Annotated in this window: 59 protein-coding genes and 1 pseudogene (1 of these 60 running past the window's edge); 41 read left to right on the top strand and 19 right to left on the bottom strand. The window is 46.1% G+C overall.

Going from position 1 to position 57,671, the window contains the following annotated elements; genetic code table 11:
• On the top strand, positions 1–1,132 hold the final stretch of the coding sequence (locus tag QP775_RS20245; RefSeq protein ID WP_285108727.1) for a glycoside hydrolase family 2 TIM barrel-domain containing protein. It extends 2,210 nt beyond the left edge of the window; 1,132 of the gene's 3,342 nt are visible here — the last part of the coding sequence; its start codon lies off the left edge, out of view; its stop codon occupies positions 1,130–1,132.
• 18 nt (positions 1,133–1,150) lie between these two features.
• Complete coding sequence (locus tag QP775_RS20240; protein ID WP_285108726.1) at positions 1,151–2,062, top strand: DMT family transporter; 912 nt, start codon at positions 1,151–1,153, stop codon at positions 2,060–2,062.
• 125 nt (positions 2,063–2,187) lie between these two features.
• Here the strand turns inward: QP775_RS20240 and QP775_RS20235 are convergent, their stop codons facing one another.
• Positions 2,188–2,349, bottom strand: a complete 162-nt coding sequence (locus QP775_RS20235; protein ID WP_239331762.1) for a DUF1328 domain-containing protein — start codon at positions 2,347–2,349, stop codon at positions 2,188–2,190.
• 344 nt (positions 2,350–2,693) lie between these two features.
• Between QP775_RS20235 and QP775_RS20230 the strand changes: the two genes are divergently transcribed.
• From QP775_RS20230 to QP775_RS20190, 9 genes and pseudogenes are all read left to right on the top strand, one after another.
• Positions 2,694–3,368, top strand: a complete 675-nt coding sequence (locus QP775_RS20230; RefSeq protein WP_285108725.1) for a DUF948 domain-containing protein — start codon at positions 2,694–2,696, stop codon at positions 3,366–3,368.
• 185 nt (positions 3,369–3,553) lie between these two features.
• A complete protein-coding gene (locus tag QP775_RS20225) occupies positions 3,554–4,720 on the top strand; it encodes a fused response regulator/phosphatase (protein ID WP_285108724.1) in 1,167 nt (388 codons plus the stop codon).
• On the top strand, positions 4,717–8,094 hold the full coding sequence (locus QP775_RS20220) for a response regulator (protein WP_285108723.1): 3,378 nt from the start codon (positions 4,717–4,719) through the stop codon (positions 8,092–8,094). Before QP775_RS20225 ends, QP775_RS20220 begins: the two co-directional genes overlap by 4 nt.
• A 45-nt stretch (positions 8,095–8,139) precedes the next feature.
• Positions 8,140–9,015, top strand: coding sequence for a CheR family methyltransferase (locus QP775_RS20215; RefSeq protein WP_285108722.1), 876 nt, complete (start codon positions 8,140–8,142; stop codon positions 9,013–9,015).
• A 17-nt stretch (positions 9,016–9,032) separates the two neighbouring features.
• A pseudogene (locus QP775_RS20210) lies at positions 9,033–10,220 on the top strand (response regulator); the annotation flags it as partial.
• Between the two features lie 178 nt (positions 10,221–10,398).
• Entirely contained in the window at positions 10,399–10,719 is a 321-nt protein-coding gene (locus tag QP775_RS20205) for an STAS domain-containing protein (protein ID WP_285108721.1), read from the top strand.
• Positions 10,720–10,753: 34 nt separating this feature from the next.
• A complete protein-coding gene (gene rsbW / locus QP775_RS20200) occupies positions 10,754–11,215 on the top strand; it encodes an anti-sigma B factor RsbW (protein WP_285108720.1) in 462 nt (153 codons plus the stop codon).
• Complete coding sequence (locus QP775_RS20195; protein WP_239331777.1) at positions 11,212–11,973, top strand: sigma-70 family RNA polymerase sigma factor; 762 nt, start codon at positions 11,212–11,214, stop codon at positions 11,971–11,973. The genes rsbW and QP775_RS20195 overlap by 4 nt, the downstream gene beginning before the upstream one ends.
• Positions 11,974–12,230: 257 nt before the next feature.
• Positions 12,231–13,652 carry an amino acid permease gene (locus QP775_RS20190; RefSeq protein WP_239331778.1) on the top strand — a complete coding sequence of 474 codons (1,422 nt, stop codon included), beginning with the start codon at positions 12,231–12,233 and terminating at the stop codon, positions 13,650–13,652.
• A 544-nt stretch (positions 13,653–14,196) separates the two neighbouring features.
• Here the strand turns inward: QP775_RS20190 and QP775_RS20185 are convergent.
• From QP775_RS20185 to QP775_RS20165, 5 genes are all read right to left on the bottom strand, one after another.
• Entirely contained in the window at positions 14,197–14,388 is a 192-nt protein-coding gene (locus tag QP775_RS20185) for a hypothetical protein (RefSeq protein WP_285108719.1), read from the bottom strand.
• A 149-nt stretch (positions 14,389–14,537) separates the two neighbouring features.
• On the bottom strand, positions 14,538–15,668 hold the full coding sequence (gene ald / locus QP775_RS20180) for an alanine dehydrogenase (protein ID WP_239331781.1): 1,131 nt from the start codon (positions 15,666–15,668) through the stop codon (positions 14,538–14,540).
• A gap of 276 nt (positions 15,669–15,944) precedes the next feature.
• Complete coding sequence (locus QP775_RS20175) at positions 15,945–16,418, bottom strand: hypothetical protein (RefSeq protein WP_285108718.1); 474 nt, start codon at positions 16,416–16,418, stop codon at positions 15,945–15,947.
• An 18-nt stretch (positions 16,419–16,436) separates the two neighbouring features.
• On the bottom strand, positions 16,437–16,829 hold the full coding sequence (locus QP775_RS20170) for a YtxH domain-containing protein (RefSeq protein WP_239331785.1): 393 nt from the start codon (positions 16,827–16,829) through the stop codon (positions 16,437–16,439).
• 113 nt (positions 16,830–16,942) lie between these two features.
• The gene (locus QP775_RS20165; RefSeq protein WP_285108717.1) at positions 16,943–17,614 is read right to left on the bottom strand and encodes a phosphatase PAP2 family protein; all 672 of its coding nucleotides are present in this window, start codon (positions 17,612–17,614) and stop codon (positions 16,943–16,945) included.
• A 173-nt stretch (positions 17,615–17,787) separates the two neighbouring features.
• On the opposite strand from QP775_RS20165, the gene QP775_RS20160 reads away from it, so the two are divergent.
• Together QP775_RS20160 and QP775_RS20155 are read left to right on the top strand one after the other, a co-directional pair.
• Entirely contained in the window at positions 17,788–18,789 is a 1,002-nt protein-coding gene (locus tag QP775_RS20160; RefSeq protein WP_285108716.1) for an asparaginase, read from the top strand.
• Between the two features lie 31 nt (positions 18,790–18,820).
• Positions 18,821–19,537 carry a copper homeostasis protein CutC gene (locus tag QP775_RS20155; RefSeq protein ID WP_285108715.1) on the top strand — a complete coding sequence of 239 codons (717 nt, stop codon included), beginning with the start codon at positions 18,821–18,823 and terminating at the stop codon, positions 19,535–19,537.
• Positions 19,538–19,682: 145 nt separating this feature from the next.
• On the opposite strand, the gene QP775_RS20150 is transcribed toward QP775_RS20155, so the two are convergent.
• On the bottom strand, positions 19,683–19,907 hold the full coding sequence (locus QP775_RS20150; RefSeq protein WP_285108714.1) for a DUF1128 family protein: 225 nt from the start codon (positions 19,905–19,907) through the stop codon (positions 19,683–19,685).
• Between the two features lie 331 nt (positions 19,908–20,238).
• Between QP775_RS20150 and yyaC the strand changes: the two genes are divergently transcribed.
• From yyaC to QP775_RS20125, 5 genes are all read left to right on the top strand, one after another.
• A complete protein-coding gene (gene yyaC / locus QP775_RS20145; protein WP_285108713.1) occupies positions 20,239–20,784 on the top strand; it encodes a spore protease YyaC in 546 nt (181 codons plus the stop codon).
• A 457-nt stretch (positions 20,785–21,241) separates the two neighbouring features.
• Positions 21,242–22,045: an alpha/beta fold hydrolase gene (locus tag QP775_RS20140; RefSeq protein WP_285108712.1), complete on the top strand. Its 804-nt coding sequence runs from the start codon at positions 21,242–21,244 to the stop codon at positions 22,043–22,045.
• 105 nt (positions 22,046–22,150) lie between these two features.
• Complete coding sequence (locus QP775_RS20135; RefSeq protein ID WP_239331926.1) at positions 22,151–22,426, top strand: autorepressor SdpR family transcription factor; 276 nt, start codon at positions 22,151–22,153, stop codon at positions 22,424–22,426.
• Between the two features lie 289 nt (positions 22,427–22,715).
• A complete protein-coding gene (locus tag QP775_RS20130) occupies positions 22,716–23,438 on the top strand; it encodes a DUF6483 family protein (protein ID WP_285108711.1) in 723 nt (240 codons plus the stop codon).
• A 57-nt stretch (positions 23,439–23,495) separates the two neighbouring features.
• Positions 23,496–24,689 carry a class I SAM-dependent methyltransferase gene (locus QP775_RS20125; RefSeq protein WP_285108710.1) on the top strand — a complete coding sequence of 398 codons (1,194 nt, stop codon included), beginning with the start codon at positions 23,496–23,498 and terminating at the stop codon, positions 24,687–24,689.
• 234 nt (positions 24,690–24,923) lie between these two features.
• On the opposite strand, the gene QP775_RS20120 is transcribed toward QP775_RS20125, so the two are convergent.
• On the bottom strand, positions 24,924–25,376 hold the full coding sequence (locus tag QP775_RS20120; protein ID WP_285108880.1) for a GNAT family N-acetyltransferase: 453 nt from the start codon (positions 25,374–25,376) through the stop codon (positions 24,924–24,926).
• A 408-nt stretch (positions 25,377–25,784) separates the two neighbouring features.
• Here QP775_RS20120 and QP775_RS20115 point away from each other — a divergent pair, with 408 nt between their 5' ends.
• The 3 genes from QP775_RS20115 (at position 25,785) to QP775_RS20105 (ending at position 30,182) form a co-directional block, all read left to right on the top strand.
• Positions 25,785–27,161 (top strand): Ig-like domain-containing protein, encoded by a 1,377-nt coding sequence (locus QP775_RS20115; protein ID WP_285108709.1) that lies wholly within the window; start codon positions 25,785–25,787, stop codon positions 27,159–27,161.
• A 451-nt stretch (positions 27,162–27,612) separates the two neighbouring features.
• Positions 27,613–29,733, top strand: coding sequence for an O-antigen ligase family protein (locus tag QP775_RS20110; protein ID WP_285108708.1), 2,121 nt, complete (start codon positions 27,613–27,615; stop codon positions 29,731–29,733).
• 80 nt (positions 29,734–29,813) lie between these two features.
• Positions 29,814–30,182 (top strand): hypothetical protein, encoded by a 369-nt coding sequence (locus tag QP775_RS20105; RefSeq protein ID WP_239331815.1) that lies wholly within the window; start codon positions 29,814–29,816, stop codon positions 30,180–30,182.
• Positions 30,183–30,257: 75 nt separating this feature from the next.
• Here QP775_RS20105 and QP775_RS20100 read toward each other — a convergent pair whose 3' ends face one another.
• Together QP775_RS20100 and QP775_RS20095 are read right to left on the bottom strand one after the other, a co-directional pair.
• The gene (locus tag QP775_RS20100; protein WP_285108707.1) at positions 30,258–30,569 is read right to left on the bottom strand and encodes a dehydrogenase; all 312 of its coding nucleotides are present in this window, start codon (positions 30,567–30,569) and stop codon (positions 30,258–30,260) included.
• Between the two features lie 185 nt (positions 30,570–30,754).
• Positions 30,755–31,216 (bottom strand): cupredoxin domain-containing protein, encoded by a 462-nt coding sequence (locus tag QP775_RS20095; RefSeq protein ID WP_239331819.1) that lies wholly within the window; start codon positions 31,214–31,216, stop codon positions 30,755–30,757.
• 173 nt (positions 31,217–31,389) lie between these two features.
• Between QP775_RS20095 and uptA the strand changes: the two genes are divergently transcribed.
• From uptA to QP775_RS20080, 3 genes are all read left to right on the top strand, one after another.
• Positions 31,390–32,007: an undecaprenyl phosphate transporter UptA gene (gene uptA, locus QP775_RS20090; protein ID WP_239331930.1), complete on the top strand. Its 618-nt coding sequence runs from the start codon at positions 31,390–31,392 to the stop codon at positions 32,005–32,007.
• Positions 32,004–32,570, top strand: a complete 567-nt coding sequence (locus QP775_RS20085) for a thioredoxin family protein (protein ID WP_285108704.1) — start codon at positions 32,004–32,006, stop codon at positions 32,568–32,570. The genes uptA and QP775_RS20085 overlap by 4 nt, the downstream gene beginning before the upstream one ends.
• 136 nt (positions 32,571–32,706) lie before the next feature.
• Positions 32,707–33,330 carry an MBL fold metallo-hydrolase gene (locus QP775_RS20080; RefSeq protein WP_239331823.1) on the top strand — a complete coding sequence of 208 codons (624 nt, stop codon included), beginning with the start codon at positions 32,707–32,709 and terminating at the stop codon, positions 33,328–33,330.
• A 192-nt stretch (positions 33,331–33,522) separates the two neighbouring features.
• Here QP775_RS20080 and QP775_RS20075 read toward each other — a convergent pair whose 3' ends face one another.
• From QP775_RS20075 to QP775_RS20040, 8 genes are all read right to left on the bottom strand, one after another.
• Positions 33,523–33,690, bottom strand: a complete 168-nt coding sequence (locus tag QP775_RS20075; protein WP_285108701.1) for a hypothetical protein — start codon at positions 33,688–33,690, stop codon at positions 33,523–33,525.
• Positions 33,691–33,718: 28 nt separating this feature from the next.
• Entirely contained in the window at positions 33,719–34,219 is a 501-nt protein-coding gene (locus QP775_RS20070; RefSeq protein ID WP_285108699.1) for an erythromycin esterase family protein, read from the bottom strand.
• A gap of 318 nt (positions 34,220–34,537) precedes the next feature.
• The gene (locus QP775_RS20065; RefSeq protein WP_285108697.1) at positions 34,538–35,266 is read right to left on the bottom strand and encodes an ABC transporter permease; all 729 of its coding nucleotides are present in this window, start codon (positions 35,264–35,266) and stop codon (positions 34,538–34,540) included.
• A gap of 1 nt (position 35,267) precedes the next feature.
• Entirely contained in the window at positions 35,268–35,981 is a 714-nt protein-coding gene (locus tag QP775_RS20060) for an ABC transporter permease (protein ID WP_285108695.1), read from the bottom strand.
• The gene (locus tag QP775_RS20055) at positions 35,981–36,892 is read right to left on the bottom strand and encodes an ABC transporter ATP-binding protein (RefSeq protein ID WP_285108694.1); all 912 of its coding nucleotides are present in this window, start codon (positions 36,890–36,892) and stop codon (positions 35,981–35,983) included. The genes QP775_RS20060 and QP775_RS20055 overlap by 1 nt, the downstream gene beginning before the upstream one ends.
• 69 nt (positions 36,893–36,961) lie before the next feature.
• Positions 36,962–38,326 carry a HAMP domain-containing sensor histidine kinase gene (locus QP775_RS20050; RefSeq protein ID WP_285108692.1) on the bottom strand — a complete coding sequence of 455 codons (1,365 nt, stop codon included), beginning with the start codon at positions 38,324–38,326 and terminating at the stop codon, positions 36,962–36,964.
• Positions 38,323–38,994, bottom strand: a complete 672-nt coding sequence (locus tag QP775_RS20045) for a response regulator transcription factor (RefSeq protein WP_483312034.1) — start codon at positions 38,992–38,994, stop codon at positions 38,323–38,325. The genes QP775_RS20050 and QP775_RS20045 overlap by 4 nt, the downstream gene beginning before the upstream one ends.
• A gap of 33 nt (positions 38,995–39,027) precedes the next feature.
• Positions 39,028–40,191, bottom strand: a complete 1,164-nt coding sequence (locus QP775_RS20040; protein WP_285108690.1) for a DUF418 domain-containing protein — start codon at positions 40,189–40,191, stop codon at positions 39,028–39,030.
• A 198-nt stretch (positions 40,192–40,389) separates the two neighbouring features.
• On the opposite strand from QP775_RS20040, the gene QP775_RS20035 reads away from it, so the two are divergent.
• The 16 genes from QP775_RS20035 to QP775_RS19960 all read left to right on the top strand — a co-directional run bounded on the left by QP775_RS20035 (position 40,390) and on the right by QP775_RS19960 (position 55,550).
• Entirely contained in the window at positions 40,390–41,517 is a 1,128-nt protein-coding gene (locus QP775_RS20035) for an ABC-2 transporter permease (RefSeq protein WP_285108689.1), read from the top strand.
• 57 nt (positions 41,518–41,574) lie between these two features.
• Entirely contained in the window at positions 41,575–42,177 is a 603-nt protein-coding gene (locus QP775_RS20030) for a TetR/AcrR family transcriptional regulator (protein WP_285108687.1), read from the top strand.
• 51 nt (positions 42,178–42,228) lie between these two features.
• Positions 42,229–43,461, top strand: a complete 1,233-nt coding sequence (locus tag QP775_RS20025; RefSeq protein WP_285108685.1) for a M24 family metallopeptidase — start codon at positions 42,229–42,231, stop codon at positions 43,459–43,461.
• Positions 43,462–43,613: 152 nt separating this feature from the next.
• Positions 43,614–43,997, top strand: coding sequence for an ATPase (locus QP775_RS20020; protein WP_239331843.1), 384 nt, complete (start codon positions 43,614–43,616; stop codon positions 43,995–43,997).
• Positions 43,998–44,154: 157 nt separating this feature from the next.
• Positions 44,155–44,928 carry a threonine/serine exporter family protein gene (locus QP775_RS20015; RefSeq protein WP_285108682.1) on the top strand — a complete coding sequence of 258 codons (774 nt, stop codon included), beginning with the start codon at positions 44,155–44,157 and terminating at the stop codon, positions 44,926–44,928.
• Positions 44,925–45,362 (top strand): threonine/serine exporter family protein, encoded by a 438-nt coding sequence (locus QP775_RS20010; RefSeq protein WP_239331847.1) that lies wholly within the window; start codon positions 44,925–44,927, stop codon positions 45,360–45,362. Before QP775_RS20015 ends, QP775_RS20010 begins: the two co-directional genes overlap by 4 nt.
• Positions 45,363–45,876: 514 nt before the next feature.
• Positions 45,877–46,164, top strand: coding sequence for an Asp-tRNA(Asn)/Glu-tRNA(Gln) amidotransferase subunit GatC (gene gatC / locus QP775_RS20005; RefSeq protein ID WP_285108679.1), 288 nt, complete (start codon positions 45,877–45,879; stop codon positions 46,162–46,164).
• Between the two features lie 21 nt (positions 46,165–46,185).
• The gene (gene gatA, locus QP775_RS20000; RefSeq protein WP_285108677.1) at positions 46,186–47,643 is read left to right on the top strand and encodes an Asp-tRNA(Asn)/Glu-tRNA(Gln) amidotransferase subunit GatA; all 1,458 of its coding nucleotides are present in this window, start codon (positions 46,186–46,188) and stop codon (positions 47,641–47,643) included.
• A 14-nt stretch (positions 47,644–47,657) separates the two neighbouring features.
• Positions 47,658–49,100 carry an Asp-tRNA(Asn)/Glu-tRNA(Gln) amidotransferase subunit GatB gene (gatB, locus tag QP775_RS19995; RefSeq protein WP_285108675.1) on the top strand — a complete coding sequence of 481 codons (1,443 nt, stop codon included), beginning with the start codon at positions 47,658–47,660 and terminating at the stop codon, positions 49,098–49,100.
• Positions 49,101–49,246: 146 nt separating this feature from the next.
• Positions 49,247–49,714 carry a GNAT family N-acetyltransferase gene (locus tag QP775_RS19990; RefSeq protein WP_285108673.1) on the top strand — a complete coding sequence of 156 codons (468 nt, stop codon included), beginning with the start codon at positions 49,247–49,249 and terminating at the stop codon, positions 49,712–49,714.
• 66 nt (positions 49,715–49,780) lie between these two features.
• Complete coding sequence (locus QP775_RS19985; RefSeq protein ID WP_239331934.1) at positions 49,781–50,485, top strand: MgtC/SapB family protein; 705 nt, start codon at positions 49,781–49,783, stop codon at positions 50,483–50,485.
• Positions 50,486–50,635: 150 nt separating this feature from the next.
• On the top strand, positions 50,636–51,250 hold the full coding sequence (locus QP775_RS19980; RefSeq protein ID WP_239331857.1) for an RNA polymerase sigma factor: 615 nt from the start codon (positions 50,636–50,638) through the stop codon (positions 51,248–51,250).
• A gap of 24 nt (positions 51,251–51,274) precedes the next feature.
• Positions 51,275–51,922, top strand: a complete 648-nt coding sequence (locus QP775_RS19975; protein ID WP_239331859.1) for a DUF6677 family protein — start codon at positions 51,275–51,277, stop codon at positions 51,920–51,922.
• A gap of 27 nt (positions 51,923–51,949) precedes the next feature.
• Complete coding sequence (locus tag QP775_RS19970) at positions 51,950–53,128, top strand: DUF4097 family beta strand repeat-containing protein (protein WP_285108669.1); 1,179 nt, start codon at positions 51,950–51,952, stop codon at positions 53,126–53,128.
• A gap of 150 nt (positions 53,129–53,278) precedes the next feature.
• Positions 53,279–53,719 (top strand): peroxide-responsive transcriptional repressor PerR, encoded by a 441-nt coding sequence (perR, locus tag QP775_RS19965; RefSeq protein WP_239331871.1) that lies wholly within the window; start codon positions 53,279–53,281, stop codon positions 53,717–53,719.
• A gap of 124 nt (positions 53,720–53,843) precedes the next feature.
• A complete protein-coding gene (locus QP775_RS19960) occupies positions 53,844–55,550 on the top strand; it encodes a glycosyl hydrolase family 18 protein (protein WP_285108666.1) in 1,707 nt (568 codons plus the stop codon).
• Between the two features lie 206 nt (positions 55,551–55,756).
• Here the strand turns inward: QP775_RS19960 and QP775_RS19955 are convergent, their stop codons facing one another.
• On the bottom strand, positions 55,757–56,212 hold the full coding sequence (locus tag QP775_RS19955; protein ID WP_285108664.1) for a YgzB family protein: 456 nt from the start codon (positions 56,210–56,212) through the stop codon (positions 55,757–55,759).
• Positions 56,213–56,634: 422 nt separating this feature from the next.
• Here QP775_RS19955 and QP775_RS19950 point away from each other — a divergent pair, with 422 nt between their 5' ends.
• The gene (locus QP775_RS19950) at positions 56,635–57,291 is read left to right on the top strand and encodes a hypothetical protein (RefSeq protein WP_285108662.1); all 657 of its coding nucleotides are present in this window, start codon (positions 56,635–56,637) and stop codon (positions 57,289–57,291) included.
• The last annotated feature ends 380 nt before the right edge of the window (positions 57,292–57,671 follow it).

The following is a 57,671-nucleotide window of genomic DNA, read 5'->3' as shown; positions in this document are numbered from 1 at the left end:
GCTTGCCCAAGATGAACCATGGGCTGCACGCGGACATGAAGTAGCTTCGACACAGCTGCTGATGCCAAATCCTTTGAGGCAGGCTGCAGCGCAGGAAGCCGCAGCATCGGCTGCAAGGGGGACGACCAATACCTCAAGTACGACATCTACAACTTCAGCTGCCGACATATTGGAATCCGACACAGCTGTAAATGAGGATCAATGGGCACCACTTCGCTGTCGGATTGATCAACATTTGCTGCGGGTGGAAAGTGAAAGATGTAGAATGGTGTTTAACATGCTTGAGGGGACGCTCGATAGTTGGACGTTGGAAGGCAAGGCACTGCTGCATACAGGGCCGAAGCTTGACTTCTGGCGAGCCCCGATTGACAACGATATGTATGTCTTGCAAAACTGGAAGAAGGCTTGCCTAGATCGTCTGGTGCAAAAGGTCGACGCTTACGCTATCGAAGAGAGTACTGACGGTGTAACGATTACATTTGATATTCGAATAGCACCGCCTGTATACGATTGGGGATTCCGTTGTCAGATCAAATACATTGTTCTTCGTAGTGGAGCAATGCGCATGGAAGCTAATGGCGAGCCAATTGGCACGCCACCGGAACTGCTGCCGCGAATTGGCTGGTCAATTACCGTGCCGGGGACAATGGATCAGGTGACCTGGTATGGACGCGGCCCGGGTGAAAACTATGCAGATAGCAAGTTGGCGAGTGAGGTTGGTGTTTACACCACTTCGGTGCGCGAATTGGGTTTCCCGTACGTGTTCCCGCAAGAGAGCGGCAATCGTACAGACGTTCGTTGGGTGGGGCTCCACGATCTGCGCGGCACAGGATTGATGGCGTGGGGAGACCCCGTGCTGGAGTTCAGCGCGCATCCCTATACAGCTGCCGATTTGGAACAGGCCAAGCATTTACACGAACTGAAGGAGCGGGATACCATCACGCTGCATTTGGACTATCGTCAGAACGGACTTGGCAGCAACAGTTGTGGTCCAGCGCAGCTGCCGGCATACGCGTTGAAATCTGAGCCATTCGCTTTTGCAATCTTACTTCAGGCTTTTCAAACTGAGGAGACATCTTTAGTGGCGCTCGGCAGCACCTGTTTCACGGGTGATAAGCCTGCAATAGATTGAAAGAGGTGACCCGACGGAATGACACGTGCTTGGATTGCGAATCTATGTTTGCTGTTGGTTGCCTTTGTTTGGGGCTCCACTTTTATTATTGTGCAAAAGGCGGTACAGACACTGCCGCCGCTGGCATTTAACGCTGTTCGTTTTTTGGGGGCAACGTTTTTATTTGTCATCATCATGATGATGATTTACCGCCGTCGGAAATATAATTGGTCGCGCAAGCTGCTGCTTCATGGCAGCTTGTTGGGCTGTTGGCTGTTCGGGGCCTATGCCTTGCAGACGATTGGACTTCTGCATACAACTACGACAAACACGGGCTTTATTACCGGTATTTCAGTTGTGCTTGTTCCGTTTGCGATGCTGCTGTTCATGCGGCAGCATCTTTCTTGGTCCACATGGGCTGCGGCAGTTATTGCCTTTATAGGATTGTATCTGCTTACGTTTAATGGCGGCGTGTTAACCTTTAACAAAGGGGATTTGCTCGTGTTTTTCTGTGCGATCTGTTTTGCACTGCAGATTGCCCTGACGGGTAAATATGCTCCCGTATATGATACGCTGCCGCTTGTTATCGTACAATTGGGCACAGTGGGGGTGCTGTCTGCCGTCTTTTCGTTATTAACAGAGTCGCTTGGTTCACCTGCTGCACTGTGGACTTCGCTCACCAATTCAGATGTGCTGGTTGCGCTTGCTGTATCCATTGGCCTCTCCACTGCGTTTGCTTTCTGGGCGCAGACATGGAGTCAGCGGTATACGTCGGCGACAAGAGTGGCGATCATTTATGCCACAGAACCCGTGTTTGCGGCCATTACAGGCGTCACATTTGCAAATGAGACGCTGGGGATATGGGCAATTGTTGGCTGTGCGCTTATTTTCGGAGGCATGATATTGGCAGAGATTCGCTGGAAGTCAAAAAAATCTACGCTTTCAGCTTAGCTGTTCGCTTCCATGCTATCCAACAGGGGCGGATAAGAAGGACATACAATAAAAAGGCAGCACCGAAGTAGATCGATCTACTTCGGTGCTGCCTTTTTTGTTCAGTCGTAACAATCCGTGTAAAGTCAGGATGTCCTTCTGCCAGTAAGCAACGATATCACAAACAGAATCAGGAAAATAAAGAATAGTACTTTTGCGATCGAGGCTGCCGCCTCCACAATACCGAAAAATCCGAATATACCTGCCACGATTGCGATGATAAAAAATAACAGAGCCCATCTTAACATCATATTCACTCCTTTTTCCTCGTTAGAAAATGTCTGTTGAGTTGCTTTGGTTTGTTGCAGATTGTATAACCGAATCAAAATCGGTTTGAAACATTCCTTTTTTATTTCAAATTTATGATTCAATAGTCTTGCTCAGGGGTATACATTGTTAGCTCTATTCCCTGTACAAACGCGGATTTGTAGTCTTATGCGCTGTGGGGGGTGAGTACTGTATGGCTAATGTAGTAACATTTCGATCTATGTGCAGCAAATATGTACATATTCATATACAATAAGAGTAAAGATCCACTATGATAGACTTCTTAGCAGACATACATATTATTTGTGGGAAGAGAGGGTGCACAATGATACTGGAAATCAGTGCTTTAATCGCATCGTTGGCTTTTGTAGTCCTTGTTATATTTCTAATTCAGACGCTGGTTACAGCCAAGCGTTCACTAGACCGTGCATCGGCAACGTTGGAGGAAGTACAGCGCACGGTTGAGGCGTTAAGCGGAGACTTGCAGGCGGTTGCCCGCAATGCAAATGAGATGACTGCCGGCATCCAACAGCAGGTGAAGAAGATAGAGCCGCTCGTTGACTCCATTGAAAATATCGGTGAAGCGCTGAATGAAGTAACTGCCGTAGCTCGGCAAGTATCAGTTGGTGTAGTAAACGGCGTGCGCAAGGCAGCAACACGTTTTGACACAGATAAGCTGAAGCGTAAATCGCGCGTTCAGACACCGGCATCGGCGGACACTGCGTCAGATGCGGTGAGGGATGGTGACGGGGGACCCGCAGCCGCTGTCGATTTCGCGCTAGCTTCCGCAGCAGTGCAAGCTACTGCAGCAGAATCTGTACACGCTGCTCCGGAGATAGAAGCACAGATGATGATGCCGGTGGCGATCGCTGAGGCTGCCGCGGCGAAGTCTGCTGCCAAGGCGGCTCCTGCGCGCGCAGCGGCTTCTTCAGAAGCCTGGAAGTCGTGGGTAGATATCGGAGTGCAGGCGTGGCAATTGTTCCGCAACAGCTCGAAATAGAAATAGCCGGTTATCATTAGATAGCCGGCTATGTTTTTATTAGGGATATAGTGTACGAATTAGGTTAAGGCACGCACAGATGCAGCTCATGTTGTTATTTAGTGGAATTTTTCAAATGACATGCCCTCACCTGACTAATTTAGGTATAGTTGAGATGACGCTGCAAAGATAGGGGAGAAACGCAATTGAACGTACTCGTTGTCGATGATAACCCGACGAATGTGATGCTTATACGAGAAATATTGCGTAAAGCTGATTATACCGGCATTACGACCGTCTCTTCCGCAAGAGAGATGTATGAGGTATTGGGACTAAAGAAGTCGGGCATCAGCACAGATACTCTAAAAGAACCGGATATCGATCTAATCTTGCTGGATATGATGATGCCGGAGATTGATGGATTGGAAGCATGCAGGCATGTTCAAACCTTTCCCTTGCTCCGTGATATTCCAATCATCATGGTTACTGCTATTGGGGACTCCAATACATTGGCGGAGGCGCTGGATGCAGGAGCGGTTGATTATGTCACCAAGCCAATAAATCGCATTGAGCTGCTGGCACGGATTCGACTTGCTTTACGCCTGAAGAAAGAGAAGGACTGGCACAAGGAAAGAGATCGGCATATCCGGGAGGAGCTGCGCTTGGCGGCCAGTGTACAAGCCTCTGTTCTAACTGAACCGTATTCAGATGAGCAGATAGAGATACAGGCAATATACAGGCCTTCTGAAGAGCTGGCAGGCGATCTGTATGCCTGGTTTCCATTAGGAAATGGTAAATACGGCGTGCTCATTTTAGATATGATGGGCCACGGGGTATCTTCCGCACTGCTGTGTATGTTTATTGCTTCGGCGCTCCGTAATACGGTCATGAGTGAGGAGACACCAGATGGCGTGCTGCGAAGTCTGAACAGTAAGTTTCATTACTTGCATATGAGCGACAGCTTGACGATGTATTATTTGACGGCAATATACGCCATTGTGGATACAAAGCAGCACTTGATTCAGTATGCCAATGCGGGTCATCCGCCAGGCATCGTCGTGATGAGCGATGGTGCGGTCGTCCATCTGGAGTCTACGGGCCATCCTGTCGGTATGTTTCCTGAGTTGGAGGTAGAGTCAAAGATGATTATGTGTACGAATGAGTACCGGATGGCTCTTTATACGGATGGTCTTGTGGAGGCTGCCGGAGATGAACTGGATGATGCAATTGAGCATCTTACGGAGCTAATGAAGCAAGAGGATTCCATTGATGCGGATGCATGGTCAGCATTGTTTGGCAACCCCTGCGCACGTGAGGATGATAAATGCATGGTATGGGTTTCTGTGCGGAGCATGGAGGGGGAAACAGCGTGAAGTTAAAGACAAAGTTAATCATAGGTTTTGCTTCATTTATGATTATTTTGGCAGGACTCGGTTTGATTTCTTATGTACGGATGAGCGGTATGCAAACCGAGATTGAACGTTTCTATAATGAACGCTTTGTAAAGGTAAAAGCGGCCTCAGGTGCCAGAGACGATTCCAATAATATGGCACGCGAGCTTGTTAATGAACTGCTAAATGGGGGTACAAGTACACAAGAGGCAGCACTAGAGATTCAACGGTATAAGAAACGAGTAATTCAAGCGCTTCAATTACTGGAGAATACCGTCCTCACCATCCAAGAGAAGGAAAATATCTCCCAGGTGAACCGATCATGGGCTAATTACATTGAATTTGTTGAAGAAGCGGAACGGTTGAGTGCATCTAACAATGTGGCAAAAGCCAATGAACTGCGGAACAGTGTTGGGTTGCCTTATCTGAAGAAGCTTCAGGAGGATCTAAACAGCCTTGCCAGTTATCATGAAATGATGATGGATGACCAGCTTCGTAAATCCCAACAGATGTATGAGCTGTCTATTGCTTGGACGGTAGGGATGATGGGATTAGGCATTCTATTAAGTATAGGTGTTATGGTATGGGTTATTCCAGGAGTAACTCGTAATTTGAACACGATGGCGTTGATGATACGTAGTCTTTCACGTGGCCGCACGGCAATCATTCGTAAGTTGAAGGCTTATACAAATGATGAGATTGGGGAAGTCATTGAAGTATTTAAGTCTATGGTCTCTGATCTGGAGCAGCGTAAAAAGATTGAAGAGCAGTTTCAACTGGAACAAGAGCAGCAAGCCTGGATAGATAGCAACATTGCAAAAGTAACGGACTTGTTAAATGGCGTGACAACGCTGCAGCAAGTCGGCCAGACTTTTATCAACGAATTCACACCAATCCTGAGCGCCCAGTATGGTGCACTCTACATCCGTGATGAAGCCAGAGCATCCAATAAGCTGCGCCTATATGGCACGTATGCGGCACAGCATCAATTGGAGGCCGAGCACAGCTTTGACATCGGAGAAGGCCTGGTTGGCCAGTGCGCCGCTGACGAACGCCCAATTCTTATTCATGATATGGTAGATTGCTCTCTCCGTATTCAATCTGGTGTATGTGAAGCATCGCCAATGGAGCTGGCGCTTTACCCGATAACGTTTGAGCAGCGGGTGCTTGGTGTTGTCGAACTGGCGTCGCTTAAGCCACTGACGCATACACAACATAAGTTGTTGGAACAACTGATGATCAATTTAGGGGTCATTATCCATACGATATCAGGTAAGATGCGTGTGGAAGACCTTCTGCGGGATTCACAGGCACTGACGGAGGAACTGCAGTGTCAGTCGGAAGAATTAATGACGCAGCAAGAAGACTTGCGTCGTTCGAACGAGCACCTAGAAGCTCAAACCGAGGCGCTGAAGCGTTCAGAAGAGCTTTTACAACGGCAGCAGGAGGAACTGGAGCATTACAACACAGAGCTTATTGCCAAGACAAGAGCGCTGGAAGAGACAATGCTGAGCACGCAAGAGAAGAACGAGGAGTTGGAAAGCGCGCGTACCGCATTGGAGCGTCAGACGCTGCAATTGGCGCTTGCGTCTAAGTACAAGTCAGAGTTTCTAGCCAATATGTCTCACGAATTGCGGACGCCTCTTAACAGTCTTCTCGTTCTCTCGCAGTTGCTGGGGGAGAATAAGGAAGGCAATTTACTAGAGAAACAAGTTGAATATGCGCGGACGATTCATATGTCTGGGGCGGATCTATTAAAGATGATTGACGAGATTCTAGATTTGAGCAAAATAGATGCGGGCAAGATGAAGGTAGACTACGAACTGATGCATATTCAAGAGATAACTAGTTTTATGTATGATAGCTTTGAACCGATTGCTTCCCAGAAAGGTATTGCATTCCAACTTCATGTTGCCGAGGGACTGCCAGCATCTATTTATACGGATGCCGATCGTCTAAAGCAAATTGTTCGGAACTTATTGTCCAATGCATTTAAGTTTACCAATTCCGGCAGCATTGAGCTTGCATTGGCTCCTTCCTTGGACCCAAATGCTATTGAGGGCGAAGAATCACCAGCATTTTTGGCTATTCAGGTCAAAGATACAGGCATCGGCATCCCACAGGAGAAGCTGGGACTTATATTTGATGCTTTTCAGCAGCTTGACGGCACAACAAGCCGAAAATACGGTGGCGCTGGCTTAGGATTATCGATCAGCAGAGAACTTACCCAGCTCTTAGGCGGTAGCTTGACAGTTAGCAGCATCACAGGGCAAGGGAGCACATTTACTTTGCTGCTTCCGATGTATACAGAGGCTGAGGAGCTAGCCAAGCTGCAAGTCACAGCAGACAGCAGCCACATGTCGGAGATCGAGCAGTTGGTTCGAGAGGTATCGAAGCAGATCGAGGACGGAGTGTCTGAAGAGAAAGAGAGCGTGAAGCTTCAACAGACACAGATGTTGTCCGAGGTGGCGGCCAGCTATGCAAAGAAGAAGGATAACTCTGCTGGCAAGCCCAAGCTTGCTCAGGTACGGCCATGGATGTTCGAGCGCAGAAGGCTCCTGATTGTTGAAGATGATGGTCCTCAGCGGCAATCGATGATTGCCCTTATTGAAGGAGCCAATGTGTCTGTGACCGCCGTATCTACTGGATCAGAGGCGCTAGAACACCTTGCGCAAGAGAAGATAGACGGTATGGTACTTGATCTGATGCTGCCAGATATGACTGGCTTCCAACTGATGGAGCGTATCGAACAGACGCTGCCAGAACTGGTTCATCTGCCTATCATCATTTATACGGGCAAGTCGCTGGATAACAAAGAAGAGCTGGAGCTGCGCAAGCGCGCACAAAGTATTATTATCAAGAACGTGAAGTCGCCGGAGCGTCTGCTGCAAGAGACGATGCTGCTCTTGAATCGCGTTGAATTAGAGGAGGATAGGTCATATCCGCCCGAGCGTGCATTAGAGCCGAAGGATCAGTTGTTATCAGGCAAAAGAGTACTGCTTGTAGATGATGATGTACGGAATGTATTTGCGTTGTCGAGTGTTCTCGAGCAGTTTGATATGGTGATTGAGTATGCGGAAAATGGAGTAGAAGCACTGGCGGCTCTGGAACGAAAACCAACCTTTGATATCGTCCTGATGGACATGATGATGCCAGAGATGGACGGTTACGAAGCGATGCGGAAAATTCGCCAAATGCCTGCATTTGAGAAGCTGCCGATTATCGCACTTACAGCCAAAGCGATGAAGGAAGACCGTAATAAGTGTATAGAGGCAGGGGCTTCTGATTATGTCAGCAAGCCATTCCAAACCGAGCAATTGCTGTCTCTAATGAGAGTGTGGCTGTACAGCACCTAGTATAAACAAAGTAAGCCGTATGGGGATTTGGAAAGGAAGTCGAGCATGGACGAGCATGAATCTGATCAAGTATCTGCGCAGGACATACGTAGACATGGGGATGCTGATCGCGAACGCATTGAGATTGAATTGTTGTTAGAGGGAATGTACAAGGTGTATGGCTACGACTTTCGAGATTATGCGTATCCGTCCTTAAGACGTCGAATTTGGCATCAGATATACGATGAACAGTTGACCTCGATATCAGAGCTTCAGGGAAAAGTGTTGTACAACCGCGATTATGTGCAGCGCTTGGTTCATACGTTGTCGATACCAGTTACGGAGATGTTTCGTGATCCTAAGATGTATGCTGCTTTCCGGGATAAAGTTGTACCCCTTTTACGGACATATCCTTATATTCGCATATGGCATGCGGGCTGCTCAACAGGGGAGGAAGTCTATTCGATGGCGATTCTCTTACAAGAGGAAGGACTGTATGAGAAAGCTAGATTGTATGCGACTGATATGAACCCTGTTGTTCTGCAAAAAGCGAAGGAAGGCCGTTGTTCTTTAGATAAGATGCGCCTGTATACGACTAATTATTTGGAGGCTGGGGGAAATCGCTCCTTTTCCGAATATTACAACGCAGCGGAAGACGGCAGTGTGATCTTTCATCCGTCTTTAAGAAAAAACATTATTTTTTCGGACCACAATTTGGCTACGGATATGTCGTTTAATGAATTTAACGTTATTTTTTGCCGAAATGTGATGATTTACTTTAATGATCCGCTGCGGGACCGAGTCCATCGGTTGTTCTATGAGAGTCTGGCCCCACTAGGAATGTTGGTGCTGGGATCCAAAGAATCGATCCATTTTACAGCCTGTGAGTCGCATTACGAGGAAGTAGACCGTTTGGAGAAAATATATCGAAAAATTCGATAACTGATCGAGGAGGCCACATGCCTACGTTAGAGCCTATTAACATTCTGTTGGTCGATGATCGTCCGGAGAACTTGCTCGCCTTGGAAGCTGTGCTCTCGGAAGAGAATTATCGGCTCATTAAGGCTACCTCAGGAGAAGAAGCACTGCGACATCTCATGAAAGAGGAATTTGCTGTCATTGTGCTTGATGTGCAGATGCCTGGCATGGATGGCATTGAGACAGCCAAGTGGATCAAAGCCAGGGAGAAAACGCAGCATATTCCGATTATTTTTATTTCGGCTAACTATAAGGAATCTGAGCACCTGTTTGCGGGCTATTCTGCAGGCGGCGTCGACTATATGGTCAAGCCTTTTGTACCGCACATCTTGCGGTCCAAGATCCAAAGCTTCGTGGGGATCTTTCTTGCGCAGAAGCGCTTGAAATCCCAGAAGATGCTGCTTCATCAGAAGACACTGGAATTGGAACGGATGAATCGCGAACTGGCAATTGCAAAGGAAGAAGCGGAACGTGCAGCGCTAGCCAGAACGCAATTTCTCGCAATGATGAGCCATGAGATTCGTACACCGCTCAATGGAGTCATTGGAATGGCTGATCTGCTGCAAGATACAGAGATGAGTCTAGAGCAGCGTAATTATGCGGAGATGATTCGGAAGAGTGCGGATTCGTTAATGCAGACGATCAACAACATTCTGGATTTTACAAAGATGGAGTCCGGCAAGTTGGAGCTTGAAGAGTACCCGTTTGACATCAAAGCTTTGATTCAGGAAGTGTTTGAATTGTTTACAGCGGAGATGAGCAAACGACAATTGACATGCTCTGTCGATATTAAGCCGGATGTTCCAGCTTGTCTGCTGGGTGATATGATTCGGCTGCGTCAGGTACTTATTAACCTGGTGGGCAATGCTGTCAAATTTACGGATGATGGCGAGATTTGTATTCGTATTCAGCTGGTTTCAGACCATGAAGACGACAGTACTTGTCGACTGCAAATTGAGGTTCAGGACACAGGCATTGGATTGCCGGTAGATAAGATGAATGCATTATTTCAGCCATTCTCACAGCTGGATTCCTCTATGAATCGTCGCTACGGCGGCAGCGGCTTAGGCCTTGCAATTAGCAAATCAATTGTACAGATGATGCAAGGCGATATTGCTGCGTATGCGCTTGATCATGGGGCGATGTTTCAATTTACAGTTGTACTGGGTAAATTGGAGCAATGAGAGAAATTAGCATTCGTATCCGGATGACAACTATTTTGAATTTAAATGTTTCAGCGTTTCAACTACCGGGTAATAGGAACCTAAGTATGAAATCAACAAAATAAATAACCGAGTAGGTACATCATTTCTTCATAAAATGTGTGGAATAATGGGAGAGGACTATATGAGCACAAACCAATTTGCAGTCGTAACACATCAAGATGGGCAGCAAATAACCATTCAACTTCAAGGTGATCTGGATTTGGCTGCTTCTGGCGAGTTTCGTTCTTTTATGGAGCCTCTAGCTAACGATTCGACTAACCAGCTTACACTTGATCTATCCAAGCTAACGTACATTGACAGTACAGGCATTGGCATTCTTATTTCCATTGTAAAAGTTCGTAAAGCCGCAGGAGCACCATTTTTCGTGGAAAATGTTCCGTCGCAGGTTCAAAAGTTGTTTGATATGACAGGAATTTCAAAGTTTTTAACGTCAAGCCAATAAGGACTCGAAAATGATAATTGAAAGGACATGAATCATGACTGATAGCAAAATACAGCAGCAGGTCAGATTAACGCTGCCTGCTCAAGCTGACTATGTCGATTTGGTTCGTTTAACGTTATATGGAATCGCCAGCAAAATTGGATTTTCTTACGAAGAGATCGAGGATATGAAGGTTGCAGTGTCGGAAGCTTGTAATAATGCAGTTTTATATGCGTACAATCGGGATGGCGGTATGGTGGATATCGCATTTGACATTGGTAACAACGAGCTGGGTCTGACGATTCGTGATGAGGGCAACAGCTTTCATGCGGAGCACGAGACTCAGGAACTGTTGGGGTGGCATGACAAGTCGATTGATGAAGTGCAGGCAGGAGGCCTAGGTTTCTACTTAATGCAGGCACTCATGGATGAAGTGGAGGTTGTCAGCATAGAGGGGCGCGGTACTGAAGTCCGCATGAAGAAACGCATCCAACAGTTTAGCGAGGAACTCCGATGAGTCTACTTCCCCAGTCCCATTCGGCTAATGATCTCATCCGCCAATATCAAACCACCAAAGACAACGATACAGCCACTATTTTGATTCAGAGGTACGAGCCTATGGTGAAGATGGCTGCAGGCAAGATATCGCGTAATCGCCCAGACCTCTACGAAGATCTGATGCAGGTGGGCAATATGGCGCTTATCCGTCTGCTGAATCAGTTTGATCACGCACTGGGCGTCCCTTTTGAGGCTTATGCAATGAAAAGTATGATCGGTCATATGAAAAATTATTTGAGGGACAAGTCTTGGTATATCCAAGTGCCAAGGCGAATCAAAGAAAAGGGTGCTTTGGTGCAGCAAACCATTGATCTGCTGACTGTAAAGCTTGAACGCTCACCCAACATTGAAGAAATAGCCCAGCAACTGGAACTGTCCGAGGAAGAAACTTTGGAGGTTCTGGCAGGTCGAGAGTGCTATCATTACGTTTCGCTTGACACGCCGCTGTCTCAAGAAGAGAGTGCGGCCACGCTTGGAGAGCTGATCAGTTCTGACGTAAATGATTATGACGCTGTAGAACGTAAGATGGATCTGCTCGAAGCCATGAAGCAGCTAAAGCAGGAAGAGATGCAGGTGCTGCAACTTGTGTTTGAGCAAGGACTGTCGCAGCGAACGGCAGCAGAGCAGCTTGGTATTTCGCAGATGAGCGTTTCCCGTATTCAGAGAAGAGCAACAGAGAAGCTGAAGCAGATTATGATGGCTAGGGACTTACAATGAGATGGACATACAAAGAATAAGGACAAATGTGTGCCTGTATGATTGGTGCATATTTGTCCTATTTGAATAGAAATAGAATTCAAATTTGTGAAGACTGGGATAGAAAAAGACTCGTGATAATAGTAAAAAACTTAAGGTGTCACAGAAATGTAATCGTTTCCAATAATTGCGGGCTGCGCATATAATACGTGACATGGTAAAATAATAATGTGGAACCGTATAGTTGACGTTTTGGCGTCTAGTGAGGAGTGACCTAGATGGCAGAACTATTTAGGAAGAAAAATGTAGAGCAGATGCTTTTGCAAAGCAAGAGCAAGAGTGTCACGAAGTCATTAGGTGCAATGGACTTGACGCTTCTTGGCATTGGAGCAGTTATTGGGACAGGCGTACTCGTATTAACTGGGCTTGTAGCAGCCCGGGACGCCGGCCCGGCCGTTATCTTTTCGTTTATTATAGCGGCGATTGTGTGCGGATTCGCAGCACTGTGTTATGCGGAGATATCATCTGCAATTCCGGTTAGTGGAAGCGTTTACACTTATTCGTACGCCACAATCGGTGAACTTGTCGCTCATTTGATGGGATGGACACTATTGTCCGTATATGTCGTAACCACCTCGGCAGTTGCAAGTGGTTGGACCGGATATCTTAATAACTTTCTATCTGGCTTTGGGCTTGATTTGCCAAGAGAGTTGATTACGATTCCGAGTCAAGGCGGGCTGGTTAACCTTCCATCCATGATTATCATTATGTTTATTACCTGGCTGCTCTCACGTGGTACGAAAGAGAGCAAGAAGGTAAACAACATCATGGTAGCAATTAAGCTTGGTGTTATTCTCCTGTTTATCATTGTTGGGGTGTTTTATGTTAAGCCTGCTAACTGGACTCCATTTATGCCTTACGGTTTTGAAGGTGTAATGTCGGGTGCGGCAGCCGTGTTCTTTGCCTTTTTAGGTTTTGATGCGTTATCGACATCAGCCGAAGAAGTGAAAAATCCGCAGCGTGATCTGCCAATTGGTATTATCACTTCGCTCGGAGTTTGTACCGTGATTTATGTTGTTGTCTGTTTGGTTATGACAGGTATGGTGCCTTATACGGAATTAAACGTGCCTGAAGCTATGGCACACGTGTTGCATGTTGTTGGACAAGACGCAGTAGCAGGTGTGATCGCTGCCGGTGCCATCATCGGGATTATGGCAGTCGTTTTTGCTTATATTTACGCAACTACCCGTGTATTTTACTCGATGAGCCGAGATGGGCTTATTCCAAAAATGTTCTCCAAGATGAACAAGAAGGAAGCTCCGACTACAGCTGTATGGCTGACAGGTCTCGTGAGTGCCTTCGTTGCAGGCTTTATCGATCTGAAAGAACTATCTAATTTGGCTAATATTGGAGCTTTGCTTACTTTTGCGATGGTTGGTGTTACGGTTATCATTTTGCGTAAGACACATCCGAATATGAAACGTGGTTTCAAAGTGCCGTTAGTACCTTTGCTCCCGATCATCTCGGTAGGCTGCTGTTTGTTCTTGATGGTGAATTTGCCGCTTCAAACTTGGCTGTATTTCGGTATTTGGCTGCTGCTAGGTGTAATTGTATACTTTGGCTACTCCAGACGTCACAGCCACTTACAGAAAGGCGACGCGGACAGCACAGAGGATTCACTAAGAGTATCCAACGAATAGCAAGGATGCGAATGATTAGGTTACACTGTTGCATGGATAGGCTGCTCGTCTGGTCTGAATAGACTGGTCGAGCAGCTTTTTCGTTTTGGCAGGACACATGACATTCTGGGCATCAACTTACATACCGTAGAGATGAGACAATGCAGCCCAGTAGATGGTTGCATGCCGTGCTGTGCACTCCATGGGGTTATAGAAGCTGCTACGAGATCCAATAATGTAAAGAATCAGTGTGCAGTACTTGCAGTGTCCATGATTGTATTGTGTTAGTCCACATTACGTTAATTGTGTATTACATTATATCGTATTACGTTAATTGGACTACGTTACAAACGAGTACAGTCCATTACGCGAGCATAGCGAGGCGAGTTTAATTTGAACTGCCGTATTTTACAGGCAAGCTGCCGCATTGTTGTTTGCTTTGTAGCTTGGAATGCTGTGTGCGTGTTACATCTTATATAGATATGGTGTTGGAGTTTGTAAAATGGGATTGAAATTATGGAAGGGAAGGGCAAATCAGGGGACTGCCTTACAGCGTTCATATAGCTTAACTACTTATATTGGCCGTTACCCAATTCATTTGTTCTTGCTTAGTGGCATTCGTGGCATTACAGAACAATATCAAGGTAGAAGTATAGTACATAAAGCAGCCCCGCTGCGCAATTGAAATATGCACAACGGGGCTGCTATTATAATCCGATTGCGAACGTTTGATTTGTGGAACCATACGTTCAACCATTTTGGACATCCTTATGGAATATAGATTGTTTTAGTGCAGTTTATGTCTCTTTATCTGTTTATTCTGCATTGTTGTCGCATAAACTTTGCGCATCCACTTTCTTGCACGTATTATGATTACGTGTTCTCTTTATATATCTGTGTATTTAATTAAGCGTGAGCAGGTGCTTTTTTTAGGGCATCCTGCGCCGTTACATAGTCATAACCAAGATCGCGAGCTACGGCTTCATATGTTACAGAGCCAGAAGCTGTGTTGAGGCCAAGCATAAGTGCAGCGTTCTCCTCAAGCGCTTTGTGAACACCTTTGTTTGCTAATTGAAGCGCATAAGGGATCGTTACGTTCGTGAGTGCAATCGTAGATGTACGAGGCACCGCACCAGGCATGTTTGCTACGGCATAGTGTACAACACCATGCTTCACATATGTTGGATTGTCATGTGTCGTAATCCGATCCACTGTTTCGATGATACCGCCTTGGTCGATGGCTACGTCAACGACTACAGAACCTGGTTTCATCGACTTAATCATATCCTCAGTTACAAGCTTAGGTGCTTTAGCTCCTGGGATAAGCACCGCGCCGATGACAAGATCGGAATCCTGTACAGCTTCTGCGATATTGAGCGGGTTGGACATCAGCGTATGAACGCTCTTATCGAAGATATCGTCCAATTGACGAAGTCGATCTGGATTCATATCCATAATCGTTACGTCTGCCCCTAGGCCTGCTGCAATTTTAGCAGCATTTGTTCCTACGACGCCACCACCGATTACAGTTACTTTGCCACGTTTTACCCCTGGTACGCCTCCAAGCAGAATACCCATTCCACCGTGCGGCTTCTCCAAGAATTGTGCTCCGATCTGAGCGGACATTCGTCCTGCAACTTCACTCATCGGTGTTAATAGTGGCAATGTGCGGCCTACTTGTACTGTTTCATATGCAATGGCAGTTACGCCTTTATCGACAAGAGCTTTCGTTAATTCAGGCTCTGCTGCTAAGTGTAAATAAGTAAACAAGATCAGTCCTTCTCTGAAGTACCCGTACTCGGAAGACAATGGTTCTTTTACCTTTATTACCATTTCGGCTGCCCACGCATCTTTAGCTTCTGCGACAATCTCAGCGCCTACACGGATATAATCTTCGTTTGTAAATCCGCTGCCAAGGCCTGCTTCATGCTCGACTAGAACAGTGTGTCCAGCTTTTTTAAAAGCCATTACACCAGCAGGAGTGATTGCTACGCGATTTTCATTGTTTTTTATTTCTTTAGGTACGCCAATAATCATTGAGGTAAGCCCCCTTGTTCAAGTTAGGTTCATCAGTTGATGTACCCTCAGTATAACAATGTAAGCGCTTTATATCTTCGTTTAGATCTCTAAAATGTGTACCTCGTTTTTGTTCAAATTAACAAACTGCTTGTTCAATCCCATAAATTAAACCCGCACTGTACTTAAGTTGTCATAAATACCCCTTAAACATACATCAACCCAAGAGAGCACTTGAATAGAGCTCAGCTTGGGTTGATGATCGCAGCAAGCATTAACTTGCTTACGTATTCGTATTTACTGCATAGGATCGGGAATGAGTCCTTGCTTTTTTAACTCACTGTTTGTTTGAATTTGTTTCATGTCATGGCCGAGCTGCTTCATTGCCGCCTCATCAGGAGCCATCGAATTCCATGTTTCCTCGATAGTAGTGGGCTCATCATCTGTCTGATTGTGTTCCAGTCCGACGGTTAAAGACAACTGCACCAATAGCTCACGCAGTTCTGTGTCTGCTTTGGCTTGGAGTTGGCTAGGCACTGTGCTTAGCCCTGAGAAACTGGCTAATTTCGCATTGACCTGTAATTGCCCGTCAGGAAGCCGCTGCGCTGGTACTTTGTACATGTGAGTGGCGCGCTCGCTGTTGGCATGTGGGTCCATCCAACCGAGCACAAATATTTCTTGCTCTGCACAGCATATGCCTGTATAGCCTTGTTGCAGAAACGCATGACGTACCGTATCGGCAGGGGCAGTAACAACAGCTGAGGCGTTCATCATATGTATCCCCCAGGTCTAGTCTTTCTTCAATTGTTCAACAACTTCTTCTGCGATGTCGGCAGATGCTTCCTTGACTTGATTTGCAGCATCAATAGTCACATCTTTCACTTGTGTAACAATATTGGAGGATGCTTCTTTTACGCCCGATACAACAGCTTCTGCTTTGGCACCAACAGTCTTGACGGCAGTTGCTGCTTTAGAGCTAAGATCAATGGCTACTTCCTTAGTCTTGTCAGATACATCGTGTGCTTTATCACTGATGTCAGAACGTAGTTCACGTCCTGATTTCGGCGCCAGCAGCAGGGCTGCCGCCGCGCCAATTAGTCCCCCAATGAGAACCCCTTTGGCAAAAGTGGAACATCCTCTTGTATCACATGTTTCATTTACGGAAGTTTGTTGTGTTGTCATCTTGATTATCTCCTTTGTGTAACAGTAGTTAATGAACATATACACTTATTAGCGAACTTTGAATCATTATTATGATAACAAATGTGACGTCGCATGACTATGAAGGAGGACACTCATTTCTCTCGAGTCATCCATCCGAGTGCGTACATGCAAGCGATTAACCATATGCCGCCTGCAATAAATCCTGCTGACACATCCGTAATATAATGAACGCCCAAATATACGCGGCTTAATCCAATTACAACAATGAGTAATGCTCCTGCTACCCATATGTAGGTAGATGGTTTGCCTTCTGCCCTACAAATACGAACTATAATGTATGTCAGCATCCCATAGAACGCTGTTGAAACCATGGCATGTCCGCTTGGAAAGCTGTACCCAGTAGCTGCCACCCAATGCTCCCATTCAGGACGTGCACGCTGCAGCCATGCTTTCATCCCCTCATTTAGAAGATAGCTACCTGTAAGAGCAATTAGCAGCGTAATTGCATGCATATACAGTCTTTTTCTAAAAGCAAACCATAGCGCAAGCAGAATCGCCAAAGGGATAATAATGTGGCTTGAAGCAAAATGGGTAAAAAATATAACGATTTTGGTTATTAGTGGGCTTGACCATTGTCTTAGAAAATCAGTTACCGCGGTATCGACTCGATTAAAGTCATTGCTCATTACGCCCTTAGTAATCCAGCCCAAGCCCAGCAAGAGCGGGGGAACTAGGACAAGGCCCCATATGAGACTGACGGTATAGTTAACTGCACGGCTTTTCATAGATGTTGACTTGGTCATGTTAAGCTTACACTCCTTTAATCTGTTTCTCCGCATCTTTGCCTCAAAACCATTGGTTAATTAACAAAGAGTTCAGAATGATTTAACTAATATGAAACTTACGTTAGGAATTCGGTTCTGGTTTCGTTATAATTTACACATAAGTATCACTTGTTTATGAGGGAGAAATCGGCATGAATGAACGATTAATTGAAGAAACCCGCAATAATTGGCTCGAATGTGAACATAGAGGGGCAATATGCGGAGTAGGCAAAGACGGTAACATTCGTTATGCGCTAGGGGACATGGAAAGCCTCCGCTTCTTGCGATCTGCTGGAAAGCCATTCCAAGCCATTCCAGTGGTCAAAAGCGGTACGCTAGAGCATTACGGACTGACGGATCGGGAATTGGCGTTAATGATGTCATCTCATCGGGGTGAATCTTTTCATATGGAGACGATGCATGCCATTATGGAAAGAAGCGGCTTGATCCAAAGTGAGCTCGTGTGCAATCCGTCTCTCCCTTTGCATGAACCTACAAAGGAAACTTGGCTGCGGGAGGGCGGCGATCGGGAACGGAGGTTCCATAATTGCGCTGGCAAGCACTTTGGCGTATTGTCATGGTGCCAACATGCAGGATATGACAAAGCATCTTATACCGATCCAGATCATCCCGCACAGCAGGAAATCACAGCAATCATCTGTGAACTTTCTGGAGTAACCGTCGAAGAGATGGGAGTGGGCACAGATGGATGTGGTTTTCCCGTATATGCGCTGCCTCTTCCGGCAATAGGGCAGGCTTATTTACATTTAGCTTGTCCCGAATTCATTAAGGATACAGCGACACGCCAAGCTGTTCAACGTATCCGGGATGCAATGATCAAGTATCCTCTCCTTGTAGGGGGAACAGGACGGCTGGATTCCGTGCTGATGGAAGACACAAACATCGTAGCCAAAGGTGGTTTCAAGGGCATATTTGGTTTCGCGCTTCGTGAGGAGCAATTGGGATTTGCAATCAAGATTGCCGACGGATCAGATGAGGAATGTGCTTATGTAATAACCTCAATATTGGAGCAAATGGGCTATAAGACAACCGATACGATTCAACGTCTCAAAGAGGCATTCCCGTCCGCGATTATTAATGATCAAGGGGTTGTGGTAGGGGATCGCAGAGCTGTATTTCAATTTAACTTATAACGATAAATGCAAATAGGGGAGGAAATAAAAGATGAAGCCTTATCAATCCCGCATTCATTTAGAAGTTATTGCAACAACGTTAAGCGATGTCCGTGCAGCACAGGACAGCGGGGCGGACCGGATTGAACTAATTACGGCAATAGCAGAAGGCGGTCTTACACCTAGTCTTGCGTTAGTAGAGCAAGCTGTACAGTTATCCACCATTCCTGTTCGTGTTATGGTGAGACCTCATGCAAGATCATTTGTGTATGATGTTGATGATTGTGAAACGATCCTAAAAGACATCGAACATATACGTGCAGTGGGAGCAGAAGCGATCGTGTTCGGGGCTCTAACGGAGATCGGACAGGTCGATGAGCATCTGTTGAAGCAAGTTATCGCTGCTGCAGGAGAGATGAAATTAACTTTTCATCGGGCGATAGACGAAGCAAGCGATCTCATGGAGGCTTTAGCTGTAATTAAACGTCATCCCTCCATTACCGACATCCTGACTTCTGGCGGGGCTCCGACGGCGCCAGAAGGTATCCATATGATTGAGCAGATGCACTTTGAATCCATAGAAACAGGTCTGCATATTATGGCTGGAGCGGGATTGACATTGGATAATATCGCTGTCTTTACAGCTAATACGAAGATAACTCACGTTCACGTTGGATCAACCGTGAGGCAAGCGGGTAAAGCGTTAATGCCGCTTGATCCCGCACGAGTTAAAATGATGCGGACGGAGCTTGACCGGGTAATTAGGTAACACTAAAGATTCGATGTGTTTGATTTATGGATGATACAACGCTTTACAGGAAAAGCAAGGAATAGCAATGCCCTGATTCCCTCTTATCGATTGTCACGACAAGTAGGAAGTCAGGGCATTATTCATGATTAGGGGGAGTATCAGATTAGGAGCGGCGAAGTTTGCCTAACTCTGAGACGAGTGCTTCCATCTCACTGATACTAAAATTGGATTTGCTCATAACAATGTCATGAATGTCTTTAATATCCTCATATTGTTCAACGGAAAATGCGGATGCTTGCATAGCAGCGGCGGTAGCCATCTTCAAGCGTCCCTTTATGTCTTCGATCATGGCTTCAACCTGTGCCTGTGGATTATCTGCGTGGCTCATTTCATCATACCTCCTTTAATTCCACTTTCATTTCATCTTTTCAATCGGTTCGTCCGATATGCTGAACGTATTGTAACATGAGTTCCACGAAAACTAAACGCCTTTCAAGCAAGCATAAGGATCCTATTTTAAGTAATAAGTTTCACGAGGGACCAATCATCTTACACGGAACTTAACACGATGAACCCGTACCGAAATGATTTATGACGGAAGTATGCAATGATGTGATGCTTAACCTGCTTGTTACAAATACCAAGGCAGTGGAGTGACAACGTACAGGACTTCAAGTACAATAAGGCCAATATCTGCTTAGAGGAAATGGAGTGCATGTATGCAGGAGCTTATCTTATCGGATACGATTAGCAGGCCCAAGCTGAAGAAGAGCAATCAGGAGCAGCTGCGGAGTTTCTTCCGACAAATTGCTGCTCAGCATTCTTTAGCACAATTAACCTTCGTCTGCATCGGGACAGATCGTTCAACGGGGGATGCATTAGGGCCAATTGTGGGCTTAGAATTAGTGCGACGTGGGTTTAGCAATGTTATAGGCACGTTGGAGCTTCCTTGTGATGCTTCTAACCTGAAAGAGCGAATTGCTACCATCTCGGAAGACAAGCTGGTTGTAGCGATAGATGCATGCCTAGGTCAGCCTGCAACAGTCGGGTATTATCTTGTGGGCAATCAGTCTCTCCAGCCCGCCCAATCTGTGGGCAAGGGCTTACCGGCAGTTGGTCATTACAGCGTGGCAGCAGTCGTTAACGAACATGGGCCCAAGCCTTATTGGACATTGCAGACGACTTCACTGCACACGGTGATGTTGATGGCGCAAGAGATTTCAGATGCCATATGCGCAGCATTTTGTGCCCCATTGCAGTCATAAATTTTAACTTCGTTCCATAATATGAAGTTGTGGGCATAAGCCGGACCACAGCAAAAGAGCCGGATGTGGGGCATCCGACTCCTGACGATACACCGGTTATTCTGTGCGATCCGTTCCGCAAGGAGCGGATTACTTTTTACGACGTTCATTTAATTGAATGATGAGTTGAATCAGACCAATCATAAACATACAAGAGCCTAAGAACAGTTCGATATCCTTCATCACCATCACCCCCTTTCAATTTAGGGAGACATTAAGATGAGTGGACCACTGTTGGAATGAATAAGCAGCGTTTCAACTAAATCATGCCTGTGTAATATAGTGTATATCTATGAGCGGACGGCGGTTGATAGAATCGTTCGCTGTGCAAAATGTGAAATTTTTTTGTGCATTTTATACAGAAGGCATAAATCCGATTAAAAGGGCATAACACGATGAAGCAAAGCGAGGGGTTACGATGGCAAAAATTCAACTAACAGACAGATTCCACATGGAAGTAAAAGAACAAGGTGCAGGAGTCCCCATTGTGCTGCTGCATGGTTATTGCGGCAGTTCCGACTATTGGCATTCTGTTGTGCCACTGCTTAGTGAGCGATATCATGTGATTACACCGGACCTACGCGGTCATGGTAAGACTCAGGCGCCTAATGGGGCCTACACAATTGAGCAGATGGCCGATGATATTCTTCAAATGGCAGACAAGCTTCATTTGGATCGATTTATATTGTTGGGACATTCGCTTGGCGGGTATATTGCACTGTCATTTGCTCAACGATTCAGTGAGCGTTTGCTTGGCTTTGGCCTGATCCATTCAACAGGGTATGCGGATTCGGATGAGGCAAGGCAGGGTCGCTTGAAGGCGGTTGAAGATATTCAGGCTCATGGAATTGTGCCTTTTATCGATCAATTGATTCCATCCTTGTTTAATCCGAACAGGTTGGAACAATTAGAAGATGAAGTTCGGCTTGCAAAGGCTATCGGGTACCATACACCGCCTCAAGGCGCGATTGGAGCGGCGTTAGCGATGCGTGAGCGTGAAGATCGTACGGCAGTGATGGCTGCAACTAAGCTTCCGCTGCTGCTTGTGGCTGGCAGAATGGACCAGAAGGTGCGGCCTGAGCGGTTGTTTACGACGGAGGGCAGTAACGTGACACAAGCAGTCATCGAAACTGCTGGCCATATGGGGATGATGGAAACACCAGAAGAAGTAAATGAGATAGTATCTTCTTTCGTTCACGAAATTACGAATATGGAAACATAAACGAGTCCAAAGCGCCTTCTATTGTAGGGGGTGCTTTTTTTCGGTATAATCGGCATTATATTTAGATAAACTTCTAAATAAGAGGATACTATGATGGAGGAAGAAATGAACGATGCGTTTAAAGCATTGGCAGACCCGACGAGACGCCAGATTATAACACTGCTGAAAGAGCGTGATATGACCGCAGGCAATATAGCTGCCCAATTTAATATATCCAAGCCTAGCATCTCACATCATCTAAATGCGTTGAAACAAGCCCAACTGATTGTAGATGAACGGAGAGGACAGCATATCTGGTATTCGCTGAATACGATGGTATTGCAGGAGGCTCTTGGCTGGCTCCTTGATGTGATTCAGTTTCAACATGACAAGGAGGGATAAGGTGGAGAAAGGGCGGTATCTTAAATTTCTGTGTGCTTATAGGGTCTGTTTTGTGCATTTAATGTTATTGTATGCGGTCTCGTATGGATATTGACCTATAAAGAAGCTTCCCGCTATAATAGCTAGTTATTATAATATTTATGGTTTGTCAGATCAGCATGATTTAGGATTAACATGTGATTAAGGGTGTGTAATCGCCGTGACACTTCTTATCCCGTTTATCTACTCATATGTGAAGTACGACAGTTAAAGCAGTACTAACATTGCATGTTACTATAGGAGGCATGAGATGTATCAACGTGATTATCTGGTACGGCTGATTCAAGAGATGACAGCCATGATTGCCCGTACGCTGGGCTTAAAGGAACAGAAAGAAAAGGCTGAATTGTTACTGGAATGGGACGACCTGCTAGAGCGTAAGTTCCGATTGAATGGCAAGCTGACAGATACTTTGTCACCTGACGATATCATCAAGTTGTTCCATAGGCACGGTCATTTGCAGTCGGACGAGCTGCAGGCATTGGCTATCATAATGTTGGAGCGAGCCGAGCTGGAGTATGAGCTACAGCAAAGTTCGCCGTCTCATGATGGATTAGAGACTGCTGATGCGAATCATATCCAACGTCTAATGAAGGTTTATGTACTGCTTGTCGAAGCGATGCTGCATGGCAGCAATCGCAGCTTGTTGCCTGTAATGGACGTCGTGGAGAAGTTGAGCGACAAATTGGCTCCTTATCATCTGGATGCCTCTCTGCTTGAGCGGATATGGAGATGGCATGATCTGGATCAGCGTTATGCAGAGGCAGAAAATGTGCTGTATGAGTGGATGACTGGCGATGAAGCCCGCTTGTCATTGGCAGCAGCTTGGTATGAACGGTTACTGGAACTACCAGACGATGAGCTGGAAGCAGGTGGGCTACCTCGTGACGAGGTGGAGCAAGGGCTGCAGGACGTACAGACGATGATGAAAGTGGACCGCTCTAACGAGTCCGAGTATGCTGACCATACTTAACAGTCCAATAAAATTAATGAGTTCACAGTAATGTGATTGAAAGGTTGTAACATCATCATGGAACAATTACAGCAGTTAGTTCAACATATTTTACAAGAAGGAACGCTGCATTCAGCTGTGTTTAGCCAAGTGCGCCAGGCTCCGGAAGAAGGCTGTGTCAAAGCAACGATTAAGCCCATCCAACTGCGCGGCGAGGTCATGGTGCAGATCACTTATCACTTTGCTAATAAGGTGACACATGAAAATGTGACGGCAGAGCGGGCAGCAGACAAGCTGTTCAGTATGCTTGAACATAACTTCCGCCAAGCATTGCTGCGGACTACAGAGGCAGAACACCATGTGTTAATTAGCAAGAAGCACAAGGTAAACATACGGACAAAACAGACAAAGTCGGTGCAGGCTGACTTGTCTCATAATCGCAAGAAGCAATATATACTGGCAGAAGGCGTTCCGGTGCCTTTCCTGACAGAGCTTGGCATTATGAGTGATGCAGGTAAAGTACTTGCCTCTAAATACGATAAATTCAAGCAAATCAATCGGTTTCTGGAGATGGTGGCCGACATCCTGCCTCACTTACCTAGCGATCGTACGATACGTATTATTGATTTTGGCTGTGGAAAATCGTATCTGACATTTGCCCTGTATCATTATTTACATGTGATGTGTGAGCGTGATGTGATGATCAACGGACTTGATCTCAAGGAAGATGTGATTGCGCATTGTGAGGCATTGGCGCGCAGATTACAGTATGAGGGACTCCAATTCTCGGTAGGCGACATTGCTCAGTATGATGGAGCCAGCGCAGTAGATATGGTTGTTACCCTGCATGCTTGCGATACAGCTACAGACGCTGCTTTAAACAAAGCAGTTAGATGGGGAGCAAGTGTCATATTGTCTGTACCTTGCTGTCAGCATGAATTGTTCCGGCAGGTAGACACTCCGGTGTTGGAACCGCTGCTTGGCCACGGCATATTAAAGGAGCGTTTCTCAGCGCTTGCAACAGATGCAGTGCGGGCGAAGCTGCTGGATTGTGTAGGGTATCAAACACAATTGTTGGAGTTTATTGACATGGAGAATACGCCTAAAAATATTCTAATTCGTGCGGTGCGTGCGCCTGAAAGCGACGTCCAAGCGAATTGGCAGCAGTACACGGCATTCCGCGATTTTCTGCAGGCAGCTCCATATCTAGAAGGTGCACTGCATGATCTGATTGCGGAGCAAGGATTACAAGGGGTGCGCTCACCTCGTTGACTTAGCTGCAAGCTTACAGGGCTATCATGAGGAGAGCAGTGCCATTGCAAGCCGTGCCCCTGTCTTAAAGGGAATTACCGCTGTGCTTGTATGAGGAACGTAGTTGCTAAAGGAACGGAGAAGAGTATTGGGAAGTTGTGAATAACACTGTCCTTGCCATATACAAAATACACGGCAGGGTTTTTCCAGATGATCTTATCAGTCCCAGAAGCAGCCGTTCCTGGTGCACAGTCGTCACTCAGGATCGTAGACCATACAATGGAACAGGCCCGTGCCGGAAGGTGTTGGGCGTTCATACGTATCCGTAATTCGGAATCCGGCATGCTCATATGTCCGTATTGCCCGAGAGTTCCAACATAATACTTCCAAGTCGATTTCATCCTCTGGCCTACGTCGCAGGGCCTCTTCCACAATCGTTTGTACAAACAATCTGCCTCTGCCAAATCCTAATTTGCCAGGGTGCATGCCAAGACCGAGTCGTGTTACACCCTCTAACGGGAAAAACTGCGCAAATCCTTCTAGTTCATCCTCCGCCCCCAGTACAGCTGCAAATTGGCTTTCTCGAATCGCAGGATCACCAAATTCAACTTCGAGCGCTTTCATCTGCTCCCAAGACAAGAAATTATACAAATTGTATGGCGGTTCATATTGCCAACTACATATGGCCTCTGCATCGTGTTCTCTCATCGGAATGATTCGAAAGGGTTGCAAGAGCAGTCCTCCTCTCATCTATTATTTATACACACAATTGGGTATCGGTTTTACTTCATACTTATTGTGTCACGAACAATTGAGCAGTACAAGTCCATATGGAGGTAGCTTTGTCACTTGCGCAATGCGGTCGGTTACAGATTGTCACTGTTTGTAAAATGGGTTAGAATTAGGGACAAAGGTTGAAAATCCAACTTGAGCTGAACAGAGACGGTTTGGCTACTCATGTAAATTATTAGACGGATACATAAAGGATGGAAGCAGCGCCAGGAAGTCATACTGCTGCTGATTCATTGTTGTACAATAACAGAGGAACTGGGCGAATCATACCTAACCTCCATGCGTACATGGCGATAACGGCATAATAGAGGAGGAGTATATCGGATGTTTGCACGAAGCAGTCGATCATCATGGTTTGTTATTTTACTTCTTATAATAGGGATATGCCCCTTAACCATGATGCCCAAGCTAGTTGAGGCGCAAGGAATCCTATTCCCTCACACGGTTGTAACGGACACGAAGACGGTAAAGCTTAACGATACACTGGCTGTTAACACTACAGTAACAGGTGTGACTTACTCCATAACCTATGCTGATCCTACTATCGCGACAGTAGATGCTGATCTCAAGCTCCAGCAGTATGTTGTACAAGGAAACAAGCTCGGAACTACCGCAGTCGCTGTAATGTGGGCAGATCCGTCAGGGCATATTCAGGTGGAGAAGTTTGCTGTTATGGTGGTGGACCCAACACAACCATTGGCTGCCTCGACCATTAACATGAATTATTTAAGCGATTATTATTTCGCTCCGAATCAAGTAAGTAAGCTGATTGATCTTAAAGTGCTTTTTCCAAATAATTCAACGATCGATTATAAGAGAAACAATTTTGATATTCAAGATTCGAGTAAGGCGTTGGGTTTGGCTGGGTCGGAGTTTAACGGTGTAGACGCGTATTATGTCATAAAGGAACAGACGAAGTTCACGCATACGATCGTAACGATTACAGCTACGAATAGACTAGGTAATAAGGCTTCCTACTTCTTTACGGTTGCCATGAATACTGAGCCAAGTTATATAGGGCCGGGTGATGTGCGGCATATCGTAGCAGGCTCATCACAATCCATACAATTGGCGGACTTTTTTGCAGACCCCGATCAGGACAGTCTTACATATACGTTTATTGGGACAGAGAACAAAGGCATTGTGAACCCTTCCTTACAAGGTTCAGAATTGATTGTCCAAGGAGCAGCAGCTGGTGCAGACAAGATTAAAGTCAGGGCTGACGACGGCCGTGGCGGATCAACGACTGGGGAAGTAAGGGTTGAGGTTCACGCTGTAGCTGACAGCGAATACACAGGACAATATAAGGGTGTTGAAAATGTGCTGCGTATGCCGGTAACGTCAGCAGGACGTTATTGGCTGGCTCCGTTTGAGTCGTTGCTTAGTTCAGTCAAGAGTGCGCGAGAAGCACATACGGCAGCCGGTCAAGCTGACGTTACGTTTCGCATCGACAGCATTAACCAGCAGCCGATGCTGGGACCAGGGCATTACGGTTTATACTATGTGGACCCAACTTCTACTCGCTTACAGCTAATTCAGGTTGTGGAGCTGCTGGATAAACAGGTGCTAATTCAACAAATCAGTGAGATTGATCGGCTTAACGGTTCCAATGGGATTGATGTATCTGATATACGAAGATGGATCTTGCGGCCTGAAAATAATACCTTTATTCGGGCTAAGCTTGCGTTGTCACTCTTGTAGCCAATTAGATAAGTGAGCATCGCAGCTTGAGAGGAGCAAGACAGAAATTATTTAGAGATCATATACAGACAGCAAGGCATCAATAATTCCTTTTAAATTAGTCTAGCATCGACCGCTACTCGGTATCCTCCGTTGGAGCGGTCTTTTTGACATGTTCACACATTGTCAATTGTGAAGCTAGTTGTAACAGTTTAGCTCATAGAGAAGTATAAAGAAGTAAGAAACGGAGTGATTGGATGCTGCTCCCATTAATAGTTTTTTGCTTATAGACTCCATAATTGATCTGAATCTTACTTTGTATTAACAATCATATAATAGTAAATAGATAAATAGATGAACAGGTAAAGCATGAAGACAGCGGCGTACCTAAGCTCTAAGCAGCATAATACATACGTTGATATAGGAAAAATACGAGCAGGTAGAAGGCAGCATGTTGAGAGGGGGAAATGATATGTTGAAAGGAACGGCGCATACATCCATGCATGAAACGAGACCGTTTATCCTGTGGATGATAGCGGCAATTGTATTAGGAATAGGGCTATATCAGCAAGGTTTGTTCTATAACCATCGCATGCTGCCTGTTGCTGTGCTGCTCATTGGGATAGGTGTGTATCACATCATACGTAAAGGTATAGCGTCGGCCTTGGAAGATAACGTCTTCCCCTGGCCGCTATGGTTCCCGCTAGCAGCAGCGGTTTGTTACGGGATAACTTTGCTGCTGGAACCCGCCTCTGTGTACGGAAGCTGGATGCAAATAATACGATGGAGCTCTTTTGGCATATGGCTTATGCTAATCTACGGTTTTTTGACGTGCAGGCAAGCCATAAAGAAGTTTCATATTGTGCTGGTCATCATCGGAATTATAATGTCTTTTGGATCACTTTGTATGTTGTACGGCTGGCTTCCCTATAACGGTAGCGTCATGTCCAGTTCCAATGATGAACTGTCTGCGCTTGGCTTCCGTCTTGGCGGGTGGCTGCAATATCCGAATACGCTTGGAGCGCTGGCGGGTGCATATGCGCTGTACCACTTGGGACGGTTAAATGAATTATCACCTAACAAAGGAATATGGATGTTGGAATCGGTCTGTTTATTGCTGCATGCAACGGTGCTAGGTCTTACGGAATCAAGGGGAGCCTGGCTTGTCACAGCTGGTATTGTGTTTGTAGCTTGGCTTGTTTTGAAAGGTACAAGACTCCGATTTATCGGGTGGGCTGCGTGGCATGGCAGCTGGGCGATACTAGCAGTGGCCTCTACCGCATCATTATGGCTGGAGCAGAGCCAACTTATTGCGATTCCACTTGTCTTATGCCTAGTAGGAGCGGCGGTCATTCCGTACATGCTCCATGTTAAAAGCAGCAATAGGACTAGAAGAACTCATAACGGCGACCGTGAATCATTTATACAGCCGTGGCTAGCCAAGGTTATCCTAGCAGTGGTGGGAACGGCCGTGTTAGGAGCAGCATTGTATGTCATGCCGAATGAGGCTGGCGATCGCTTAACAGGTCATTATGAGACGGCTTCCGCCCGGACTTTGTTTTATAAGGATGCATGGAGGTTGTGGCAGGAGTACCCTTGGCTGGGCAGTGGGGGAGATGCCTGGAGGCAGCAGTTTTCATCTATCCAGAGCGAGCCGTATGTGGGCAAGGAAGTACATAGTAGTTTATTTGATATGCTGCTGGACATTGGCGCAATCGGTACGTTGTTGACGATGGGCCTAGCGGCTGTAGCGATATGGCAAGGCTGGCGCCGTTATCAGGCAGCGGGCATGGCTTCAGCAGCAATAGCTGCTCATAGTTTGATTGACTTTGACATGGCATACAGTTGGGTCATCTATGTATGGCTTGCGTGGCTGGCGTTAGGTTATGCAGGTGATAAGAGGTGGAGCGAGCAGGTCGAGGCAGATGAAACACAGATACAGGCAGAGCTGATGCAGAGTGATACGAAGCAGGTGCTGCGTGTTAAGCTGCGTCAGCGTCTCGCAGCGCTTGCGCTTGTCGTACCGCTGCTAGTGGTAGCGGCGGCGGGCTTAAGTCACTGCGTGGCGCAAGTATTGTACGCCACAGCAAGCGGAAAGCACACGGCCGCCAACGCGGTGACGCTCCGCGCAGCACAGCGGCTGGCGCCTGCCGATACGGCGCTGCGCATCGCAGCTGCGCGCAGCTTACCGCCGCGAGAGGCGCTTGCCCTGCTGATGGAGGGGCAGCGCTTCGAACGCGACGGCAAAGCGCTCAGCCGTGAGCTGGCGCTTACGGCTGAGCGCAGCGGCAATTCGCAGCAAGCGGCCGCCTACTGGCAGGCGGCCGTGAAGGCCGATCGCTTCGATCGCAGGCTGCAGACCGAAGCGATCGTGCGGCTCGCCGCTATGGCGCAGGCGGCCGCCGAGCGAGGACAGACATCGTTGGCGCTGACGCTGGCCGTGGATGCAGAAAGGCACTTCAGCGCTTACGATGCTGAAGTGCGCCGCATCGCGGCGATAGAGCATGTGGCAAACGGCAAGCGGTTTGCCATGACGCAAGAGGCCGAGCGTGCAGCGGCCTCTGTGTACCTGCTCACCATCCCAATTAAGTAACAGGAGAACGGGCAAATGGACCATGCGAGACAGGAGCGAGCTGCATACGTTGTACGATACGGACAGAAAGGAGCATCCGCATGAGCATCGTAAAACGTATCACTCCTCCCCTCAAGGATCCGCAGCTCAAAGGAAAAGTAGTCAGTAAAGTGACCAAAAAGCGGTTTAAGGCAAAGCAGATTCCAAACCTGTACTTTACACGCTTTACTGTACTATGGGTGCAGAACAACGGCGTTACATTTAATACAGCCGGATTTTTTGCCCGGGTTTTTTCAGGTGGGCGCTTGTTGTCTACAGCAGCTTTTGACCGTCACGGTGTCGTCCGCTTCAACAATATCGGCGTCTTGACCAACGTACCGCTTACGATTCAGGTGTTTAACAGAGTCGGTATATTGTTTCGAACACGCAATGTACCTAGAGGTGTCGAAGCATTCGCCATTATTGGCTAATTCCAAAAAAGGCCCATGCGTTTCCCTTGGGAAACACATGGGCCTTTTGGTTGCAGGTGGATTTAGTTATTTGGGCTATCCACCAAATGCATCTCGGAAGCAGGTACTTAGTTTAGTGCGATCCACCTTCCACAGTTGAGAGAGCTCCTCGCTGACTGCTTCATCCCACCAGTCGGCAAGTCGCTTGCGATTCTGGCTGTTCTCATGAATCCAGGTCAAATTACCGAATACCTTTTTTACATATAACTCCTCGCCCTGCTTTAGCAGTTCATCCGGGATATACAGTTTCATCCGCTTGATCGTACGATACAGCTCCGTGCTGCAGGAACGGCGAATTTTGCGTGCGGAAGGCAAGGAGGCTTCGTGGCGCTCTTTTGGTCTCAACAAGGTGACTCCTCTCTACACGGGCCTATGAATCAACATATGCACAGACTTTCAGCCTGTCACAACCTGAATGAATCTTCTTTTTTCAGCGGTTTCAAGAGGGTATAAGATTTAATAGGGTGACTCGTGTTAGAAAAGAATAGAAAGCATCAACAATGCTCAGATCAGTCATTTCTCTAAGTGAAATATTAGTCGACTACGATATATCCAATCATCGGCCCTTCGTTACTGGCCTCCCCATGGGAGTGGCATAAGATACGGTATATGCCTTCCTTAGCCTGAAAGGTAACGACTGTCTCTTTATTTTTATATATCGAGCCGTGTAGGTCGAGTCCTTCTATCGTGAAGTCATGTTGCTTGCCGCTTACCCCGCGGATACGCAGTTCCACTTTCTCTCCTTCATTAGCGAAGACCGTCCCAGGGCTAAACACATAAACTTCCGACTCTTTTCCATTTTCCAATACCGATTTAAACTCGCCTGTAACCATATGGAGCACTCTGGTTTGCGTTACAGCGGGCTGAGCGGCAACTGGTTCCGGTTTAACCTGTAGTGACTCATAACGCCAATAAGCCGCAGCCACCATAATAGCTGCCAACGCAATTAATCCGATCCGCCATTGTTTCTTGGATACAACCCATAACTTAGTCATATTCTAGACCTCCTCTTCCAATCTTGAGCTAGTCCATATGTATGCGGGTGGTTGTACACTAATTCCTAACTTGGAGTGATGTCCTTCCATATGCTAGAATAGAATGGTTATCATTGCAGTCGTTCCAAGTGTTATCATTAACTATGAATAAGCATGTAGGGAAGAGGGAAGGTATGGATACGATTCATCAGATTATTAACACGCTGTTTCACTGGATTCAAAGTCTGGGGGAATGGGGCATCTTTTTTGGATTGATGCTGGAAGTAATACCTAGTGAAATTGTGTTGGCCTACGGCGGGTTTCTTGTGTTTTTAGGAAAAGCGAACTTTATTATGATTGTTATATTCGGAGTTGTAGGGGGCGTGCTTGCCCAATTGGTAGTGTATTGGATCGGCAGATACGGCGGTAGACCGTTTCTGGAACGGTTTGGGAAATACATATTAATTAACAAGCACCATATCGATAAGTCGGAGGAATGGTTTAACAAGTACGGTACGGGTGTTATTTTCACAGCACGTTTTGTACCGATTGTACGTCACGCCATTTCCATTCCAGCGGGGATCACACGTATGCCTGTATGGAAGTTTACGATATTAACCACATTGGCTGTTATTCCGTGGACGTTATTGTTTGTTTACCTGGGCTTCATGCTCGGCGATAAATGGGAGCACATCGATGAGGCTGCTGCGCCGTACGTCAAGCCGATACTGTTGATTGCACTTGCGCTTCTAATCGTGTATGTTGTCATTAAATATACTATTTCGAAAAAGAAAGCGGGGCAATCCAAATGAGCAACTCTATAGCTGAATATTTGAGACAGGGCATATCACCACAAGCCTTTATGGATGGCATGACCAAGAATCAGGATGCCTTCCTATCTTGGTATAATCAGTTCGAGTGGGCAGATGAAGAGGATCGCTCGTTCTTTGAGTCGCTGCAGTTCCGTGATGATCTGCGCTGTGAGATTCTGGCAGCAGATTGGTGCGGTGACGTTGTGCGCAACGTACCAGTTGTATTCAAAGCGATGGAGGCTGCAGGCATTCCAACTGAGGTTCTGATCATGGAGCAATTTCCTGAACTAATGGATCAATATTTGACAATGGGTGGAAGATCAGTTCCAGTCGTTATTATTACGGATACTGGCGGACATGTGTTAGGCAAATGGGGGCCACGTCCTAGCGATGTGCAGGCTCATATGATTGCTTTTAAGCAGACGAATCCGGATCGCGAGGCTGCTGACTATCAGGACAACCTGAAAGTAGTTCGCCAGCAAATGATGGAGACTTACGGAGAAGGTACGGATTATCATAATCGTATCGTCCGCGAATTGAGAGAATTGCTGTCGTCGTTCTAAGCGACAACAGAGTTGGCTGCAACTAGATCGGGCATACGAGCGAACGGCGGCACCATATTGACAAGTCGAGCCTGATTCTTCGTGAAGTATTGTTCCGATTATGATACAGAAAATGGTAAGGCGGTGTTTAGCAACGATGTTTCGTATATTAAGCTTTTCTCTGGGGCCTGTTGAGACCAATGCCTACTTGCTCATTAACGAAGAGTCCAAGGAAGCGGTCGTGATTGACCCTGGTATGAATCCAGAGCCGCTTATGAAGGCACTCGATGGGCTTCAAGTGAAGGCGATTCTGTTGACACATGCGCATTTTGATCATATCGGCGGGCTAAAGGAAGTTCGTGATGCACATAGCTGCCCCGTATATATCCACGGTTCCGAAGCGGAATGGCTGCTGAAGCCTGATCTAAACGGCTCGCTTATGTGGCCGCACGTATCACCACCGATGGTCTTTGCGCCAGCTGATCACTTGCTTGAAGACGGTCAGACGCTTGATCTGATCGGATATACGTTCCAAGTGATGCATACACCAGGACACTCTCCAGGCAGCGTAAGCTTCCTGTACGGCAAGCATTTGTTTGCAGGTGATGTGTTATTCCGTACTTCTGTTGGTCGTACAGATTTACGAGATGGTGATCATGATACATTGATTCGCTCGATTCATGAGAAGTTGCTGCCATTGGGTGATGATATTACGGTGTATCCAGGTCACGGGCCTACGACGACGATAGGCTTTGAGAAGCAGTATAATCCGTTTATATAGCTGAGTGAAAGCATAGTATTTATTAACCCTCTATAGACGTCCTATGGTCAGACATGAAGATGTTTGATTCACGTATGGGATGGATGTAGAGGGTTTTTCTGTGAAAACCAAACTCGATCAGAATATTCTATTCTCGTTGTTTCAGGAGGAGTGGAAGGAATGAAGACCTTCTGGTAGGGATTTGAATTGTGGTTAAGCCATATGCCTCGGCTCCAGCAGCATAGTGATCATCACCTCGTAATTAGCGATTGTACGTTCGAACATCCACGAATTGCCGCGCTCATTTTCACGATATCGTATATCGATGAACGTATAGGGGGGATTGGTAGCTGATACAATATGCTCCAACGTTCCTGGCATCGGTGCATCTACAGGAAGTGGCTCCCTTTTATTGGGTTACTGATTCTCCGCCTGCCATAAATAAGCCGAGCACATAGCCCCTACGTTTCCACTCCGTAGGCATTAACTCTCCCATACTTTTGGGCATATTGGTAATTGAAGATTGTGCTTTGCTGATATGGCCGTTATGTCCCCATACGATGATAGTTTCTTCCGGGTATACTTCTGTTGCTAGCCATACAAGGTTGCTTGCCATGGCCCGATCACGCCATTCCATAACTTTTAACATGCCGCTATGATCACTTTTGCCGCTTAATAGGTTAGCAGTTATACTCAGTTCATTGAACTCTTGCACGACTCGAATATGGTCCTGGAGCGAACGTTCTATCAGCTTGACGATATGCGGTTCATCCGGATAAGCCAGCTTTAATGCTCGAGCCTGTGAGGCAGCCTCTTGCAGCATATTCGTGTAGACGTTGATCAACTGCTGCTTTGCTTTACGGTAACCTGCGAGATCTGTGCTTTGCCTCCATAAAAGCCGTGCAAGCAAGCAGAACTAATAAAGATAAAAGCAGCAGTATGATTGATAGTTTGTAATGAGCGTTGGGGGCTAATTTGAAAGGTTCATGTGATTTCATAGTGTTTATCTTCTATCTTTGGATCAGGTTATGTTATACCTCAAAGTATAGTAACTGAAGTTCACCATTTTCTTGATAAAAAGTGCTTTCTTGCTAAGGAAGTGATCCACTCCGCAAATAGAAAACAACCTGACACCAATAAAGAATGGGTCAGGTTGCAGTGAACACATATATAAAGACTTGGATGGCATAACATGCTCTGAATCATGGAGATAAGAAAGAGCACGATTTTAGATTTCTTTGCGGTTAATATATGAAAGTCCCGCCAGGACAAATAAAACAAAACTTCCTCCGATGACAAACAGCAGCGTTTCTAAAGAGACATTGATTCCAAATGAATCGTTCTGAGGCAGCATTGCAAGCGACGGCTGGCCCCATGGATAATAGATGCCGTACTTGGACTGAATCACCATCAAGTTCGGCAGCGTTAATATGACATTTACAGCGAGCGGAGCAGCAAAGCTTGCCCAAGCCATTGCCATTAACATTTGCAGCGCGATCAACGGCAGAGAAGCTATCCAACCGTTAAGTACACTGTTACACAGCATAATCCATGGAATCGGTTCAGCGATCCCCTTAAGCGAGCCGATCAATAGCACGGCACCCAGGAAGATGAGTTGTGTGACCCCGAGCAGCACCGCTACAATTACATATTTGGAGATGTACACACCTGAGCGGGAGACGGGCAATGATAAGAGCTGTTTCCAACCCCCGTTAGCATGCTCGTACCGACATATAAAGGCGGATAGCACACCCGATAGCAGCGGCAGGAACAACACAGCGTGTGCCATAGCCATCTGGGAGAGCAGTATTTTCCATGCGAAAGGCTGATCCACGTTTAGGCTATACATTAAGCCGAGCATGGCAGCCATCAATGGACTGAGAATCAGGATGAGTGCTAGCTTGGAACGCTTTAACTTTAATATTTCAGCATAAAGGATCCGATGCAAAGTCCGCATGTTAGTCCACATCCTTTCTGGCGAAGTGGAGCAAAGACAGCATATAAATAACGAGACCTGTACATAGGCCCGAGATGACCGAGTAAATGGGACTATGAGCTCCGTTAACGAGCAACGGCCATTTGAGCGGCATCCAGTCCGGCATGCGAGCAGCGTACATGCTGAAGATACTGACAAGGATGCCAATGGAGATCGGCAGCGCCTGATTTCGATTGGTAATGGACAGCCACGATTGCAGCGCAATGATTGGCATTGCGGCAAGCCACGGAAAATAACATTTCAACAGCAGCATTCCCCACGGGATATCCATCCCTAATCCCAACACTCCGCCAAGCAGCAACGTGCCGCCACTTAATAAAGTACAGGCCACAAAGAGCAGTAATTGGATAATTGTAAATTTGGAAGCAAACACAGTTGAGCGGGATATCGGCAGAGCCAATACTTGTTTCCACGACTGCTCCCGATGCTCAATCCCAGAAATGATGGATGCAATTAGTGTAATTCCCAGCAGCAGTGCAGGTGCCGCCAGAAACTGAACGTTAATGATCAGATTGCCCCAAGGATCATCTGCATACTTCTTCAGTAAATAATCGTAGCGGAGACCGTAATTGACGCTCTGTAAGCCAATAACGCCTATCGGTCCCAACAGTACCAGCCAACCAATCCATGTGCGTCGAAGCTTAAGCCAATCAGCAGACATTGCTTTTAGCAGCATTACGATCGCTCCTTCCCGGTGAGGGACAAGAAGATCTCTTCGAGCGACTGCCTTTGATCCACGATTCGGTATATGCTGTGGCCATTTTGAACAAGCTGCTGCACAATTAAAGCTACTTGTTCATCAGGTACGTATGTAATCGTTAGTAGATCTTCTTCCTCAGCGGCATGGATGCCCCATGTGGATATCGTATGAGCTGCTTGGCGGGGATCGGACACCGCGAGGCTGATATGGTGTTTTGCCTGTTTCTGCAGCATCTCCAGTGAATCTTGGAAAAGGATGCTGCCATGCTGAATAATACCGACTCGATTGGCCATCTGTTCAATTTCACTTAAAAGATGACTGGAGACAAGTACGGTAATGCCGTATTGGGCGGGCAGCGATTTGATCAGTTCTCGCATTTCCAAAATGCCTGCAGGATCGAGGCCATTGGTGGGCTCATCCAGGATTAGCAGCTCCGGGGACCCAAGCAGCGCAGCGGCGATTCCTAATCGCTGCCGCATGCCAAGTGAGTAGCCTTTGACCACACGCTTGGCGTCTTTTGTTAACCCAACGATGCTTAATACCTCATCAATTCGTGATACGGGCACGTCGATAATGCGACGAATGGTTTCCAAGTTCTCGCATGCGTTCAAATGTCCATAGTAAGAAGGGGATTCGACTAAAGAACCGACCTTTTTTAAGACATCGATTCGTGACTTCGGAAAAGACTTGCCAAACATGCGGATAGATCCAGAAGTTGGTCGGATAAGCCCTAATAGCATACGGATGGTAGTTGTTTTTCCAGCTCCATTTGGCCCCAAGAATCCATAAATGTCTTGTTTGTTTAACTCCAGATTAATCTGGTTAACAGCCGTTCGCGAACCATATTGCTTTGTTAATTGTGTAGTTTGAACGAAAGCATCGCTCATTGTGATCACCTCATGTTTAACCTTATCGTGCACAGGTTAAAGCGAGGCGACCTTAAGTTTAAATTCTGTTTAAAATTCAGGAGCAATCTCAATCACTGTTCCGTATTCTCCGGTTCTTACTGTAGAAACTAGGCGCATGTCCTGAAGCATGACCGTCACGATACTCATGCCAATCCCGCTTCCCTTAGTGTCTGTTGATCGCTGCATGCCGGGTCCTTTATCGGTGATCACAACTCGTGCTCGATCTGCCGAACTCAGTACCTGAATGCCAATATAACGGCCTTTGGCGGCATGGCGTACGACATTTTGGATGAGATTATCCATAATTCGCTTCATCCATTGGGGGTCAATACACCACATAATAGCGTGATCCGGCAGATCGATTTCAATATCAAACTTCTCCTGCTCCAATACGGGATACCAATTCGCGGCACTCTCACGTATGAGCCGAACGATATCAACTGGTTGTAGCTGTAGGGTGTACCGTTTGGCGGCAAGCAGCGTATAAGAGAGTAGGTTATCCACCAGATGCCCTAAGTCGTTTATTTTTGTATCCATTAGCGTAATGGACGCCATGCCTTGCGCTGACAAAGGTTCTTCTTTCAATGAATGGGCATGTGCCCTTATCGTCGTGAGCGGTGTACGAATGTCGTGAGACAAGTTAGCAATCAGCTTCTTCCGCAGATGCTCTTCCTCTTGTTCCCGTTGCCTGCTCGTTCTTAGGTCGTCAATCATGCGGTTAAATGCATGCTCCACTTGGCCGATCTCATCTTCACGTACCACTTGCAGCGTATGAGGAATGCCATTGTCGTCCGTAAAGGTCATTGCTTCTTCCAAGCGAACCAACCGATTACGTATACGCTTAAAAAATTGCCAAGATAACATCACAAATAAGATATAAATCGCGACTTGAACCAGCAGCAACCAGTTATAGTTGTACGCTTTACTGAACGTACTCCCCATTAGCTTCCTTGGCAGCTGCATGACCATAAAGCCCTTCTCCGGCTGCTTGCCGATAAAGGACACTATTGTATAAGGGTCGCGATCGTAGCTCTTCTTCATAAATGAAATACTGTCCACCGCTGTCCATAACTTAGGAAGTTGTGCTTGTACAGGCAGCATGTCACGGGTATGCCCTGACCCGTCAACCCAGAACATGCTCGCTTTCGGGTACTCGGACTTCAGCTGTGTTAGCTGCTGTGCGATCTGCTCCGGTGAGGCTTGTCCAAGACTGGCGGCAGTGTCGTGCCAATGCTTCTCCATTCGCTCGTTGCTAGCATAAGGATTAGGTTCAGTATTACCAGTGAAGGATTGTGATAGTTGCATCAGTATAGCCAATATCGGAAACACAATAATCCATAACGCTAGCGCACAAAAAATGATCAGCAGATAGCGAGCTCGAAGTGATTGGCGCCAACGCACTTGCGAGCTCATCGTTTGACCCGGTAACCGATGCCGCGGATGGTCTCGATAAGCTCAGGGCGGCTTGGGTCTATTTCAATCTTCTCTCTTAAATAACGAATATGTACCATGAGGGTCTTATCACCGTCAATGTATGGTTCTCCCCATACCCCCTCATATAGCTGCTCTTTGGTTAAGATTTGATTGGCATGACGCAGCATGTATGTAAAGATATGATGCTGCTTACCCGTTAGGATGATATCTTCGCCGTTCCGCTGATCAACCACTCGATTCTGATGCGGGTAAATATGCAGGTGCTGCAGCGAGATTAGCTCCGGTGCATTCTGTTCGTGCCTGCGAAGCAGCACTTCTATACGAGCTGCGAGCTCATCAGGATGGAAGGGCTTAGTAACATAATCATCGGCAAATTGTAGCCCTTGCAATTTATCATCTATAGCTGTTCTAGCAGAGAGCATCATGATTGGCAGCAGGGGGTGCTCCTTCTTTAGCCGCTGGCCCAACGTAAACCCGTCCAGTCCAGGCAGCATGACATCAAGCAGCACTAAGCTTTTGGAGGCAGCGGCCTCAACTAGTCCTTCTCCGGATATGCGCCATTCGACGTCGTACCCTTTTTGTTGTAGAAATCGTTCCGTCCATGAGCCGATTTCGTTGTCGTCTTCCACGATTAAGATGCGATGCATGATTCAAGACTTCCTCTCCTGAATGAAATAAGTTCATCTTCCACGCTTAGGCTCCTGATTGGCACTGGACTTATGGCGAAGCGGAGAGAATTGTCCATATGTTCCGGCTCGCCATATCCACTCCACAGGTCCCATTTGATAAAAGCGAAGCCATAACTTACTGCAAAAGGTCTGAACGATAAGGATGACAACAGCATATATCGTTCCCATCCACAAGGGGGCAGTTCCTGCGTCGTTCCATACCAATCGCAGCAATCCCATTGTGAGTAGGGTCTGCGTTAAATAATTTGTAAGCGCCATACGGCCGACGGCAGCCAAACCCTGAAAGCGATAAGATCCGAAGCGGTGAATAAGCCGAAGCAGTGTGCATACATAAAACACTGCTAGTGTTTTTCCTGTTAAATGAGTATATCCATAGTTCTGCAAGGTGTTGTATATCGGATGGGTGGCATAGTAGGCAACCATTGGGATAAACAACAGCAAGGTGAACCCGGCAGATATCCATTGCAGACGTTTGATAGCGCCTTGATATAGATGCAAACGTTCGAACCACCGTTTTTTTCCTGCATACAGACCTAATAGAAACAAGCCAAGCACTTCAAAGACCAATAATGACAAATTTTCAAGACCGTTACTGAACAAATGGTTGATCCGCATCCGCATGTCCGGCACATGGGGAAATAAACCGATAGTGTCTCCGCTAGCATCGGTGTATGACGCTGCGAGACCAAGCAACACGATAAGGAGCGCATATAGACTCAATAACGTGATGCTCCATGTCAGAATGGTCTTGGCAGAGCGTTTATAGAATAAGAGCAATAGAAAACCGAATAAGCCGTATGCATGAAGAATATCCCCTTGCCACAGCAGTACATAATGGGCAATTCCGATCAATAACAACAGCAAGAGCCGGCGTGTGAACAAACGATATACAGGAAGCGCCCTTCTCGCGGCGCTCTGCATAAATAAATAAAAGCCTAGCCCAAATAAGAACGAAAAGATCGTGTAGAACTTGGTCTGAATGAACATATCGTATAACAAGCGAATCATAGCGCCAGCCCCTGTATAAGAGGTTGCAAAACTCACGCCATTGCCTATCATATCAGGGACGTTTACGAAGAAAATACCAAAGATAGCAAAGCCGCGAATGATGTCCAGCGCATCAATCCGTTGACTCGGCTGCACCAGTTGTGACATGCAAGCACACCCCTTATATAGGCAAAAACTATTCGATCAGTCTCTTATTATACCAGAGACTATGGCTGCCGCTCAGCATTGTGGATAGTTCAGCCAAAGGATTGACATTAGTTATGGTGAAAATTATTATATTAAACAAACGTTTAATTAAACATTTGTTTAAATCATCATCATTTTAAGGAATAGGGTGTGGTAGGAGTGAAACAGACTTTTCGATTATTTTTTAAAGAGAGAACAACTTGGGTAGCCGTTTCCGCTGCAATTATTTTTCAGCTTATATTTGGTGCTGTCTGGATGACGGGATACGAAGGCGTAGCTGAACGAATGAAACAGGTGAGGCTGGCGGTAGTTGTACAGGAAGGGCAGTTAGCCAGTTTGTTGGAGAAATTATCAGACCGCTCGCCCATAGAGGTAGTTAGGTATAAGGATATTGAGACGGCCCAGTACGATCTTGACTTTCGCAAAGTCCAAATGATCGTAAATGTTCAGCAAGAATCAACCCCCTCAGGCTCATCACTGCCTCCAGAGGTCCAGCTTACTTATTATATGAATGAATCGAACCCAGCGATGGTAAAGTCCATCATGACTGCTGTAGCAACTGAATTCACAGATGCTATTAAAAAAGTCCGCTTGGTGTCTATGATTGCACAGCAAAAGAACGGCAGTAATAGTAGTATATTTGCAGACCCTGGTGTACAGTCTTCGGTGGTTACCTTGCATCCAGCAGGTGACATGCATCGGCAGATGATTCCGCTAATGTTGGTGTTGGCATCATTTGTCGGGTCTATGCTGGTGGCGATGAATTTAGAACAAACAACACAAGCGCTTAAAGGAAAAACGAGCAGATGGCATCGCTTTTTTGTTCGTGGTATCATCAATTTAATTGTTACAATTGTCGTGTCAGCCGTAGGTGCAACGATGGTTGCGTGGCTAGGTGGTCCGATTGTTGGGGGCTTCTGGATGCTTATGGGGTTTCTATCGTTGCTAATGGTAGCATTTTTGTTTATGACGCAGCTGTTCGTTCTTATTTTTGGTCTAGCAGGAATGCTGATTAATATCGTACTGCTATCTATGCAGCTGGTCACATCAGGTGCGATGCTCCCAAGGGTACTACTGTCAGAGGGGTATGCAAGTGTAAGCCAGTGGCTGCCAGCTACGTATGGGGTGGACGGAATGTTAAATATTATGTTTGGTGGAACTGGAACAACTCAGGATAGCTGGGTGCTTACCATTATGGGGATTTCGTGCTTTATTTTAGGTGCAGCTACAGCAGCAATGGAGCGGGATGTGCATCAGACGGCTACGGTGACCGTGAACAATGTGTAAGTAGTAACAAACTTGCTTCAAGAGAGTCGTATGTCTTGTAGATCGGAGTGTTGGCATTTGAGCGAGACGGAAATAGACGTGAAGTCACGTATGTTATTGGCGGCCAAGCAATTATTTGCTAAGCAGGGCTACGATGCAACTACAGTACGGCAAATAGGAGAGTCCGCCGCGGCAAATATTGCATTGGTTTCTTATCACTTTGGAGGTAAGGAACAGCTCTTTCATGCAATGATCGTCACTTTCTTTCCGATTCGACGATTACCTGAGCTGGACCAGTTTGATGGAGATCCTCTGCAAGCTCTGGATTTTATTATCAAGGAAGTGTCTGTTTATAGAGAACGGGAACCAGAGATGGTGCGTATTATCCAACATGAAATTTTACTGAACAGCCCACGTATTCACATGATTCAAGAGCATGTGATGCCGCTTTGGCAGGAACTGATGCGAACGTTAGATGAAGGTCGACAAGCTGGGATATTCCAATATGAGAGCTTGCACCGGACCACAATGTTTGTAATTAGTGTGCTGCTCTTTAACCAGCGTGGGGAGTATTGGAGACCCTTGATCCAGGCTGAAGACGAATCATCCGCTCTTAGTTGGTCTGAGGAAGCAGCAATCTTTGTCAAACGAGCATTAGGGATCACAGGAGAGAAAATATAGATAGCTGCATGACCAGACGAACTATTTTGTTGAAATGGGGGTAAATTTGTTATGACTAATAACGACCATCATGATTCTACGGAAGCAAGGGAGCATCGTGATCGACTCATGCGACTACAACATCATATGTCAGCCGCAGGCATCGATTTATTTGTCGTCACGCATAACGTGGATATTTATTATTTAACTGGATCGATGCAGACAGGGTATGTAATGGTACCGAGGGCAGGTGAACCGGTATTTCTTGTGAAGCGCAGCTTTAGTCGTGCGGAGGTGGAATCGTCCATCCGTGTAGAACGTATGGGGTCCTTTCGACAGTTGGGTGATACGATTCGTTCCTACTACAGCGCCATCATGCAACAAGGAACCCGGATCACGATGGCGACGGAGTACGATGTGCTCCCTGTCCAACAGTTCGAACGGCTGAAGGCCGTCATTCCGGATGTAGACTGGACGGATGGTTCGACGATATTCCGTGAGCTTCGAATGATCAAGTCGCCATATGAAGTGAGTCGAATTCGCATATCAGCAATTGCAGCTCATCGTGCGCTGGAACAAGCGGCTGCTCATGTGCGCGCAGGCATGACCGAACTGGAGCTTATTGCGCATATCGAGCACATATTTCGAATGCAAGGCCATATTGGCATGGTGCGCATGCGTGGCTACAACCAAGAAATCGTGACGGGGATGGTTGCCTCCGGCGAAGCGGGAGCGGAGCCCACTTATTTCGATGGCCCCGCAGGCGGCCGTGGATTAACCCCTGCTAGTCCACAAGGAGCAAGCCGCAAGGTTATCGTTCCGCATGAACCGATTTTGGTGGATATCGGATGTTGTATTGACGGTTATGTCATTGATCAGACCCGAACCCTTGTGATCGGGAAACTCGATGAAAAACTGCAATTTGCATATGAGGCTGCAGAAGCGATACTTAGGAATACGGAGCAGCGGCTAAAGCCGGGGACTATTAGTGAGACATTGTACACCGACGCTTTGGCGTTGGCCGAAACCTATAAGCTTGCCGATCACTTTATGGGATATGGTGAGGATCAGGTGAGGTTCCTCGGACATGGCATCGGTCTGGAGATTGATGAGTGGCCGGTGCTTGCGCGTGGCTTTAAGCAGCCATTAGTGCCGGGAATGATCTTAGCGATTGAACCCAAGTTTACTTTTCCCGGACTGGGCGTAGTTGGCATTGAGAATACTTACTTAATAACGGCAGATGGCTATGTGAAGCTAACCACAGCACCGGAAGGAATCATTGCCATAATCGAACGGAATGAGTGAGCGGCCGTTTTTGAATCCCAATTTGTGGAATTGTATTTAGTGTCGTAATTGCAGCTAGCAAGAATCTAGTTGTCTTATCGTTTACAGCCAGACACTTTTCTAGTACGATAGTGAAAAAGTGAAATATAGAAGTCGGCTGGGAGGCATAGACAATGATACAATTGGGAGAGAAAGTAGTCATTGTCGCCGACCGTTTCGAGCAACAATTGCCTATCGGGGAATACGGCTATATTATTGCATATGACCGCAACGCGGATAACGCATTTGATTATGTGATTCGTGTTCCGAAAGCAAGCCGCAACTTCTTTGTACCGGCAACAGATGTCGAATGCGAAGACCTGCTCTTGCAGCAGGAAGCGGATCGTGTCGAACGGGAAGCGCTCATTGATTATGCGCTCGCTACAAGAAATGAATCTTTATTTCGTCGATTGATGAATAACGGCGAAGAAGAGGTCGAGAAGGAAGAGGATGAAGGCCAAGAGCCGATGTCCGCGGAAGACTTTGTACGCAAAGTGAATTTGCGAGCTTGGATATAATGGAGTACTCATAGGAAGTGCAGACAGGACGGACGTGTAAGGAGGCGATGCTGCAATAGCGGGAATCCTGCACGTCTTTCTTTTTATGTATCATGAAAACGATGAAAAAGTTTCATAATAACACATATAGATTGGCCATTGAAGGAGAGGGGCAGCTTTGGAACTGAATCGCATCATCTATGTTGCGACATATGCCGGCAAAATATTGCTTGAGAGCGGCGGTGAAACGTATCGTGTTGAGGATACGATTGGGCGAATCTGTAATGCCTACGGAATTCGGAAGGTAGAGAGCTTTGTTGTGCCCACAGCGATTATTACGTCTGCGGTTAGTGATGAATACAAATCCAAAGCCGTAATTAAACGGATAAGGAACCGCAGCTTTAACTTGCAGAAGATCGTGCGGGTGAACGAGCTGTCGCGCAAGATTCAGTCGGAGCCGATTACGATACGTGAACTGTATGCTGAATTAAAGGCGATCGATCAAGCTAATTCCTATCCTTTATGGCTGTCGAGCTTGTTCTATTCATTTATCTCTTCCGGGTACGTCCTGTTTTTTGCAGGTTCTTTTCTGGAAATGGTTAATGCATTTATAAGTGCTTCCGTGATGAGACTGAGTATGTATATATTTGAGAAGGACAATTACAATGTAGTGTTTATACATGTCCTCGGCGGCGCGGTGGCTGCGGTAAGCACATTGCTGCTTGTCTACTTCGGAGTTGGAGTTCAATCCAATACCATTCTAATCTCTGTGCTGATGAACTTATTCCCGGGCCTTATTCTGGCAAATGCGATTCGTGACATTATGGCAGGGGACACTTTGTCAGGAGTAGCGCGAACGACAGAAGCACTGCTTATTGCGATAGCGATAGCTGCTGGTTCTGGTACGGTAGTGGCATTAAGTATGAAGTGGTTAGGAAGTGGCGCAGTATGATCATCAAAGTCCTTGCCTCTTTTTTTATAAGCATGTGCTTTGGCGGAGCGTTTCAGCTTCGATTAAAAGGCATGCTGCTTTCCGGATTGGCTGGGGGAATAAGCTGGCTAACATTTGATGTGGCCAAGCTATTGACGGGCAGTGAGTTTTTTTCGTTTTTTCTTGCCTCCTGCTCATTGAACATCTATGCCGAAGTCACGGCACGAAGAGCCAAGATGCCGGCTATATGTTTTATTGTTCCGGGGCTTGTTCCGCTTGTGCCGGGTGCGGCATTGTACGGAACGATGTATGAATTTGTGTTAGGTCACCCGCAGGAAGCATGGAATTCGGCGATATTCGCCTTTTCTACCGCGGTAAGTATATCACTTGGTTTTATTCTTACATTAGGCATTGCTCGTATGAAACGACCGTTTCGGATCACCTTTAAAAAATAGTTCTAGTATTCCCTTCTCAACATTTGTTGTTGCTTGTGACGATACAATAACAGGGGCTGTCTGTTTTAAGGTCATTTGACCTTTTGGGACAGCCTCTTTGTGTATGGTAGGCAGGACATATCGTATGCTTTCAAATATCGTTATGTTTAATCGGCATAATCACCCATGAACTGCTTGTAAAAATAGCTTGTAAAGGGTTGTGGATAAAAACTATGGCTTTGAAATTGTGGTAGGTGTCGGATAATGAGCGCGGATTAAGATTACCGTGAATCAATACAATTTCGCTTTTAATCTAGATGCTCTCTATTTGACTACCCTTTCTGGTCATCTCTAAAATGTTACATTATATGGAAAATTAAAAGTGTTGTTCAGTTATTGCACTCCAATCGTAAAGTTGTAATTATAGAAAAATATTCCATTATAATGCGTTGAGTTGATTTTCGTTCTGCGCTATAATAAAGGGATGAATTTTGGCTGGTATGGCTGGAATACAGTAAGGAGGACGAAATAGCCCATGAGCATTAATTTGGATAACGTCGAGCATGTGGCCCGACTAGCACGCTTGCAACTGAGCGATGAGGAGAAGAATCAATTTTTGGACCAGCTTAATGCCATTTTGAAATATGCTGACAAACTGAATGAGCTGCACACCGACGACGTTCAACCGACTACGCATGTGCTTCCTATACATAATGTCATGCGTGATGATGTAGTACGTGAGTCGCTTCCAATAGAACGAGTGATGGCTAATGCGCCAGAGGAAGAAGACGGTCACTTTAGAGTGCCGGCAGTCTTGGATTGATAACTGAAGGAGGAAGACGCGTTGACGCCATTGGAACTTACATTAGTTGAATTGCAGCAGCAACTGAAGTCGCGATCATTATCAGCGACTGAATTGGTTGAAGCTTCTTATAAGCGTATTGCGGCTACGGAGCCGCAGATTCAGGCGTTCTTGACGCTGAACGAAGATCAGGCTTTAGGTGATGCGCGTGCTCTTGACGAGCTGTTGGCGCAAGGAGGACAAGTTGCCTCTCTCGCTGGTATTCCAGTAGGCGTGAAGGACAACATCGTAACAGATGGCTTACGTACAACTTGTGCGAGCCGATTTCTGGAGAACTTTATTCCCGTGTACGATGCGACTGTATCCCGCAAGTTAAAGGAAGCGGGCATGATCACGATTGGCAAGCTGAACATGGACGAATTTGCTATGGGGGGCTCCAATGAGAACTCTGCCTATCAAGTCACCCGGAACCCTTGGGATCTTGAACGTGTGCCAGGAGGATCAAGTGGTGGCTCAGCAGCAGCCGTAGCTGCCGGCCAAGTGCCGTTTGCACTTGGTTCCGATACAGGAGGGTCTATCCGTCAACCTGCTGCGTATTGCGGTGTAGTTGGATTAAAGCCTACTTATGGCCTTGTATCCCGATTTGGTCTGGTTGCATTTGCTTCCTCGTTAGATCAAATCGGCCCCTTTGCCCGTACGGTTGAAGATACAGCACTTGCGCTGCAAGCCATTGCGGGACACGATCCGATGGATTCCACCTCGGCTAACGTAGATATTCCGAATTATGTATCCTCCTTGCAAGGTGACGTCAAGGGACTACGTATTGGGGTACCTAAGGAATATATGGGTGCAGGTGTTGATCCTAAAGTAAAAGAAGCGATTATGGCTGCGCTTCGTGTCTATGAATCTCTTGGAGCGGAGTGGGAAGAAGTATCGCTTCCACATACGGAATATGCGGTTGCGGCTTATTATTTGCTTGCTTCTTCAGAAGCTTCTTCGAATTTAGCTCGCTTTGATGGCGTCCGCTACGGCGTACGAGCCAATGATCCGGACAATCTGCTGGATCTATACGTTCAATCGAGAAGCCAAGGCTTCGGTCAGGAAGTAAAACGCCGTATTATGCTGGGAACGTATGCGCTTAGTTCTGGTTACTATGATGCTTTCTATTTGAAAGCGCAGAAAGTACGTACATTGATTAAGAAGGACTTTGACGATGCATTCAGCCGTTACGATCTTCTTATTGCACCTACTGCGCCAACGACAGCGTTTAAGATTGGCGAGCAAGTGAACAATCCGCTGCAGATGTATATGAACGATATACTTACAATTCCGGTCAGCTTAGCAGGTGTTCCGGCGATCAGCGTGCCTTGTGGTCTGGCAGACGGAATGCCCGTTGGCTTGCAAATTATCGGCAAACCATTTGATGAAGCTACAGTTTTAAAGGCTGCGCATGCATTTGAACAACATACTGAACATCATAAGCTGCGCCCGCAGTTGTAAGAGGAGGATCTGACATGCCGAGTGTAAAATACGAAACGGTTATCGGCTTGGAGGTGCATGTGGAGCTGCATACGAAGTCTAAAATTTTCTGCGGCTGCTCTACTGCATTTGGCGCGCCTGCAAATACGCATACGTGCCCGATCTGCCTTGGTCATCCAGGTGTGCTGCCGGTATTGAACCGCCAAGCGGTTGAATACGCGATGAAAGCTGCCATGGCTCTGAACTGCGAAATATCGCCAATAAGCGACTTTGACCGTAAAAATTATTTCTATCCCGATTCACCGAAAGCTTATCAGATCTCGCAGAATACTCGACCTATCGGCTTAAATGGCTGGATTGATATTGAAGTAGGTGGTCTCACCAAGCGCATCCGTATTAATCGCCTGCACATGGAAGAAGACGCAGGTAAGCTGACGCATATAGATGGCGGCTTCGGTTCACTAGTGGACTTGAACCGCTGCGGCACACCGTTGGTGGAGATCGTATCAGAAGCAGATCTTCGCTCGCCTGAAGAAGCAAAAGCTTATTTGGAGAAAATGAAGGCCATTATGCAGTACTGTGATGTCTCAGACGTTAAGATGGAAGAAGGATCACTGCGCTGCGATGCCAATATTAGTCTTCGCCCTTATGGTCAAGCTGAGTTTGGCACGAAGGCAGAATTGAAAAATATGAACTCCTTCCGTGGTGTACTGCGTGGTCTTGAATATGAAGAAGAACGCCAAGCCGACATTCTGGATGAAGGCGGCAAAGTGGTGCAGGAGACAAGGCGATGGGATGAAGCGCAAGGACGAACCCTGACGATGCGCAGCAAAGAAGAAGCACACGATTATCGTTACTTCCCAGACCCTGATCTAGTGACGCTTATCGTTGAAGCTGAATGGAAAGATCGTGTTCGAGCTTCGATACCAGAACTACCTGACGCACGTAAAGCACGTTATGCAGCGGAGTACGGCTTGTCGAATTACGATGCTGAGGTAATCACCTCATCGATGAAGATTGCCGACTTGTTTGAGCAGAGCTTAACGTACACTGCGGACGCAAAAGCCGTTGCCAACTGGATTATGGGTGACTTGCTAGGCTACCTCAATCAGAATGGAAAAGAAATTGAAGAGGTGGCATTAACGGGTCAAGGTCTTGGCGAAATGATCGGACTTATTGAGAAAGGTACGATCAGCAACAAGATCGCCAAAACGGTATTTAAAGAGATGGTTGAGAGCGGCAAATCGCCGCAGACTATCGTTGAGGAACAAGGCTTGGTTCAGATCAGTGATGAAGGTGCCATCAAAGCGATTGTGGAGAAGATCGTTGCGGCTAATCCCCAGTCTGTAGAGGATTTCCGTGCCGGTAAAGAAAAAGCAATCGGCTTCCTTGTGGGCCAAGTGATGCGTGAGACAAAAGGAAAAGCGAATCCTACAGTTGTAAATGAATTGCTTGTAGCGGTATTAAAGCAAGCTTAGTTCTGGTATAAAAAAGCGGATGTCAGTTCATTTACGATTAGCCTGATGGAGCAATGCTCTGCTAGAGTGGTCTTACTCTTGCGGGGTGTTTGCTCCGTTTGTGCAAGTGTGCTGTTGAATCATATTTTCATTAAAGGAGAATATGTATGATAAAATCATTAGATCTAAAAGAGCAGGTCACATTGGAAGCCTTGTGGATGATGCAGTTAACCGCTTATCGTATCGAAGCCAATCTGATTGGCTTCGACAAGATTCCGCCGCTTATGGAATCAATGGAGCAGCTTGCGCAAGCAAATGAGAAATTTTATGGATGGTATACCGATGATCGTGTGCTGGCAGGCGCAGTGTCTACTGAAATGGAGGCACCGGGTGAATTGCAGATATGCAGGCTGATGGTGCGCCCAGACCACTTTCGTCAAGGGATTGCACGTAAGCTGATGGATCACGTGCTGAACATGGATGGCATCCATACGTTTACAATAAGCACGGGCTTGAAAAACGAACCAGCTGTGACGCTTTACGAAAAACTCGGATTTCAATATAAATGCGATGATGAGGTAGGTCCTGGAGTCATATTACGGACACTTGAGATGAAAGTCCCCTCATTTATGTAGATCTTTATGTTTGCCATGGCAAACTTCGATAGCAAGGGAGGTTGACAACCTATGGCAACAAACAATGTGGCTGATCCTTGGTTTATCGATAATGTGCATCTGACCATTCGGTTACTACTGGCCATGCTGCTGGGTGGTCTGGTCGGACTGGAGCGAGAACAAGCTAATCATCCGGCTGGACTACGCACCCATATTCTTGTGTGTATGGGTTCCGCACTTATCATGCTATTATCTATTTACGGATTCTCACAATTTATTACAGAAGGCAACGTCAGGGTTGATCCGGCAAGACTTGCGACAGCTGTAATAACAGGGATTGGATTTCTAGGCGCGGGTACCATTATTTTTACCGGGAAGTCGATAGCGGGACTAACGACAGCTGCGTCTCTTTGGGTAGTTGCTGCAATCGGGCTGGCTGTAGGAGCAGGCTTTTATTTTGCTGCAATCTTGACAACGGTGCTTGTTATCGTGAATTTATTCGTATTTAGCAAGCTGGAACAGCGGTATATGGTAGGCAAGAAACCGCGATTATTAATGCTGGAGACGGATGAAGCGATTGATATTGTACCAGACCTTAACGCGAGTATGCTAGGACACGGTATTGCTGTGAAAAAGATGACAATTATCCGCAAAGTGCATAACGATGATGATTATACGACTGCGGCTAAAGAAATCAGACTTGTGATCATCATACCGAAGCATACAGACCAGTTCTTGTTTGCATCTGAAATTGAACGTTTACGAGGCGTGCGTTCTGTGACCATTGAATAGTTATACCTAGACTAAAGTCGGTGAAACCTTCCTAGACCCAGGAAGGTTTCTTTGCGTTCTGGATTGCAATTACAATGAAGTTAACTGAAAAAGTGCGCAGAACACGGATAGGAAATCTTTGAACAGCTTGACAAGAAAGGATGTAATCAGGTGAAAAGAGAGAATGCTGTTACTGTACAGTCTAGGGAGTTAGATGAACAATTGGTAGCTCAATTTCAACAGGGGAATACGGATGCATTTCATGAATTGGTGGAAAGACATCAACATTTTGTGTTAACTTGTATTTGTCGCACAGTTCCGGATCGTTATCTAGCGGAAGATGTTGCTCAGGATGTATGGGTCAAAGTATATCGTTCTTTGCATACTTACCGTGGCGAAGCAAAGTTTACAACTTGGTTATACCGGCTTACGCGAAATCAATTAATCGATACGCTTCGTAAGTGGAAGTATCATCATCAAACAGAACTTCTTGATCAGAATGTCCATGTGCATTCAGCTCCTGTTCAAACACTGTCACTGTGGGACGATGTTCCAGAAGAGCGTTTGCTGAAGCGTGAACGTTGTGAGCAGGTTCAGGACACTCTTTGCAAGCTTCCAATCAAATATCGCACTGTTATGGTGCTGTATCACATGCGTGACAGATCTTATGCTGAGATTGCCGAACAGCTGGCTATGCCGGTTCGTACTGTGGAAACACGATTATACCGTGCCAAGTCGCTATTTAAGCGGGCCTGGGGTCAGATGACTGAACCATCCGTTACTTAAATTGATCAAGAAGGAGGGATAAAGATGAGTGAATATCGATCCACATCTTCAGCAAAGGACCAAGAAGAACAGTTTCTCCGTCAACGCATTCGTGAGATTGAACGCATTCAAGAGCAGCAGAACATGTCAAATAAAGAATTTGGATGGTACGAACAACAAGCACGTCAGCCTTACGCACATGTGCCGGAACCTCCTTTTATGAACCAGAAGCCACCGCGTAAGAGCAAATTTGTAGCTGTGTTGTTTTCATTCTTGTTCCCGGGTGCAGGGCATTTTTACTTGGGTTTAATGCAAAGAGGACTACTTGTCATGATGCTAATCGCACTTGATATTGTGGCTATTGTTTACTTTACGTCCAATATGGGTGAGAACGTACCATTAATAGTCCTGTTAGGCCTGTTTTTGCCAGTGATTTATTTCTTTAATTTATTTGACGCGATGCAGCATACTGATCGAGTAAACACTCAAGCCATTTATGGTGGGTCTGAAAAAGTTAAACAAGGCCCTTGGCTTGGCGTACTGCTAGTTATAATAGGGCTTATCATGCTGCTGTTCACAATTGACCCCAATTGGCTTCGTTGGATGTTCAAATATGCAGGGTCATTTGCAGGGGCTGCCGTCTTAATTGCAGGTGGGCTATATCTCCTATTTAAGGAATCCAGGAAAAAATAATAGCGGCTGAGAAGGAGTGTGGTCGTCATGATAAGGGTGGGGCGAATTACGGCAGCTCTGCTTCTCGTAGCCGTTGGAGTATTGCTGCTGCTTGATCAGTTCTTGAAGGCCAACACCATTACGTTGCTACTGACCTGGTGGCCGCTTCTATTAGTGAGTTGGGGAGTAGAGGCTGTTATATATGGTTGGAAAAATAAAAGCCGAAAATGGAAATTTGATATTATTGGTATGTTTACAGCTGTAGTGATTGCCATATCCGTCTTTACAGTTGCGCAGCCACAACTGTTTCGCGATTTTATTCGCAGTGTTCAGTTCGACTTTTCCATGATGAAACAAATGGTGTCATTGGATGGTGTTAAATTCGAGCAACCGATACAGAAGGAACGTATTTCCGTAGAAACAGAATCGCTCCGAGTAGAGCAGCAGATGGGTGATGTATATATTCAATCTGGAGCAGGCGATGAGATCATCGTTGAATCTCTCATTACGGTATATGGTCTTGCCAAGGAAGAAGCAAAGGCAGTTGCCGATCCTATAGAGGTACAGCTTGAGCATAACCAGCAAGAACGGCGCTGGACTATTCGCACGAATGGGACGGATAAGATTTATCGCTTGGGACATAAAGCTCGTATCGATCTTAAGATATCAATTCCGTCTTCTATACGTATGGAAAGTCATGTTCAAGTTGAAAGTGGAGATGTTTATATGCGTGGTACCTCGGGAGATGCGATGGTAACCGTCGATAAAGGCGATATTTTATTAATGGACATCTTAGGTAAAGTGCAGACGGAATCTTATAACGGTGATGTGGAAGTGAAGAACATTAGAGGGGATGTCCAGCTTCATAATCAAGATGGAGATATTATTGCCAATCGAATTGAACGTAATGCGTTGATTGTGGCCAGCAGCGGTGATGTTTCAGTGCACGATGTATACGGTAACCTTAGTGTTAGCTGCTTAAATGGTAAAGTTGAAGTGGACACGGAGGAAATCAGCGGAGATTGGGATATACAGGGGCTGGCAAGCGACGTTGCCTTACAATTGCCAGAGCATGCAGATATGACGATAACTGCAGAATCGTTATATGGCAGCATTAAGAGTGATTACCTGTTTTCGATCCAAGACAGACGGATGACAGGTGTTGTGGGTAACGGTCGTTATCAGATTCAAATTAAAACAAACGGAAGCATTCAAGTAGAACATTAACTTGTCAGTGATATTATCCCTTGCAAGTTAACATTGACAAAATAAAAATAGAAGACGTACAATGGACATATATTATTTGTTGATAATTGTTATAATGTAATATTGATACCCGTCAGTAACAAAGATTAAGGATAGAAGGTGGTGGTCAGGATGCAGACGCGGGTACAGCATGCATTGGAACATTTAAAGATGTCCGGCGTACGAATAACACCGCAGCGTCATGCCATATTGGAATATTTGATGGATTCCATGACACATCCGACTGCAGACGAGATCTATCGAGCGCTAGAGCCTAAGTTCCCAAGCATGAGTGTTGCTACTGTATACAATAACTTAAAGACATTTATTGAAGCGGGCCTTGTGCATGAATTAACTTATGGTGACAGTTCTAGCCGCTTCGATGCGAATGTGTCGGATCACTACCATGCGATATGCGAAAAGTGCGGGAAGATTGCTGATTTTTCGATGCCAGCGCTTGAGGCGGTTGAACAGACAGCAGCAGAACGAACTGGATTTCTCATTCGCGGACATCGAATGGAAGTGTATGGAGTGTGTCAGACTTGCGCACAGAATAATCGCGTAAGTTCCTAAACAATATGAGGGTTAACATGCGCGCAGCGACTGAGGTCCTGCGCGTTTTTAATTTGTGTATTATGCGTTTAATAACGCCATCAGAATGGAGGCTGACATGGGAAACAGCAATATGTCAAGACACATGTCGAAAAGTACAAACAAGCCTAAACCTAAAAGCAGACGAGGAGGGTGCCTCTTCTTATTATTCGGCTTATGTCTGCTTGGCTTTAGTGTGTGGCAGGGCTGGAAGGGTTGGTTGCCCAATCAAGATTATGCAGATACTAAATTAGTCGTCAAACAAGCCATTACCTGGAATGGTGAAGCTTCTGGATACGGAGCTAAAGGCAGCGGTGAAGGTTTATTGATTCCGCTTAAAGCTGTGCAAGAGCGAATAATGCCAACTGCCATATATGAAGAACGATCCAAACTTGTTATTCTTACAAATCAATCACACGTTGCTGCAGTCTCTACAGAAGGGGATAAAGGTTGGTTGGATGGGGACATGAAGAATTGGGGGATCGGCGCTCAAGTAGCGGGTGACCAAGTATATGTCCCAGCTAAAGTATTGGAAGAACTGCAAGTGGCAACGTTTAAGGAATTTGCAGATACCGGAAACATCCGAATTACATTCCCAGGAGATACGATTCAAATTGGGAAGATCAAGCAGGAGGACAAGACAAATACGATAGCAATGCGCTATCATCCGGAGAAAAAAGCTCCTATCGTCCGAGATTTGTCTGCTGACACTGCAATTACAATATGGTCGAAACAAGAAGATTGGGTTCTTATTCAAGATGATGGGGGCAGACTCGGCTATGTTCGTGAGGATGAAGTCGAGTCGTTGGAAAAGGAGAGTACGCCTAAGGTAGAACCACTGTCACCGCCTCAATTTGTAGAGGAAGAGATTCCTGTGAGCTTGGCGTGGGAGGCCGTATACTCACGGAACCCGAATCCCGATTCGCTGCCGGATATGCCTGGTATCAATGTAATCAGCCCAACCTGGTTCAGCCTGCAAGATAATGAAGGCAATGTATCCAGCAAGGCAGACAGACGGCTTATTGATTGGGCGAAAGCAGAGGGGAAATATGTCTGGGCGTTATTTAGCAACAGCTTTGAGCCTGAACGAACGACAGAGGCATTAGGTTCCTTTGAACGTAGAGATCGATCTATCCGCCAACTCCTTGCATTTGCAGAACAGTATAAGCTCGATGGTATAAATATTGACTATGAGAACGTAAACGTGGAGGACCGGGATAACCTGACTCAATTCGTTCGTGAATTGACACCTTTGTTCCATATGAAAGGGCTGGTTGTTTCTATTGATGTAACTGCCAAATCAAGCAGTGGCAGGTGGTCACAATTTCTCGATCGTAAAGCGCTTGGCACTGCTGTCGATTATATGATGGTTATGGCGTATGATGAACATTGGGCAGCAAGTCCGAAGTCTGGTTCTGTGTCATCACTGCCATGGGCGAAAAATGCAGTTGCTCGTATTATAGAAGAAGACAACGTTCCAGCACATAAAATGGTACTTGGCATGCCGTTGTACACTCGAATTTGGTCAGAGACCAGTGAGGCTGGCGAGACAAAGGTAAAGTCTGAATCCGTAGGGATGAGATCGATAAAGGAGTGGCTGGAAAAATATAAGCTGACACCGACTTTCTCAGAGCAAGAAGGACAGCATTATGCCGAGGTAACAGAAAAAGGTGTGAAGCAGCGCGTATGGATTGAAGATGAAACTTCTATAAAAGCACGTATTAAGATGGCCAGAGAGTTGAACCTTGGTGGAGTTGCGGTCTGGGCAAGAGCATTAGGAGATGATGATATATGGAAAATCATTCACTACTAAGATGCATATAAGGTAGTATGAACGTATGTATTCACGAGCCTGTGACAAGAACTTATAACTTTATTATAAAAAAAAGAGCCGTTATCTTCTTTGTCAGCATCATTCAGCTGATAGAAAGCGTAGCGGCTCTTTGTTTTTAATTTTATAGAGAGAATAGTGTTGATGAAGTAACTCCGTCTGTTGGAACATGGCTTGCTGCTAGTGGGTTAGTTAGATTTAGGGATTGAAGTGTCCTGTGCTGGACTTGAAGCTGGAAGGTGGCCGCTATGATCGGAATCTTTATCCTCGTATAAAGGATGCTCTGTAGCCTGATCAGGATCAAGTGTCAGTATGGTGCGACAGAACATACAACGATCGGTTCTTCCTAATATTTTGGTTTGCTTGCCGCATTCAGGACATTGGAGCATGACAGCACTGGTAGAGAGCATTCCGGCCCAAAAGTAAATAGCAACGCTACCTAAAAGAGCTACCATCCCAATGATCAAAAATATCGCTGCAAAAGGTCTGCCTGCCAATCCCCACATGAGAATACCGGCAGTGCCTAATACCATCAACCCCATGCCGCCCATGGTTAATACTAAACCCCATAGTCTAAATTCATTAATCTTGCTGGACTTGAACAATCGTGGCTGTTGAACAGGTTTGTTCGATAGATGGTTCATGGTAGCGACTCCTATCAAGAATAGAATAGTTTTATACAAATTAGGAGGAAAGAGACGATCTATGTAGAATTATAAACTATCATCACCTGTAAAGAAAAGCCATTATGTTGAATCGACAATTTTGGATAAAGTAAGAAGAACGCTAATAAAAGTGTGGGGTACGTGTGGACAAAGGAACTAGGAAGTATTCACTGCCAATAGATCATCTTCTAAATAACGAATTAGTTGTCGGTATCATTACAATAGACCGAGAAGCTGTCGAATCTAAGATTCCCCAGTTTGTAGAGTGGCATCATTACCTGATTGTGATTCAGAACACCTCTATGCCTCTTCCGCGGAGTCCGATTCGGTTAATTGATGAGGATAACCAGCATATAATCATTACTTGCTTGTCTGCGAGTGAGCTTATGGAGGGGGACCCTATGAGAAATGATGACATGAGGCGCGTGATTGCTATGGGAAACATTGAATGGGATCGATTCGGTTATATTGAATCGTTGCAGCAAAAGCTGCGCAGTATTAATAGTGAGCGAGAGCAATTGATGCTCTCCAAGTTTACATTATTCGTTTACTCCTATTTGAATGCCAAGCGTATGCTGCATGCAGGTCATGAGCTTGATGCATTGACTTCAATTGCAAAAGCATTAAGGGAATGGGCGGAGTTGTCTGCATATGAGGAAGGCTTTGTGCCGGACCTTCATATTTGGCACCAAGTAAAGTCACTGAATCCGGGTGTTCATAAGTTGTATGAAGAATTGGCAACTAGCGGAGAGACGATACACCAACGTGTTGAACTAGTGCTTCTTGCTTGTGAGTTTTCTATAACAACCAAGATGAAGACGTGCTTGGCTCCTCTTATTCGTATACTTAAGCAGGCAGAGAAAGGTCTTACGTTACAGGAAATGGAGCAATTCGTTGAGCTGCAAGTAGTGGCGGAGCACTTGCCGATGCTGATGGATAAGTTGATGAGAAGGGGCTACGTCCAATCTACATTAACACGGCCAGAAGAGGCGTGGGTATCGATTGGTCTTGCTCCTGTGTACCATTGGAACGAAGAACGCGAGGTTGTACACGGCTGACTGCCATAGTGGTTCAGCCAAGTGTATACTTGGCTGAAGTAAGCAATAGGCTGTTATATTATTTTCTTAAAATAAGGTGTTGACTTGATCGCATAGGTTATGATAAATTAGAACTCGTCCTTCTTATAGGGGATGCGAGACAAGCTTTGAAAGTTCGTCAGTTCAAATGATTGAACTAAACGGCTGAGAAAAAGTTTTTAAAAAAAGTGCTTGACTCGAAAGTGGTTAACATGATATATTATAAAAGTCGCCGCTGAACGATGCGACGAACTAAAGCGAAGGTGATGAACAATCACTAAGCTTACATTGTTCCTTGAAAACTGAACAACGAGCAACGTTGAATGAAGGACATGATCTTGATCATGAAGCGCATTGAACGG

Origin of the sequence: Paenibacillus sp. UMB4589-SE434, from assembly GCF_030226685.1 — a bacterium.
In the GTDB taxonomy this organism is placed as follows: Bacteria; Bacillota; Bacilli; order Paenibacillales; family Paenibacillaceae; genus Paenibacillus_B.
The sequence above is the reverse complement of the archived record's forward strand: the minus strand, read 5'-3'. Positions and strand labels throughout refer to the sequence as shown.

Excerpts from the sequence above, each read along its gene's own strand:
- QP775_RS20160 (WP_285108716.1), top strand. The coding sequence starts at position 17,788 with ATGAATGAACGATTAATTGAAGAAACCCGCAATAATTGGCTCGAATGT.
- QP775_RS19950 (WP_285108662.1), top strand. The coding sequence starts at position 56,635 with ATGAGAAATGATGACATGAGGCGCGTGATTGCTATGGGAAACATTGAA.
- QP775_RS20215 (WP_285108722.1), top strand. The coding sequence starts at position 8,140 with ATGGACGAGCATGAATCTGATCAAGTATCTGCGCAGGACATACGTAGA.
- QP775_RS20165 (WP_285108717.1), bottom strand. The coding sequence starts at position 17,614 with ATGACCAAGTCAACATCTATGAAAAGCCGTGCAGTTAACTATACCGTC.
- QP775_RS20025 (WP_285108685.1), top strand. The coding sequence starts at position 42,229 with ATGACTAATAACGACCATCATGATTCTACGGAAGCAAGGGAGCATCGT.
- yyaC (WP_285108713.1), top strand. The coding sequence starts at position 20,239 with ATGCAGGAGCTTATCTTATCGGATACGATTAGCAGGCCCAAGCTGAAG.
- QP775_RS20045 (WP_483312034.1), bottom strand. The coding sequence starts at position 38,994 with ATGCATCGCATCTTAATCGTGGAAGACGACAACGAAATCGGCTCATGG.
- QP775_RS20055 (WP_285108694.1), bottom strand. The coding sequence starts at position 36,892 with ATGAGCGATGCTTTCGTTCAAACTACACAATTAACAAAGCAATATGGT.
- QP775_RS20020 (WP_239331843.1), top strand. The coding sequence starts at position 43,614 with ATGATACAATTGGGAGAGAAAGTAGTCATTGTCGCCGACCGTTTCGAG.
- QP775_RS20050 (WP_285108692.1), bottom strand. The coding sequence starts at position 38,326 with ATGAGCTCGCAAGTGCGTTGGCGCCAATCACTTCGAGCTCGCTATCTG.
- QP775_RS20170 (WP_239331785.1), bottom strand. The coding sequence starts at position 16,829 with ATGACAACACAACAAACTTCCGTAAATGAAACATGTGATACAAGAGGA.
- QP775_RS20040 (WP_285108690.1), bottom strand. The coding sequence starts at position 40,191 with ATGTCACAACTGGTGCAGCCGAGTCAACGGATTGATGCGCTGGACATC.
- QP775_RS20150 (WP_285108714.1), bottom strand. The coding sequence starts at position 19,907 with ATGAGCCACGCAGATAATCCACAGGCACAGGTTGAAGCCATGATCGAA.
- gatB (WP_285108675.1), top strand. The coding sequence starts at position 47,658 with ATGCCGAGTGTAAAATACGAAACGGTTATCGGCTTGGAGGTGCATGTG.
- QP775_RS20135 (WP_239331926.1), top strand. The coding sequence starts at position 22,151 with ATGAACGATGCGTTTAAAGCATTGGCAGACCCGACGAGACGCCAGATT.
- uptA (WP_239331930.1), top strand. The coding sequence starts at position 31,390 with ATGGATACGATTCATCAGATTATTAACACGCTGTTTCACTGGATTCAA.
- QP775_RS20075 (WP_285108701.1), bottom strand. The coding sequence starts at position 33,690 with ATGCCAGGAACGTTGGAGCATATTGTATCAGCTACCAATCCCCCCTAT.
- QP775_RS20190 (WP_239331778.1), top strand. The coding sequence starts at position 12,231 with ATGGCAGAACTATTTAGGAAGAAAAATGTAGAGCAGATGCTTTTGCAA.
- QP775_RS20140 (WP_285108712.1), top strand. The coding sequence starts at position 21,242 with ATGGCAAAAATTCAACTAACAGACAGATTCCACATGGAAGTAAAAGAA.
- QP775_RS20235 (WP_239331762.1), bottom strand. The coding sequence starts at position 2,349 with ATGTTAAGATGGGCTCTGTTATTTTTTATCATCGCAATCGTGGCAGGT.
- QP775_RS20110 (WP_285108708.1), top strand. The coding sequence starts at position 27,613 with ATGTTGAAAGGAACGGCGCATACATCCATGCATGAAACGAGACCGTTT.
- QP775_RS20195 (WP_239331777.1), top strand. The coding sequence starts at position 11,212 with ATGAGTCTACTTCCCCAGTCCCATTCGGCTAATGATCTCATCCGCCAA.
- QP775_RS19975 (WP_239331859.1), top strand. The coding sequence starts at position 51,275 with ATGAGTGAATATCGATCCACATCTTCAGCAAAGGACCAAGAAGAACAG.
- QP775_RS19955 (WP_285108664.1), bottom strand. The coding sequence starts at position 56,212 with ATGAACCATCTATCGAACAAACCTGTTCAACAGCCACGATTGTTCAAG.
- QP775_RS20230 (WP_285108725.1), top strand. The coding sequence starts at position 2,694 with ATGATACTGGAAATCAGTGCTTTAATCGCATCGTTGGCTTTTGTAGTC.
- QP775_RS20080 (WP_239331823.1), top strand. The coding sequence starts at position 32,707 with ATGTTTCGTATATTAAGCTTTTCTCTGGGGCCTGTTGAGACCAATGCC.
- QP775_RS20240 (WP_285108726.1), top strand. The coding sequence starts at position 1,151 with ATGACACGTGCTTGGATTGCGAATCTATGTTTGCTGTTGGTTGCCTTT.
- rsbW (WP_285108720.1), top strand. The coding sequence starts at position 10,754 with ATGACTGATAGCAAAATACAGCAGCAGGTCAGATTAACGCTGCCTGCT.
- QP775_RS20085 (WP_285108704.1), top strand. The coding sequence starts at position 32,004 with ATGAGCAACTCTATAGCTGAATATTTGAGACAGGGCATATCACCACAA.
- QP775_RS19960 (WP_285108666.1), top strand. The coding sequence starts at position 53,844 with ATGTCGAAAAGTACAAACAAGCCTAAACCTAAAAGCAGACGAGGAGGG.
- QP775_RS20130 (WP_285108711.1), top strand. The coding sequence starts at position 22,716 with ATGTATCAACGTGATTATCTGGTACGGCTGATTCAAGAGATGACAGCC.
- QP775_RS20155 (WP_285108715.1), top strand. The coding sequence starts at position 18,821 with ATGAAGCCTTATCAATCCCGCATTCATTTAGAAGTTATTGCAACAACG.
- gatC (WP_285108679.1), top strand. The coding sequence starts at position 45,877 with ATGAGCATTAATTTGGATAACGTCGAGCATGTGGCCCGACTAGCACGC.
- QP775_RS20175 (WP_285108718.1), bottom strand. The coding sequence starts at position 16,418 with ATGAACGCCTCAGCTGTTGTTACTGCCCCTGCCGATACGGTACGTCAT.
- perR (WP_239331871.1), top strand. The coding sequence starts at position 53,279 with ATGCAGACGCGGGTACAGCATGCATTGGAACATTTAAAGATGTCCGGC.
- QP775_RS20115 (WP_285108709.1), top strand. The coding sequence starts at position 25,785 with ATGTTTGCACGAAGCAGTCGATCATCATGGTTTGTTATTTTACTTCTT.
- QP775_RS20095 (WP_239331819.1), bottom strand. The coding sequence starts at position 31,216 with ATGACTAAGTTATGGGTTGTATCCAAGAAACAATGGCGGATCGGATTA.
- QP775_RS19970 (WP_285108669.1), top strand. The coding sequence starts at position 51,950 with ATGATAAGGGTGGGGCGAATTACGGCAGCTCTGCTTCTCGTAGCCGTT.
- QP775_RS19990 (WP_285108673.1), top strand. The coding sequence starts at position 49,247 with ATGATAAAATCATTAGATCTAAAAGAGCAGGTCACATTGGAAGCCTTG.
- QP775_RS20010 (WP_239331847.1), top strand. The coding sequence starts at position 44,925 with ATGATCATCAAAGTCCTTGCCTCTTTTTTTATAAGCATGTGCTTTGGC.
- QP775_RS20125 (WP_285108710.1), top strand. The coding sequence starts at position 23,496 with ATGGAACAATTACAGCAGTTAGTTCAACATATTTTACAAGAAGGAACG.
- QP775_RS20120 (WP_285108880.1), bottom strand. The coding sequence starts at position 25,376 with ATGAGAGAACACGATGCAGAGGCCATATGTAGTTGGCAATATGAACCG.
- QP775_RS20185 (WP_285108719.1), bottom strand. The coding sequence starts at position 14,388 with ATGGTTGAACGTATGGTTCCACAAATCAAACGTTCGCAATCGGATTAT.
- QP775_RS20205 (WP_285108721.1), top strand. The coding sequence starts at position 10,399 with ATGAGCACAAACCAATTTGCAGTCGTAACACATCAAGATGGGCAGCAA.
- QP775_RS20060 (WP_285108695.1), bottom strand. The coding sequence starts at position 35,981 with ATGCTGCTAAAAGCAATGTCTGCTGATTGGCTTAAGCTTCGACGCACA.
- QP775_RS20105 (WP_239331815.1), top strand. The coding sequence starts at position 29,814 with ATGAGCATCGTAAAACGTATCACTCCTCCCCTCAAGGATCCGCAGCTC.
- ald (WP_239331781.1), bottom strand. The coding sequence starts at position 15,668 with ATGATTATTGGCGTACCTAAAGAAATAAAAAACAATGAAAATCGCGTA.
- QP775_RS20065 (WP_285108697.1), bottom strand. The coding sequence starts at position 35,266 with ATGCGGACTTTGCATCGGATCCTTTATGCTGAAATATTAAAGTTAAAG.